We start from the raw sequence: 56619 nt of genomic DNA, 5'->3' as shown, positions 1-56619 counted from the left end.
GGGCGATCGCCAGCAGCGAGCCCGTCACGAGGCCCGGCGCCGCGGTCGGCAGGACGATCCGGAGGATGACCTTCCAGCGCGGCACGCCGAGGGCGAGGGCCGCCTCGCGCAGCTGCTGGGGCACGAGCCGCAGCACCGGCAGGGCGGAGTTGATGACGATCGGCAGCATCAGCAAGCCGAGGGCGACCGCGGCCTTCCAGCCGGCGAACGGGACGCCGCCGACCTGGCTCACGACGAGCGTGATGTAGACGAAGAGGCCGAACACCACCGACGGGACGCCGGTCATGACGTCGACGAGGTAGCGGACGAAGTTCCCGAACCGCGTGCCCTCGCCGTACTCGACGAGGTACACCGCGACCGCGATGCCCACCGGGACGACGACGGCCGCGGCGATGCCGACGACCTCGAGCGTGCCGAGGATCGCCGAGCGGATGCCGCCCAGGTCGGCCGATGCGCCGGAGCTCGACGCCGCCCCGCCGAGGAACCGCTCGGCGTTGCTCACGGCGCCCGCGGCGCCCGTCGGGTCGGTCGTGAAGAAGTCCCAGCTCAGGGCCCCGCCCCCGCGGACGACGAGGAAGCCGAGCAGCAGCGCCAGCGGCAGGAGCGCGATCGCCGTGAGGACGCCGATCGTGCCGCGGGCCGCCTTGTCGACGCGCTGGCGCGCCTCGAGCGACGTCGCCAGCTCGATCCGCGGGAGGAGCTGCCGGCGACGGCGGACCTTCGGCAGCTCGCCGGCCGCGATCGCCTCCGTCGCGCGCTTCGCGTCGCGCTCGGCCCGCTGCAGGCGGGTCTCCGAGCGCGTGATGTACGCGCGGGCGATCGCGTTGATGACGAGCGTCACGGCGAAGAGCAGCAGGCCGGCGCCGATGAGCGCGGCGCGGTGCTCCGGATCGGCCGTGGCCTCCTGGAACTCGAGGGCGATGACCGACGCGAGCGTCGAGCCCTGCGAGAAGATCGACTCGCCGACGCCGGAGGTCGCGCCCCCGATGAGGATCGCGACGGCGATCGTCTCGCCCAGCGCGCGGCCGAGGCCGAGCATCGAGCCGCCGACGATGCCCGCCCGCGAGTACGGCAGGACGGCGGTGCGGATCATCTCCCAGCGCGTGGCGCCGAGGGCGAGGGCCGCCTCCTTGTGGTCCTGCGGCACCGTCGCCATGACCTCGCGCGAGATCGCGGAGACGATCGGGATGATCATGATCGCCAGGATCAGGCCGGTGACGAAGTAGTTCGCCGCCGAGACCTCGCCGCCGACGAACGGCAGGAACGAGAAGGTGTCCGAGAACCACTGCTCGGCCGGCTCGATCTTCGGCGCGAGGAAGAGGAAGCCCCAGAGGCCGTAGACCACCGAGGGGACGGCGGCGAGGAGCTCGAGCAGCCCCGAGATCCAGCTGCGCCACCGGGCCGGTGCGAGCTCGGTCACGAAGAGCGCCGTGGCGACCGCGACCGGGACGCCGATGACGAGCGCCACGGCCGAGGTGATGAGCGTGCCGGCGACCAGGGCGCCGGCGCCGAAGGTCTCCTGCGAGGGGAGCCAGTCGACCTTGAAGATGAAGTCGGTGAAGCCGTACGCCGAGAAGACCGGCTCGGACTCCGAGGCGAGCTTGATGAGGAAGTACGCGAGCAGGACGAAGATCAGTCCCGCGAGGCCCGTCAGGGCGCGCTTGACCCACGGGTCCAGCCAGGAGCCCGTCTTCTGGCGTGCGAGCGTGGCGCGCAGGCGGCTGGAGGCGTCGGAGGTGGGAACGGTGGCGGATTCCATCGGCAGCGTGGGTCGGGGTGCGGCGGGCCGGGAGCGACGCCTCGACCCCCGCGCGCCGGGGCGCGCGGGGGTCGGCGAACGTCACGTCGGGGCGATCAGCCCGCGATCGGTGCTCCGTTGCACTCGAGGGAGTCGACGGCGGCCTTCGCCTTGGCGAGGACGCCGGCGGGCAGCGGCGCGTAGGCGAGCTGCTTGGCCTCCTCCTGGCCGTCCGTCAGGCCGTACGTGAGGAAGTTCTTCACGTCCTTGGCCACGGCCTCGGTCTTGCCCGCCTTGCAGAGGTCCTTCGGGACGATCACGAACGTCGCCGACGCGTCGGGGTACGTCTGGTCGCCCGGGGCGTTGCCGATCGCGAAGCGCAGGTCCGCCGGGACCTCGACGCCGTCGCCCGCGGCCGAGACCGACTCGAGCGTCGGCTCGATGTAGTTGCCGGCCGAGTTCTTCAGGCTCGCGTAGTTGAAGTTGTTCTGCAGCGCGTAGGCCTGCTCGACGTAGCCGATGCCGCCCTCGGTCTGCTTGACCGCGGCCGCGACGCCGTCGTTGCCCTTCGCGCCGGTGCCCGTCGGCCACTTGACCGACTTGTCGACGCCCGGGCCGTCCTCCCACTCCTTGGAGTAGGCGCCGAGGTAGGACAGGAACGCCTTCGTGGTGCCCGACTCGTCGGACCGGTGCACGACCTTGATCGGCTCGTCCGGCAGCGTCACGCCGTCGTTCTGGCCGGCGATCGCCGGGTCGTTCCAGCGCTTGACCTTGCCGAGGTAGATGTCGGCGAGGGTCTCGCCGTCGAGCTTCAGGCCCGTCTCGATGCCCTTGACGTTGTAGGCGGCCACGACGGCGCCGAAGAACGTCGGGACGTGGACGACCTCGCCGGCCTTGCCCTTCTCGGCCGCGGCGAGCTCCTCGTCGTCCATGGCGGAGTCGGAGCCGCCGAAGTCGAGGGTGCCGTCGGTGACGCCCGCGATGCCGGCGCCGGAGCCCGTGCCGGCGTAGTTGAACGTCAGGCCGCTGCCCTTGAGCTTCGCGCCCCAGGTGTCGTAGACGGGCTTGGCGAACGTCGAGCCACCGGCGTTGACCGCACCGGAGAAGCTCAGGTCGGCGGACGCCGTGGTGGACGCGCCGTTCGAGCCGGTCGAGGCCGAGTCGTTGGAATCGTCGTCGGAGCCGCAGGCGGCGACTCCCAGGGCGAGGACGGCAGAGGCGCCGATCGCGGTGAACGTACGAATGCGCACGCGGTCTCCTTGGTGTTCTCGTTCGAGGGTTCGTGAACGGCGGCCAGCGTGTCAGTGCCTGGCCACCATCCTGTTACTCGGGTGTGGACTCGGTGTGAAAGCGCTGTGAACGGCGCCCGGAATCGCCCGTGGAGCGGGGCCTGGGAGCCCATCGGTCGACGCGCCGCTCAGACGGCCGGCTCGGGCGCGAAGCGGTACCCGAAGCCGACGTGGGTGTGGATGAACGTCCAGCCCGGCGAGGCGGCCTCGAGCTTCTGCCGCAGCTTGTGGACGTAGACGTCGATCGAGCGGTCGCCGCGTCGCAGCGACCCGCCCCAGACGGTGGAGAAGAGCTCCTCGCGGGCGATCACGTGGCCCGCGCGCCGCGCCAGCGCGGTGAGGAGCGAGAACTCGCGGACGGACAGCGCCACCGCGCGGTCGCCCACCATCGCCATGCCCTCCCGGGGACGGATCTCGACGTGCGCCACGCGGAGCGGCAGGCCGTCGGACGCCTCGGGCAGGTCGGTCGCACGAGTGGCCGTCGTCATCGGTCACGAGTGTCCGGGGGCCCGCGCCGGGTCGGGTTACCGGTCGGTGAACCACCTGTGAACCGGACGTGAAACCGGTCGGGCGTCGCTGGGCGGACCGCGCCGCGCGGGGTAGCGTCGAGCGCAGCGATGGTCCAGTTCCTGCGCGCGAGCACCGGCGACGGTGCCCTGTTCGACCTCCTCGAGGAGTACGGCCGCGCGATCCAGCGCGCCACCCTGCTCCTGCGGGACCTCGTCCGGGACTACCCGGAGGGCGCCGGGGCGCGGACGCAGGCGATGGTCGACTGCGAGCGCGAGGGCGACCGGATCGCCCACGACCTCATCCACCGGCTGAGCGAGCGACGCCACGCCGGCGCGGCGGACCGCCCGTTCGAGATCGACGACGGGTTCCGGCTGGCCACGGCCCTCGACGACGTCATCGACGACGCCGAGGCGGTCGCGGACATGCTCGCGGTGTACCGGGTCGAGGCGACGACCGAGCAGGCCCAGCAGCTCGCCGAGCTGCTCGTCGGCTGCGGCGAGCAGCTGGCGCTCGCGCTCGCCGCGCTGCGCCGCGACGGCGACCTCGCGCCGTACCTCGTCGAGATCCATCGGCTCGAGAACGACGGCGATCGGATCAGCCGCGACGCGATCGGCTCGCTCTTCGAGCTCGGTCTCGATCCGCTGTTCGTCATCCGCTGGAAGGACCTCTACGGCGCGCTCGAGGACACCATCGACGCGTGCGAGACCGTCGCGCACCACCTCGAGGGCATCGCCCTCAAGCGCCGCTGAGGGGCCCGAGGACCGGCGCCGCGCCGCCGACCGGTGCGGGCCAGCGGCCCGCGACGCCGTCGGCGAGATCGCAGGCGAGCGCCGACCAGCCGAAGCCGCGTGCCGCGTACCCGCGGCCGTCGCGCGGGTCGTAGTACTCCCGCAGCCCCTCGCGCGCGACGGCGGTCACGAGCGACGCGGCGATCTCGCCGGCCTCGCGCTCGTAGCCCAGGGCGGCGACCGTCGGCAGCAGGAGCCACGAGACGTTGACCCACGACGGGCCGCGCCAGGTGCGCCAGCGGTCGAAGGCCGGGCGGAAGGACGGCTCGGCCTGGGAGACGGACGGGACGCCCACGGCGGCGCGGAAGCGCCGGCGGTCCAGGAGCTGCTCCTCGACGATCCGGCGGCGGATCGGCTCGGGCACCCCCGGCAGGACGAGCGGCGCGAGGCCCGACCACGTCGCGACCCGCACCGGGCGACGGCCGGGGCCGGCGAGGTCGCGGAAGAGCCCCGCCGACTCGTCCCAGCAGCGCTCGACGAGGGCCCGCTCGCTGCGCGCCGCCAGCGTCGCCCACGTCCGGTCGCCGCTGAGCCGCGCCATCGCGTGCAGCGACAGCGCGTAGGCGGTCGTCGTCCACACGTCGGCGACGTGGTGCGGACGCCGGTCGGCGAGGCGGTGCGCGTCGTAGCCGGCGCGGCGCACGCGCTCGACGAGGCGGAAGTACCCCGGTCCGTCGTGGGCGAGGCCGCGGAACGGCCCGTCGTACTGCGGGCTGTCGTCGAGCCCGGACTCGTCGGGCAGGAGGATCGTGAGCAGGCCGTCGCCCGCGAGATCGCGGTGGCGGCCGAGCCAGTCGAGATGCGCCGCCAGCGGCTCGAGCGCCTCGGCGGCGAACGTCGCGTCGTCGGTCGCCGTCGCCACGCGCTCCCAGGCCATCGGCAGCAGCGGCGGCCCGATCGACGCCGTGGCCAGGCCGCCCCACCGCTCCCGCGTGGCGTAGAACGGCGCGCGCCGCCACCCCGCCGGGCGGTCCCAGAACGTCGTGTGCGGCAGGAACCCCGAGAACCCGGTGCCGCGGCGGGTCCCGGCGGGCACCGCCGGCGAGATCCGCGGGTCGCCGCTGCGCAGCACGGTGCGCAGCTCCTCGCGGGCCCGGTCGCCGTCGAAGCGCGACCACGCGATCGCGGTGAAGCAGCTGTCCCAGTGCCACTGGTGGCGGTAGCGGGGCGTCGCGGGGCAGGTGTAGCCGTACGGCACGCCCTCGCGCACGCCGCTGCGCCAGTTCGCCGCGAGCGTCTCGCGGGCGAGCCGGTCGACGGTCCGCGACGCGTCCGTCATGCCCCGACGAGCTCGCTGCCGGTGACCGCCGGCCGGCCCGCGTGGCGCCGCAGCAGGGACTCCGCCGCGGCGACGCGCCGCGGGTGGTCGAGGTCCCCGGGATGCAGCTCGATCCGCAGCAGCGCCGCCCGTCCGGCGAGGACCCGGCGACGCAGCGGACCCGCGGCCCGCGCGACCGGGTCCGCACCGGCGAGGTCCAGCGCCGGCGCGTGCAGCGGCGCGCCGGCCGGGGCGTGGATCGCCGCCGACGTCGCCCACCACCCGTAGCGCTCGCGCAGCGCGGCGTGCAGCGGCGCCGTGTACGCGAAGCCCTGCGGCACGAACCCCGCGGGCGCCAGGCCGGCCGCCCGCAGGATCCGGCGCCCCGCGTCGAGCGCCCGAGCGGTCTCCTCGGCGTCGAGCCGGGCGAACTCGCCGGGTCCCGCGTGCCCGACGCGGGGCACGCCCCGCCAGCGGCCCTCGCCGGACGGCCGGCCGCGCCCCGGGCAGAACCCCTGCTGGACGATCTCGTCGCCGTCCGCGAGCCGATCGGCGAGCCAGTCGCGCAGCGACGGGCTGCGGCGGTCGAACGGATGCAGGTCCGGTGCCGGCACGACGAGCAGCGCGACCCGCCGCACGCCGTGATCGGCGAGCCACTCGCGCAGCAGCGCGCAGCGCTCCCAGGTGGCGGGCTCGATCTCGTGGATCGAGACGGCCAGCCGCTGCGGCTCCCGGTGCCGGCCGGCGGCCGATCCGGACCCGCGCGGTCCGGCGTCCGCGGTCGGCCACGCGCCACGAAGCGCGCGCCCGCCGGCTGCGCCCGTGCCGTCGAGGCCGACCAGCCGGCTCACGCCGCGACGCTCCGCTCCGCGCGCTCCAGCAGGGCGACGAGGTCGACGAGCTCCTCGTGGAAGAGGGTCGTCCAGCCGTGGCGCCACGCGATCCGCCGACCGAGCGCCGGATCGCCACCGGCGGCGCCGCGCGCCCGCGCCGCGTCGACCGCCGCGCGCAGCGCGCCCACGTCCCCGGCGGGGAACCGGTGGGCCAGCGGTCCGATCCGCGCCGCCGACGGCGCGCCCGCGCAGCAGACCACGGGCGCCCCGGTCGCGGCGGCCTCGAGCCCGACGAGCCCGAACGTCTCGTTCGGACCCGGCATGACGACGCACGCCGCCCGCGCGTAGCGCGCCGCGACGGCCGCGCGATCCTCGACGTAGGGCTCGAGCGTCACGCGCTCGGAGAGGCCCCGCGTCGCGATCTCCGCGGGCAGCCCGGTCCGCCACGGCCCGTCGCCGACGAGCCGCAGGCGCCAGTCCGCGCCGACGGCCGCGTCGAGCAGGTCGCCGACGCCCTTGGAGCGCGAGAGCCGACCGAGGTACAGGACCTCGTCGCCGCGGACGACCTCCGGGCGGGGCCGGAACGCGGGGTCCAGCCCGAGCCGCAGGGGCAGATCGGCCCCCCGCCCGCTGTCCGGTGTCGGGTCGACGACCGACATCACGGCGTCGACGGCCCGGTAGGCGTGCCGGATCCAGGCGCGGAACACGGGGGTCCAGAGCAGGTCGGGACCCGGCATCCCGGCGGCGTCGAGCGCCGCGGAGCCGTGGTGCACCGCCACGACGAGCGATCCGGAGGCGTGCGCCGCGGCGACCGCCTGCCGTGGCGTCCAGAACGGGTCGTGCAGCAGCACGACGTCCGGGCGCAGCTCGGCGATCGTGCGGCACAGCCCCCGGCCGCCCGGCGGCAGGCGGTAGTCGTTGCGGGTCACGCGCACGCCGCGGATCCGGTGCATGCCGTCGTGGTGGCCGTCGCGCTCGCCGGGCACGATCACGTGGTGCTCGAACGCGCCGGTCGTGGCGGCGTGACGCCGCTTCGCGTCGAGGTAGCTCTTGATCCCGCCGGAGCGCTCGCCGTACCAGAGCGTGACGTCGACGATCCGCAGCCGCCGTCCGTGACGCCGCGTCGGGCCCGGCCGCTCGCCGTCGAGCGGCCGGGCGATCGGCACCGGCGCAGCGCCGTCCGCGACGGCCGGATCGGTGCCGGTGGACCGCCGCCGCGCGCGCCGGTCCGCCAGCGAGACCGCGTCAGGCAACCCGGCGCTCCCCGGCGGGCCGCACGAGCTCGCGGGCGGCGGCCGCCTCGGCGTCGCGGCGGGCGGCGCGCAGGGTGCCGGCGGCCAGCGCGCGGCGGTAGCCGGCGGCGAGCCGCCCGAGGGCCGCGTCCCAGGTGCGATCGGCGACCGCGGCGAGCCCGCCCGCCGCGAGCCGCTCGCGCAGGCGGCGGTCGGCGGAGAGGGCCAGCAGCGCCTCCGCCAGCGCGTCGGCCGCGGCGGGTCGCAGGAACCCGCTGACGCCGTCGGCGACGAGCGACCGGGGCCCGCCCTCGTCGACCGCGACGATCGGCAGGCCGGACGCCTGGGCCTCGAGCAGGACCTGCCCGAACGTGTCCGTGCGGCTCGCGAAGAGGAAGAGGTCGGCGCTCGCGTAGGCGTCGGCGAGGTCGTCGCCCGAGAGCCAGCCGAGGAACGTCGCGTGTCCGCCGAGCCGGGCGCGGAGCTGCTCCTCCTCGGGGCCGCCGCCGGCGAGCACGAGGTGCAGGCGCGGATCCCGGCGGCGCGCGGCGAGGAACGCCTCCGCCAGCAGGTCGACGCCCTTCTCCTTCGTCAGGCGCCCGGCGTAGAGCACGTAGACGTGGTCGTCGCCGGCGTCGGCGACCTCGTGGCCGGCGGCGATCGCCAGCCGGCGGCGGTCGCGACGGGCCGGGCTGAAGCGCTCGACGTCGACGCCGCGGTCCCAGCGGCCGATCCGGTCCTCGGCGATGCCCAGGGCGCGGACGGCCTCGTCGCTCTGCGGGCTCGGCGTCACGACGACGTCGGCCTGGCCGTAGAAGGCCCCGAGCGCGAGCGTCGCCCACTGCTCGAGGTGCCGGTCGGCCGAGCGCAGGCCGGTGTAGGTCGCCAGCTCCGTGTGGTAGCTGCCCAGCAGCGGCAGCTCGAGGAGCTTCGCCAGGCCGAGGCCGACGACGCCCGCCGGCCCGGGAGAGCAGAGGTGGACGACGTCGTAGCGGCCCTCGGAGAGCTCCTCGACGAGCGCCGGGACGCTCGGGACGCCGAGCCGCAGGCCCTCGTAGAAGGGGATGTCGACCTCCGCGACGGCCGGGAGCCGCCGGTCGACGTTGTGGTCGGTGCCGATGACCTCGACGTCGAAGCCGGGGACGCCGCGCTCGCGGATCGTGTTCAGCGTGTGGGTCACGCCGTGCATCCCCCCGATGCCGTCGGCGATCAGCGCCACGCGCGGGCGCTCGCCGTCCATCCGCGGCTTGAGCTTGCGCCGCTCCCGGCCGAGGAAGGCCGTCGAGGGGGCGTACGGGATCACCGGCACCAGCGCGTCGAGGAGCTCGCCGCCGAGCTCGGGCAGCCGCTCCCCGGCGGCCGCGACCGCCTCCTCGCTGCCGTCGAGCGACGTGACCGCGTCGAGCACGCCCTCGACCGCGGTCACGAGCTTGCGCTCGTGCGCGCGGGTCGCGCGGCGCTGGAGGTCGGCGTGGTCGAAGCCCTCCTCCTGGAACATCGCCAGGAGCTCGTCGGCGCCGAGGTGCTGGAGCCCGACCCCGTCGAGCCAGGCCCGGAGCATCGAGCGCGCGTCCTCGGGGCCGATGTCGCGCTGCTGCTCCTGCTCGCCGCGACGGACGTCGCCCTCGCTCATGACGCGGCTGACGATCTTCAGCATCGCCTCGGGCCGCGGACGGGCGACCGGCTCGCCGCCCTCCCCCAGGCCCAGCGCGCGGATCGCGATCCCCATGGCCGCGTGCGACCACTTCGCCGCGCCCCCCTGGATCCCGCGGGCGACGCAGCGGCCGGCGCGGATGTGCGCGAGGTACTCGGCCGGACCGTAGGCCAGCGGCGTCTCGGTGTACGTCCGGCCGATGTCGACGCCGGCGTGGTCGTCGGTGCCGCCGATCCCGATCCCGCCGTGCGTGTCGATGTACGTCGCGGCCGGGGCGTTCAGCTCGCGGGCCCGGGAGCCGTTGCGGACCTCCCAGATCGGGAAGAGCTCGGCGAGCAGCCGGCGGTGACGGGCGGTCAGCGGCGCCTCGACGTAGTAGAAGGGATGGGCGAGCGCCGTGGTGATCTCGCGACCGTGGAGGTATTCGGCGCAGCGCACGACGTCGTGGTTGTGCGCCTGGAGCCAGTCGTGGTCGTCCTGGGTGATGCCGAGGCAGAGGACGTGCACGGCGCAGGGCTCCCCCTTGAACCAGGCGGTCAGCTCCTCGCCGACGATGACGTCGGGCCGGTCGGCGATCTGCAGGGCGCCCGCGATCGTGTCGTGGTCGGTGACGGCCACGAAGTCCATCCCGCGCCGCTTGGCGACCTCGTAGGCCTCCTCCGGCGGCGTGGCGCACTCCGGCATGCCGACGGAGCGCTGCACGCCGAGCTTCGAGTAGGCCGACGCCGTGGTGTGGACGTGGAGGTCGGCCCGGGACAGCGCCGGGGGGATCCGGGACGCGTCGGAGGCCGAGGCCTCGAGCGCGCTCAGCCCGTGGTCGTCGCTCGGTCCTGGCTGGGGGGCGTTGCCGTGCGGGGTGCTCATGCCCCGCAAGGGTCCGCCTCGTGGACGGCGTCCTCGTGACGGCCTCGTGACCGACTCGTGACGATGGCGTGAAGGCCGGAAGGGGATCCGGAGCCCGCCGCAACCCCGCCGCAACCCCGGCCCTTGCAGGAGGTTTCCACGAGCGTGCGACGTTCACCGAGCGTTCACCGCGAGCGCGGGCGCGACGCCGAGCATGGGGCCTCGTGGCCGCCGTCCCGACCTCCTCCCCGGTCGTGCTGGAGCTCGCGCGCGGACGGGTCCGCGTGCGGATCACGGCGGACCCGCTGCGCGTCGTGGTCGAGCGCGACGGTCGTCCCGGCGCGCCGCTGTCGATCACGCCCTGGGCGCGCGACGGGACGGTGCACGACCGCTTCGTCCGCGTGACGGAGGGCGTCGTGGCGCACGAGCGGCTCGAGCCGGAGGACGAGCTCGTCGGCCTCGGCGCCCTCCCCCGGGCGGCGGGCGCCGCGGGCGGCACGCTCGCGCTGCGGGCGGCGAGCGGGCGTCGCGGCACCCTGCGCGTCGGGCTCCCGGCCGACGACGTCGTCGTCGTCGAGCTGACCGTCGACGGACGGGACCCGGAGGACCCCAACGGCACGACGACGCCCGAGGACCCGCCGCTGCGGATCGGCGCGCGCTGGGCGACGGCGAGCGGCACGCGCCTGGCCGGGCTCGGGGCCCGCCATCACCCGTCCGTCGACCACGCGGGTCGTCGGATCCAGCTCGGCGCCGACCGGCGCTACCTCGGGCCGGGCTGCTCGCCGGCGATGGCGGCGGCCGGCGGCGTCCCCCAGGGGGACTACGCCCCCGTCCCGTTCCTCCAGTCCTCCGACGGCTGGGCCGCGTGGCTGGACACCGCCGGCAACGGCACGCGCTTCGACCTCGACGCCGGAGCCGCCTCGGCGAGCGTGCGCAGCGCCAGCGGTCCGCTCCGACTCGTGCTGCACGTCCACCCCGGTCCGGTCCAGCGACTGCTCGCCTTCCAGCGTGCCACCGGCCGGCCCGCGCTGCTGCCCGACTGGGGCTATGGCTTCTGGAAGTCGCGCGACGTCCACGAGCACCAGGACCAGGTCGAGGAGGACGTGCGCGGCTGCCGCTGGCACGACATCCCGCTGGACGCCGTGGTGCTCGACTCCCCGTGGGAGACGCAGTACAACACCTGGCGCCCGAACCCCCACCAGCTGCCGGACTTCGGTGGGATGCTCCGCCGGCTGCGCGAGGACGGCGTGCGGACGGTGGTGTGGGTCACGCCGTGGGTCAACGTCGACGCCGTCGGGGGCCAGACGCCGCCGGACCCGGCGTCGATCCGGCTGCACGCCCGATCGGCGGAGACGTACGCCGAGGGCGCGCGGACGGGGGCGTACGTCCGGCCGCCCGCGACCGAGGCCGCCGACCACCTGGCCGCCGTCCGCGACGCGCTCGCCGGCGAGGAGGACGCGCTGGAGGACCTGCCGGTCGCCGGGGCGCCGTACCTCGCCCAGTGGTGGATGGGCCGCGGCTCGCCGATCGACTTCACCGGGCCCGGCGAGGCGTGGTGGCGGACGCAGGCCGAGACGACGCTCGCGCTCGGCGTGCAGGGCATCAAGGCCGACGACGGCGAGGGCTACTACCTCCCGGAGACGGTCCGCTTCGCCGACGGCACGACCGGCGCCACCCGCGCCTGGCGGTGGGGCGACGACTACCGCCGCTCCATGCGCCGCGCGCTCGAGCGCGTCCACCCCGGGCAGGGCGTGCTCTTCGGCCGCTCCGGCTGGACCGGCCAGCAGGCGACGGGGATGCTCTGGGCCGGCGACCAGGCGTCGGACTTCTGGTCGCTGCGGGTCCTGCTGGCGGCGACGATCTCGGCCGCGCACTCCGGGATCTCGAACTGGTCGCACGACGTCGGCGGCTACCTCGGGGACGCCGGCGTGGCCCGCTGCAGCCCCGAGCTGCTCGTCCGCTGGGCGCAGCTGGGCTGCTTCACCCCGCTGATGCAGGCCCACGCGCGGCTGGAGCAGGAGCCGTGGACCTACGACCATCGGACGCTCGACCTCTTCCGCGGGGCGGCCCTGCTGCACGAGATGCTCGTGCCCTACGTGCTCGCCGCGGCGCGGAGCGCGTCGCGCAGCGGCGTGCCGATCGTGCGGCCGCTGGCGTGGCTGGACCCGGGGGACGACCGGCTCTGGGGCGTGCCCGACGCGTTCGGCTACGGGCCGTCGCTGCTCGTCGCGCCGATCGTCGACGAGGGCAGCGACGGCCGGACGGTGCCGCTGCCGGAGGGCCGCTGGGTCGAGACCTGGAGCGGGCGCGAGGTCGTCGCGCGCCGCGGCGACCCCCCGGTGCCGGTCGCGGCGCCGCTCGAGCGCACGCCGGTCTGGGTCCGGTCGGGCGCGATCGTCGTGAGCCACCCGCTCGAGCACGTCGCGCGCGGCCTCGGGGACGTGCCGGCCGCCGAGCGCCCGTACGTCGCGACGCTCTGGGGCCGTCCCGATCGCGGCCGCGCGGTCGCACTGCTGCCCGACGGCGCGGCGGTCCGCTGGCGCGACGGCCGGTGGGAGCCGCCCGACGGCCGTGACGTCACGACCGCGGAGCGGTGAGCGCCGCTCCACCGGAACAGGGACCTGGGATCCGCGGGTCGCGGTGGAGCGGCCGGCCGGCTCAGCGCCGCAGGGTCACCGCGATGGTGCGCGTCGTCCGCTGTGCGCCGTGGTCGACGCGAACCGCCATCCGCAGCCGGGTCGCCCGCCCCCGGAGGCTGCGGCGCGCCGCGGTCGGCAGCTGGACGCGCACGGCCTTGCGCGTGCCCGCGGCGACCGTCCCCGCGCCCCGCACCGCCGCCCGGTGCCGCTTGCCGGCGATCCGGACCGCCACCCGGGACGGGAGGCGCAGGCGGCAGGCCGTGGTCCCCTCCGGGCAGCGCACCGTCGCCAGGGTCGCTCCGCCGCGGGCGTCGAGGCGCAACCGCGACGCGCGACGCGCGACGGTCGGCCGGCGCGGGCCGCTGGGCCCGGGCACCAGCCGCTCGACCACCTGCGTCACCTGCAGGACGGGCGCCGGATCGGGCGCGGGCGGCCGGGGCTGCGGCTCGGGCTGCGGCTGCGGCGTCGTCGGCTCGCCGCTGACCGCGAGCGACAGCGGGTCGAACGCCTCCCCCTCCGCGTAGCTGCCGAAGATCGCCGCGCCGTCGGCGGTCAGCGTCGTCGGAGCGTTCGTCCAGGTGAGCGCGCCGTCGCGGACGACCGGTCCGGTCCCGGCGACGCGGACCCGCACGATCTCGACGTCGCGATGCGCCGTCGGGGTCGGCGATTCCATCGTCGCGCCGACGGCGTCGCCGCGCAGCGCCACGACGTCGCCCTGCCCCTCGATCCGGAGGTTCGAGAACGTCGTGTCCAGCTGCGGGACGTCGCTGCCGGGCACGTGGTGCGCGTGACCCCAGAACCGGACGGTGCCGGCGAGCCGCACCAGCAGCCGGCCGCCGGCCGGGTCGTAGCTGCCGCCGGTGACCGCGAAGCGGAAGCTCTCCGATCCGGCGTTGTCGGTGCAGAGCGGGCCGCTGGCGAGCGTGCCGGGGTTGCGGGCGATCCCGCCGTCCACGACGACCCCGCCACGAGCGACCTGCCCCACGACGTAGCAGCGCCAGCGGGCCGCGAAGCCCCAGTCGACGTGGCCGCCGCGGATCGTCGTCGGCGAGGTCGGCGGTCCGCTGACCCCGAGCCGCACCGCGCGGCTGAACGTCGTCCCGACGGCGTTGACGAGCTTCGCGCGGAAGAGGCTTCCGTGCTGCTCGGCGGTCGCCGACGGGACCGTCAGCACGCCGCGCGCGATCCGGACGTCTCCGTCCTCGGGATCGATCGTCTGCCAGAAGCCGCCGACCCGGCGCTGCCAGGTGACCTCCGGGTCCGGGTTGCCGATCGGCATGACCTGGAACCGCGCGTCGGCGCCCTCGACGACGTCGGCGTCGTCCGGCTGGACCGAGATCCCGGGCAGGGTCTGCACGTCGACGCGAACGCGGGCGCTGGCGACCGCCCCGGCCTGGTTGGACGCGACCGCCCGGTACTGCCGGCCGCCGTCCTCGGCGCCGACCCGGACGGTGAGCGTCGGCGTCGCGGCGCCCTGCACGTGCTCGCCGTCGACGAGGTCCTCCCAGCCGGCGACGCCCGGCGTACGGGCCTGCCAGCGGAGCGTCGGCGCCGGGACGCCGGCCGCGGTCGCGGTGAACGTCGCGGTCCCGCGGGCGCCGTCCTGCCGGATCTGCGTGACCTGCTCCTGCGGCTGCGTGCCGAACTGCGGGGTCGTCCCCTCGTGGTGCAGCCGCAGCAGCGCGTCGTCCTCGATCGACGTGACCTGGAGGTCACCCTCCGGATCGAGGCCGAGGACCGAGTGGTTCCAGTACCCCAGCCCGTCCGGCAGGCTCGGGACCGCGAAGTCGTGCTGGAAGACGCCGGCGCGGACCCGTGCGATCCGCTGCAGTCCGCCGGTCGCGGACACGAACGTGTCGGTGGCCGGGTCGACCGCGTTCCAGTCGCCGCGGCGGTTGAGGTCGCCGCGCGGCAGCGCCACCCGCTGCGGCTGGCCGATCGTGCCCCACGGCCCCTTGCCGACCGGGTACCACAGGAGGTCCGACCCGGCGAGCGCGTAGATGCCGTTGTCGGTGCGCCAGAGCTGCGAGACGCCGGGGGTCTCCGCATCGTCGGCGAGCATCGGCGACGCCGTCGCGCCGTCGTCCTCGAGCACGACGCGCAGCGTCGGCCGGTCGCCCGACCAGACCGCAGCGGCCAGATGGACCGGCCCGCCCTGCTGCCCGCTGGGGATCGGCGTCAGGCTCGCCACGCGCTGGGGCAGCGGCCGGCCGTTCTCGCCGCGGATCGGACCGATCTCGCGGACGCCCCATGCGCCGCCGGCGGCCTTCGCCTCCCACAGCGTCTGGACCTGGCTCGTGCGGAGCTGCCGGACGTAGAGGTAGCGGTCGTTGGCGGCGTCCCAGACCCCGGCGCCCTTGAACGACGGGTCGGTGTGGGCGTCCGGGCCGCGCTCGGACCCGGGGATGGCGCCGCCGGTGAGCGCCGAGCCGTCCCAGGCGAAGCGGACGACCGCGCCGTCGCCCTCGGCTCGCACGCCGAAGATCGCCTTGGCCTTGGGGTCGACGGCGAGCGTGTCGAGCGCGAGGTAGTTCCCGGGCCCGCTGACGAACGCGTCGGCGCTCGGCGCCTTCAGCGTGCGCGCGTCGACGACCCCGACGCCGTACGTGTCGGAGCGGACCGCGAGCATCCCGCCGCCGACGCTGCCGATCCGCGTGGTCGCCACGAACCGCCCGGTGCCGCCGATCGGCAGCTTCGTCTCGGTGTAGCGCCCCTCGGACGGCGTCGCCCACTCCTCGAGCGCCGGCGTGCCGCCATCCCCGTCGTAGCCGAGGCTCACCGCGTCCAGCAGGGTGCCGATCGCGTACGTGAAAACCTTGGAGCCCTCGGCGGCCATCCGCGCCTCGAGTCCGTCCCAGGTGACCTTCCCGGACTGGACCACCGGCGTGGCGTCCTCGAGGTCGAGCGCGGCGATCTGCACGTCCGGCAGGTCCTCGAGCTCGCCGCCGTCGATCGGCCGGCTGACCATCTTGCCGTAGAGGAACCCACCGTCGCCGGTCAGCTCGATCCGCGGCGCGGAGAGCGTCGTGTCCAGGGCGCACGGACGCACGTGCGTCCCGCCCTCGCCCTCGCAGTGCCCGAGGAACTGGACCGTGCCGCCGAACTGGACGGTCGTCTCGCGGGTCTCGGGGTCGTAGCTGCCGCCCGTCACGGGGAAGTGAAAGCGGCCGGACGCCGCGTCGTACGTCGCACCGTCGGAGAGCGTCGTCCCGGCGGTCCCGATGTACGTGCGCCAAGAGGCCTTCAGCCCCCAGTCGAGGCCCGCCCCGGCCGTGATCGGCGTCGGCGCGGCCGCGGCGGTGCCGGCCGTGCCGAGGAGGAGCACGAGGAGGAGCGAGACGCACGCGGCGATCCGCGGCGCTCCGGTCGATGCCGATGACCGGGCGGAAGGGGGGACGTGGTCGATCACGAGGGGGCTCTCCTGGTGCGCTGGCGTGAACCGGGCCGCGCACGGCGCCGCCCGGACGTTCCGGCCCGTCGGGGCGTGCGCCATCGACGCACCAGCGGACGCTGTACGCGATGTCGTGCCGAGACGAGGTCGCGAACCACTCGCGGACACCGAGGGAGGGGATCACCCCCACCACCGGGCCGAAGCAGTTCTTAGGCCGACCTTACAAGCTTCCCCGCCGGCCCGTCCCGTCGGTGATCGGGCACGCCACCGACGCGCAGCGCCGACGCGGCTCAGCCCTCGGCGACGGCGAGCAGCCGCCGCGCCTTGAGCTCCGTCTCGCGCCACTCCCCCTCGGGATCGCTGTCCCACGTGACGCCGCCGCCGGTGCCGAGTCGCAGCGTCCCGGCGCTGCGCCAGAAGGTGCGGATGCCGACCGCGAGCTCGGCGTGGTCGTCGTCGGCGTCGATCCAGCCGATCGCCCCGCAGTAGGGGCCGCGCGGCACCGGCTCGAGCCGCCGGATGACGTCGAGGGCCGCGAGCTTCGGGGCGCCGACGACGGAGCCGGGCGGGAACGTCGCCGCGAGGATCTCGCCCCAGCCGACGTCGTCCGCCAGCGTGCCCTCGACGGTCGAGACGAGGTGCACGAGCCCGGGGTGGTGCTCCGGCGCGCAGAGCGCCGTGGCGCGGACGCTCCCCGGCACGCAGACCCGTCCCAGGTCGTTGCGCATGAGGTCGACGATCATGACGTTCTCCGCGCGGTCCTTGTCCAGGAACGCGTCGGCCGTCGCCGCGGTGCCCTTGATCGGCCGCGTCACGAGGTGCTCGCGGTCGCGGCGCAGGAAGAGCTCGGGCGAGGCCGAGGCGACGTCGAGGTCGTGCTCGGGCAGGTAGACGTGGCTCGCGTACGGCGCCGGGTGCGCGGCCGCGAGGGCGGCGTGCAGGCCGTGGAGCGTCGTCCCGTCGTCCAGCGGCGTCTCGAGCACCCGGCAGAGGTTCACCTGGTAGACGTCGCCCGCAGCGATCCTCGCCCGGATCTCGTCGACGCCCTCGGCGTGGGCGAGCGGCCCGAGCGAGCTGTCCCAGCGGCTGGCGGGCACCCCGGACCAGCGGCCCCCGACCGCGTCGGCCGTCGCGTCGGCGCGCCGCCACGTGCGGAAGCGCGCCGCGGTGATCGTGCCCTCGAAGTCGACGACGACCGCCCAGCGACCACCGCGGTCGACGACCGCCGGGTCGTCGGTGACGGCGACGAGGTCCTCGGCGAGGAGGTCGCCGAAGCGGGCGCGCGGGAGCTGTGGTCGGGCGGGCACGCCCCGGCACGCTAGCCGGGACCGCGGCTCGGGTCGATCCCAGCGGACGGGCGACCGCTCCGGAAGGTCTCGCCCGCAGACCCGCCGGCGACCGCGCGCCGCTGGCGGTCCGCCGCTCAGGAACCTCCCAGCCGTTCCGGACGGGCCTCTCGGCCCGTGCTCACGTCCGCCTCATCCCGGCGGCGGACCATCGGCCCATGCACCGCGTGACCCCCGACCCGCCGGCCCCGGAGCGCGACGCGGCGCCCCCGGGCGACGCCGGCGAGCGCGCTCGCCTGGCGCGTGCCCTGCAGCGTCGCCGCTTCCGCCGGCGCGCGGCGATCGCCACCGCCGGCTCGACTGCCGCCACGTTCCTCGTGGTCCTCGTGCTGCTCGGCGCACGCGTGGCGTCGGGCGACGACCCGCGACTCGGCACGGTCGCCTCCGGCGCCGCGACGAGCACGACGACGAGCGACGGGAGCGACGCGACGTCGGGTGCCACGACGGGGTCCGAGGACGACGGCGACGCGTCGAGCGCCACGGCGGACGGCGACGGCTCGTGGGACGACGGCACGAGCTCCGGCGACGCCGGTTCCGCCGCGGCGAGCGCCGGGGACGCCGCCTCCTCGAGCCCCGACCTGACCACCCGCAGCTCGTGACCGCCGTGCCGAGCCTCCGCTTCCCCGCCGGCACCCGCGACGCCCCGGCGCCGCCGCTCCGCGCCGCATCGACGTTCCGGGCCCTCGGCACGGCCTGCCGGGTCGTGGTCGAGAGCCCGTCGTCCGGCCCGGATCCGGGCGCGGCCGTCGCTGCCGTGCGCGACCTCGTCGCCGAGGCCCAGCGCCGCCTGACGCGCTTCGCTCCCGACAGCGACCTCATGCTGCTGAACCGCGCGCGCGAGGAGACCGTCGTCGTGCACCCTCTCGTCCTCGACGCGTTGGGCGCCGCACAGGCCGCCACCGCGCGGACGGAAGGTCTGCTCGACCCGACCGTCCTGCCCGCCCTCGTCGCGGAGGGGTACGCCGAGAGCCGCCGCGACGCCCGCCCCGCCGGGCTGCTCGCCGCGCTGCGGGACGCGCCGACGCGCCGACCGGCGGCACCGGCGCACGACGGCCGTTGGCGGTCCGTGCGCCTCGGACGCCGGGAGCGCACCGTCACCCGGCCCGTCGGCGTGCAGCTCGACGTCGGCGCGACCGCGAAGGGCTGGCTCGCGGACCGCGCCGCGGCGCTCCTGCACCCGTTCGCCCGCTGGGCCGTCGACCTCGGCGGCGACCTGCGCGTCGGCGGGCCCGGCGCGCGGACGCGGCCGTTCGCCGTCGACGTCGCCGGACCGCTCGGCGGCCCGGTCGGTCGGGTCCTCCTCTCGGGCGGGGCGATCGCGACGTCCGGGATCGACCGCCGGATCTGGCGCCGACCCGACGGCCGACCGGCCCACCACCTCATCGACCCGTCGTCCGGGCGCTCGGCCTGGACCGGCCTGCTGACGGTGACGGCGCTCGCGCCGACGGCGGAGGAGGCCGAGATCCTCGCCGGCGCCACCCTGCTGCGCGGCCCCGCAGCGGTCGATGCCCTGGCGCCGCGCGGCGGTCTCGCCGTCGACGAGCACGGGGTGGTCCTGCGCCACGCCACCGACCGCGCCGGCGCGTGGCGGTGGTCCGCGTGAGCCCCGTGGTGGCCGCCGTCGCCCAGCGCGACCCGACCGCGTACGCCGCCTGGCTCACGGCGCGAGCCGCGGGCGTCGCCGCGCTCGTCGCGCTGACCCTCACCGTCTGGCTCGGCCTTGCCTCGGCCGGGGGGCTGCTGCGACGCCGTCCGCACCTGCGCCAGCAGGTCGGGGTCGTGCACGAGATGCTCGCCGTCGCGGCGATCGGCGCGCTCGCCGTCCACGTCCTCGCGCTGCTGTTCGACGGCTGGCTGCGGCCGAGCGTCGTCGAGGTGCTCGTGCCCTTCGCCGTCGACCACGCGCCCGTCTGGACCGGGTTCGGCCAGATCGCGGGGTACGGCGTGCTGCTGCTCGGGCCGAGCTTCTACCTGCGCAAGCGGATCGGAGCGACGCGGTGGCGCAGCATCCACCGGTGCACGACGGTGGCGTTCCTGCTCGCGGTCGGCCACGCGATCGGGTCGGGCACCGACGGACGCAGCGCCTGGCTCCTGCTGCCGGTGCTGGGCGGCACCGCGGTCGCGGTGGTCCTCGCCGCGGTCCGCGCCCGCCGGGCGACGCAGCCGCCGTCCGCGCGCCCGGCGCCCCGCCGGCCGGGACCGACGCGACGCGACGCGTCCGTAGGCGAGCGGGCCGTCGCCGCGCGCCCCCGCCGCGACCCGCTCTGGCTCGAGGGCCGCCCGCCGGCCCGCGGTTCGCGTCAGGCGGAGAGCTGCTCGAGCCGGTCGTAGAGCTCGGCGACCTTCGCCTGCGCGTCGCCGAGCCGCCGCTCGTTCTTCGCCGAGGCCTCGGGGGTCGCCCAGGCGTCGGGGGCGGCGAGCTCCTCCTCGAGCGCCGAGAGCGCCTGCTCGGCCCGCTCGATCCGCTCCTCGGCCTTCTCGATCTCGCGCCGGCGGTTCTTCGACAGCGGCTTGGCCGGTGCGGTCGTCGGGGCGGAGGCCTTCCCACCGCCGGCCGCCGGGCGCTCCTCGCGCGTGCTGCCGCCCGATGCCGTCCCCCGGGACGGCGCCGCCGTGCCCGCGGCCTTCGCGGCCTCCTTCGCGGCGCGCTCGAGCGCCTGGCGCTCCTCGCGGACCTCGACGTACTCCTGCCAGCCGCCGAGGTAGTTGTGCAGCTCGCCGTCCTCGACCGCCACGGTCCGCGTCCCGATCGCCTCGAGCAGGGCGCGGTCGTGGCTGATCATGATCATCGAGCCCTCGTAGGACTCCAGGGCCGCCTCGAGCGCCTCGCGCGACTCGATGTCGAGGTGGTTCGTCGGCTCGTCGAGGATCAGGACGTTCGCCCCCGAGGCGACGAGGACCGCCAGCCCGAGGCGCTTGTGCTCGCCGCCGGAGAGCCCGTCGAGCTCCTTCTCGGCGTCCTCGCCCGAGAAGAGGAACTTGCCCAGCAGCGAGCGCGCCTCGTTCGGCTTCAGCCCCGTCGCCTTTATGCACGCCTCGATCACCGTGCGTGCCCCGGGGAAGTGCAGCTCCTCGCCGTGCTGGGAGAGGTAGCCGATCTGGACGTTGTGCCCCGTCCGGATCGTGCCGTCGGCGAGCGGCCGGCGGCCCGCGAGGGTCTCGATGAGCGTCGTCTTGCCGACGCCGTTGGGACCGACGAGGTTCACGTGCTCGCCGCGCTCGAGCCAGAGCTCGGCGGCCTCCAGCAGGACGCGCGCGTCGGGGGCGGAGACCATCGTCCGAGCACCGGTGTTCGGGTCGGCGACCTCGCGCGGCGGCGGCACCTCGATCCGGCCCTGCTCGAGCTCGAAGATGATCTTCCCGGCGCGCTCGGGCTTCTTGAACTGGAAGCCCATCGTGCGGTCGTCGGTCGGATCGCGGCTGATCCGCTCGATCTTGCTGAGCTGCTTGACCCGCGACTGCGCCTGGCGGGCCTTCGTCGCCTTCGCGGAGAAGCGGCGGACGAAGTCCTCCATCCGCGCGATCTGGGCCTCCTGCTTGGCGATCGCCTTGCCGAGCGCGATCTCGCGGGCCGCCTGCTCCTTGCGCCACTGGTGCCAGGTGCCCTTGAAGAACCGGCCGCGTCCGGCCTCGATCTCGAGCACCGACGTGCCGACGGCCTCGAGGAACCAGCGGTCGTGGGCGACGAGGACGATCGCCGAGTCGTACGTGACGAGCGTCTTCTCGAGCCACTCGAGCGACTCGAGGTCGAGGTGGTTCGTCGGCTCGTCGAGCAGCAGCAGGTCGGGCTTCGCCGCCAGCGCGCGGGCCAGCGAGGCACGCGTGAGCTGCCCGCCGGAGAACGTCTCGAGGTTGCGGTCGAGGTCCGCGTCGGTGAAGCCGAGGCCGCGGACGATGTCCAGCGCCTCGTCGCGCCAGCGGTAGCCGCCGAGCGCCTCGAGCTCCGTCTGGGCCTTCGAGTAGGCGTCGAAGACGTCCATGTCCCCGTCGGCCATCCGCTGCTCGAGCTCCCGCAGGGTCAGCTCGAGCTCGACGAGGTCCTGGCGGCCGGAGGTGACGTACTCCTGGAGCGTGATCCCCTGCTCCCGCGGCGGGCGCTGGTCGTGGAGGATCACCCGCGCGTTCTTCTCGAACGAGAGCCCGCCGCCGTCGGGGTTCGTCTGCCCCGCGAGGATCCGCAGCAGCGTCGTCTTGCCCGCGCCGTTGCGGCCGGAGAGCGTCATCCGGTCGCGGCGCTCGAGCTTGAACGACAGCCCCTGCCACAGCGGGTTGCCGTTGATGTCCTTCTGCAGGTCGGAGGCGATGAGGACGGCCATGGGTCGACGTCCGATGGTACGGGCCGCTTGCTCGCTCCGGCGCCTCCCACGACACTGGTGGCGTGAACCGCGACTGGCACGCCGCCCACCCGATGCCGCCCCGCGCGACCTGGGAGCAGCGCGTCGCGTGGCACCGCGAGCACGCCGCCGCATGCGGTTGCCGCCGGCCGCCGCCGGACGTCGTCGCCGAGCTCGACCGGGAGGCGGCGTCCGTCGCCGACCCCCCGGCGCCTGCGGGCCAGCACGGATGAGCCCTGGGACGCGCCCGGTCAGGATCCTCCGATGGCCCGCACGTACCGCCTCTCCCCCGCCCGTCGGGCGCTCAACGCGCTGGTCCGCACGGGGCTGCGGGTCGGCGTCGGCCCGCCCCGCACCTGGCTGCTGACCGTCGTCGGGCGGCGCACCGGCAAGCGGTACACGACCCCGGTGACGCTCGTGGAGCGCGACGGGCAGCAGTACCTCGTGGCGCCCTACGGCGAGGTCGCGTGGGTCCGCAACGCCCGCGCCGCCGGCGAGGTCGAGCTCGCCCGGGGCCGGCGACGGGAGACGCTCGGGCTCGAACCGCTGCCCGCCGGCGAGTCCGGCGCGATCCTGCGCGCCTACGCGCAGGAGGTCGCCGTCACGCGCCCGTTCTTCGATGCGCGGCCAACCGATCCGCCCGAGGCGTTCGCCGCCGAGGCGGACCGGCACCCGGCCTTCCGCCTGCGGTCGCTGGCGATGTGAGGGGCACGGCGGATCCCGCGCGAGAGCACGTCGCGAGCGGTCAGGTGGTGCACCAACATCCGGGGACGCTCGCGCCAGCGTTCTCCCTGCTCCCCGCCTGGTTCTCCCGTTCGAAGCGCGGTTCAAGCCGGCTCAATCGCGTCGACGATCGGGACCTCTCGCCACGGCGTGCGAAACTCCTGCAAATCACAGGCGCGATTCGCGAGCCGTGCCTCTGGTCGCAAAGCGGCCTCTTCGTAGAAGCCGGACCGTTCGCCCTCCGCGAGGGCTCCGTAACGAGCCGCCGTATGGAACCGTACCCCCAGGCGCTGTCGCGGATCGACGCCGATGCGGCCGACCTCCGCTCGACGATCGCCGATGGCCTGGTCGTCCCGGCGCGAGCCCGAGCGCTCTACGCCGAGGCGCTCGAGCGACTCTTCCGGTATCCCGCGACCGACCCGGACGGGCTGCGCCACCGGATCGACGAGGTGCTGGAGCCGAACCGGCGGGCACGACGTGTCACCAGGCGTCGAGGAGGTCCTCGGCGGTGAACCGTTCGTCGATGCCCAACTGCTCGCCGAATCCCGAAGCGGAGACGGCCACCAGCGACGCACGCGTAGCCCCAGGGACGAGCTGGCGCGCCGCGACGAGCGCCCGAGCGTCCTCGCGGTCGAACGGCCTGGCAGTGCGCCACTTCACCGACCCGACGAACGTGATCGCCGACGGTCGGTCGCCGGCGTCTGCACCCACGAGGTCGACCTCGTCCCGGTGGTCGCGGCGCCACCAACCCCCGACCGCGGCGGTCCCCTCCAGGATCGACCGGCTGCCTGCTGTCGCGAGCCGCTCGACCGCCTCGCGGACGAGCGGCTCGATCGCCCGACCAGCGTAGGACGACCAGTCGCCCTCGATCCGGTCGACCACCGTCCGGCCCAGTCCACGCGTGATCTCCGCGAGGTGCGGCCGTACGAATCGCAGCCAGAAGCGCAGGTACGGGTCGGCCACGACGTACTTCGCGCTCTTCCCCGGGGGCGGAACCGCCAGCGGCGATCGTCGCTCGACGAGACCCTTGCGGTCGACGAGCAGCTCGAGCGCCTTCATGACGCCGCTCTGCGAGACGCCGCTGCGTTGCACGATCCGGGTGAATGCCGTCTCGCCCGCGCCGATCGTCTCGATCACGCGCCGGGCCGCCGGGGACGACGCGAGCTCGCCGTCCAGCAACCACACCGCTTGGACGACGAACGGCGTCTGGTCGTCTTGCAGCGCGTCGCGGAGGAAGTCTCGACGTGTCCGGGCACCGCGCCAGGCAGCGGCGAGCGCCGGAAGACCGCCGACGACGAGGTAGCGCTCCAAGGCGTCGCGGGCGTCACCGGCACCGACGAGCGCGGCGACCGTTCGCGGGTCGAGCGGCGCGACCCGGAGCAGGCGCGTCGGACGCCCGTGCAGCGGCGCGTGGGCTCGCACGAGCTCCTCCATCATCCGGACGTCCGAGCCGATGGCGACGAGGAGCACCGGGAGGCTCTCGAGCGCCCGGTCCCAGGCCCGCTGCAGATCGGCCGCGAACCCGTCGTCGGCCGCCGCGAGATACGGCAACTCGTCGAGCACGACCACGACCGGTGCCTCGGCCGTGGCGCCCCGCGTCGCGGCGATCAGCGCCGCATCCCAGCGAGCGAAGCTCGTGCCCTCTACCAGCGCGGCGTCGGGCAAGGTCGAGGCGGAGACGGCGTCGACGAAGTCAGCCAGCGCCGCCTCGCGGCCACGCTCGGGCGCTTGGAAGAAGCAGTACGGGACGCCCGCGCGACTGCACAGCTCCTGCACGAGCCGCGACTTGCCGACCCGCCGTCGACCGTGAACCCAGATGAACCGTCCCAGGCCGTCCTCGCGGATCGCGTCGAGCTCGGCGGTCAGGGTCGCAAGCTCTTCGGTGCGCCCAAGAAACGTCGACATAGGTCAACTATGCCCGAAAAATCATTTCTTCCAAAATGTTTTGTCTAAAGGGGAGGTCGGATCAGATCTCGCGCGATGAAGACCACGAAACCAGGGTCTTCACCGAACGAGTTGGCAGGTCGACGCTGATCCGCGATCGTCGCGTCGGAACGAACGCGGCCTCCGTAGAAGCAGTGACCTCGACGCCGACGAGCGAGCACGCCCTCGTCTGGCGGACCGCACTCCCGCAAGGAGCTCGCCGCGGGGGCTCCCTTCAGGGAAGGGGCCCCCGCGGCGCCGGTTCCTCAGAGCCGCTCGCGCCAGCCGACCGCCGCCTCGGCGACCTGGCGCAGGGCCCCCCGCAGCTGGTGCGGGTTGGCCGAGCGCCGGGCCGACGTGAGCGCCGCGAGCGCCTCCGCCAGGACGACCGGGCCTGCGGGGCTCTCCGCCCGCAACTGGTCCAGCTCGTCCCGGGTCAGGCGGCGGGGCTCGCCCCGGACGGCGGCGACCGTCTCGCGCAGCTCGCGTTCCGCGGCGGCGGCCCGCTCCTCGGCGGCGGCCGCATCCCGACGCGCCTGCGCGGCCTCGGCCAGCGCGTCGCGCACCGCGATCGCGGCCGCGGCGGAGGCCTGGGCCTCCCCCGCGCTCGCCGGCGACCGGGCGACGGCCGCCGACCGCGAGACCCGCTCGGCGTCGGCGCGCGCAGCGCGCAGCAGCTCGTCGAGCGCGCCGGCCTCGGCCGTCGCCTCGTCGAGCTGCGCCCGCAGCTCGCGCCGCTCGCGACGCAGGTCGCCGACGGAGGACTCCGCCCGTGCCAGCCGCGTGCGCAGGGCCTCGCTCGCCGTCCGGGACTCGGCCGCCTCGGCCCGCGCGGCCTCCATCCGGGCCTCGGCCCGGCGGAGGTCCCGCGCGGCCCGCTCCAGCGCGCCGTCCTGGGCGACCCGCTCGCGTGCCTCGCGCGCCCCGGCCCGCCGGCGTGCGTCGTCGCGCTCCTCGGCCAGCCGCACCGCGCGGTCGTGCGCGCGGTCCAGCCGGTCCTGGAGCGTCGAGGACTGCCGCTCGGCGTCCCGGGCCGCGGCGAGCGCGGCGTCGAGCAGCACGCGGACCTCCGGCGGCATCTGCAACCGGTCGACCTGCGCGGGCTCGACGTCGCTGCGACGCCGCGGCCCCGGCTTGGCGGGCTCGAACCCCGCGGCCCGGATCGCCTCGGCCAGCGAGCCGCCGAACGGCCGCTTCGCGGCGTTCAGCGACGGCCACGGCGTGCCGTCGGCCCGGCCGTCGCGGTAGCGCTCCACGCGCCACGTCTGGCCGGACCACTTGGCCGAGGACGGGTTCCAGTCGGCCGCACGGGGCGGCTCGTCGTATGTGGCGACCCACTCCTGGATCGCGTTGATGATCGAGTCGCGGTTCCACGCAACCCGGGTGCGCCCCGTCGTCTGAGACGGAACCGTCCGGACCGTGACCCCCGCGACCGTCGCGGGAGCCATTCGATGGTCCTTCCGCTTAGACGGTGTGCGTGAACGTGATGGGGTGCCGGTGCTCGGGTCGCGGTCGCGCGTCGAGCTGCATGCCCCCGGCCAGGGCGAACGCGATGGCGGCGGCGCCCGTCGGGGCGTCGCTGCAGCGCGTGTGGCTCTGCCAGGTCGAGAACATGACCCGAAGGACCCTAGTGATCGCGCGCCGGCTCCGCAAACCCCGTGGGGGTTCCCGCCCGAAGGGTTCGAACCCTCCGCGGGTCGGGCGGGCTCGAACCGACCTGGCGCGAATCGAACCCTCGGCCGGCGCGCTCCCGGCGTTCCGCGAGGGCCGGCCACCGGCGATGCTCGGGGCATGAACGAGATCCCGATCACCGTCCGCGGGGACGTCGACGACCGGGCCGTCGCGCAGCTGGAGCGCTGCGCTCGGGCCGGTGACGCGGTCGCCGGCGTGCTGTGCGCCGACGGCCACGTCGGCTACTCGCAGCCGATCGGCGGCGCGATCGCCTACCCCGACCACGTGTCGCCGTCCGGCGTCGGCTACGACATCGGCTGCGGCAACAAGGCCGTGCGGACCGACGTCCGGACGGACGACCTGCTGCCGCTCCTGCCGAAGGTCATGGACGAGGTCTTCGCCCGGATCTCGTTCGGTGTCGGCCGCAAGAACGACGAGCCGGTCGACCACCCGGTGCTCGACGCGATCGCCGACGCCGCGTTCCGGCCCCAGCGGGCGCTCCTGCCGTCCGCGCGCAAGCAGCTCGGCACGGTCGGCGCGGGCAACCACTACGTCGACCTCTTCGCGGGCGACGACGGGTTCGCCTGGGTCGGCGTCCACTTCGGCTCGCGGGGGTTCGGTCACCGCACGGCGTCGGGGTTCCTCTCGATGGCGGCGGGCGGGTCCTTCACGGACCGTGCGCCGGACGGCGAGATGGACGCGCCGCCGACGCTCCTGCCCGACGACTCCGAGATCGGTCAGGCGTACGTCGCGGCGATGGAGCTCGCAGGCGCCTACGCGTACGCGGGGCGCGACGTCATCGTCGACAAGGTCCTCGAGATCCTCGGGGCGCGGGCGACGCACGAGGTCCACAACCATCACAACTACGCGTGGCGCGAGCGCCACCACGGCGTCGACGCCTGGGTCGTCCGCAAGGGCTGCACCCCGGCGTTCCCGGGCCAGGAGGGGTTCGTCGGCGCGACGATGGGCGAGCCGTCGGTGATCCTCCGCGGCCGGGAGGGCGTCGGGACCGACGCGCTGCTGGCGTCGACGGTCCACGGGGCGGGCCGAGTGATGTCCCGCACGCAGGCGGCGGGCCGGCTCGCCAACCGGATGGAGTGCTCGGCGCGGGACTGCCCGTTCTGGGTCTCCATGGGCGCGTTCCGCGACGCGCGCGAGCGCGCGGGCCTGACGCAGAACGACCGCTTCACCTGCTGCCCGGACCACCCCGACGGGCGGATGGTGAAGCGCCGGGGCCGCGTCCGGACGGGGGCGATCGACTTCGCCGCCGTCCAGGCCGAGCTCGCGGGCGGCGGGATCGAGCTGCGGGGCGGCGCCGCCGACGAGGCCCCGGCGGCGTACAAGCGGCTGGACCACGTCCTGGCGGCGCACGCCGACACGATCGAGGTCCTGCACCGGCTGACGCCGATCGGCGTGGCGATGGCCCCCGCCGACACCGTCGATCCGTTCAAGGACTGATCGGGCGGACGGGCGAGGAGCGGCCCGTCCGCACGGCCGCCGGGACGGCTGCGGCAACCGCCGTGTCCGCCCCCGACCCGGCGGGGACGTGCGCCATCACCCTGGAGGCGACGGCCCGGTGTGGCAGCCTTCCGCCGCATGGAGCACGCCTTCCGCGCGGCCGAGGGACGCACGCCCTTCTCGATCGGCATCGAGGAGGAGCTCATGATCGTCGACCCCGACGGCTACGGGCTGGTCAACGCCATCGAGCGCCTCCTCGGCGAGGCGCCCGTCGGCGAGGTCAAGCCCGAGCTCATGGAGTCGGTGCTGGAGATCGCCACCGAGCCCTGCGCGACCACGACGGACGCGGCCGCCCAGCTGCGGACCCTGCGCAGCCACGTCGCGAGCGTCGCGGGCGAGCACGGCCTGACGATCGGCTCGGCGGGGACCCACCCGTTCGCGCTCTGGGAGGACCAGCGGATCGCCGCCCGCGACCGCTACCGCGACCTCGTCCGCGAGCTGCGCTTCGTCGCCCGCCAGGAGCTCCTGTTCGGCCTCCACGTGCACGTCGGCATCGACGACCCGGACGTCGCGATCCACGTCGTCGACGGGATGCGGGTCCACCTGCCGATCCTCCTGGCGCTCAGCGCGAACTCGCCGTTCTGGCGGGGTGACCGCACCGGCCTCATGTCGAGCCGGACCCCGGTCTTCCGGGCGTTCCCGCGGATCGGCGTGCCCCAGGCCTACGGCAGCTGGGACCGGTACGAGCAGGACGTCGAGTTCCTCATGCGGTCCGGCGTGATGAGCGACCCGACCTACGTCTGGCACGACGTCCGGCCGCAGCCGAAGCTCGGCACGGTCGAGGTCCGCGTCTGCGACGGGCAGACGCGCGTCGAGCACACCGTGGCGCTCGCGGCGCTGATCCAGGCGATGGTCCACGAGCTGGCGGCGCACTACGAGGCGGATGCGCAGCTCGGCGACTACCCGTGGCAGATCCTCGACGAGAACAAGTACCTCGCGGCGATCCACGGCATGGAGGGCGAGCTCGTCGACCTGCCCTCGTCCGATCGCGTGGCGACGAAGGAGCTCGCCCAGCGGCTGCTGGACCGGCTGCGCGAGCACGCCCAGGAGCTCGGCTCCGAGGACGCCCTGGAGGGCATCTCGGACATCCTGGCCCGCGGCACCGGCGCCGACCGCCAGATCCTCGTGCACGACACGAACCACGACCTGCGCGAGGTCATGCAGGAGATCGTCGCCACGACCGTCGGCCGCTGAGCGGGGCCCGCCTCGGCGTCCGCGCGACGGTTCCCGGTGGCGCCCCGCCGCTCGATGCGCGACGATCGGCGGCGATGAGCACGACCGGCGGCCCCCAGCAGGCGCCCTCCAAGCGCGACGATCGCCAGACCGGCCTCCTGATCGTCGGCGCGATGTCCGCGTTGATGTGGCTCGTCGAGATCATCGACCAGGCCACGGGCGACGACCTCGACCGGTTCGGGATCCGGCCGCGCGCCGTCGACGGACTGGACGGGATCCTCTTCAGCCCGTTCCTGCACGGCAGCTTCGGGCACCTCATCGGCAACACGTTCCCGTTCCTCATCATGGGCGGCGTGATCGCGCTGTCCGGCGCGGCCCGGGTCGTGCTCGTGACGGTGATCGTCGGCCTCGTGGCCGGCGTCGGCACGTGGCTCACCGCCCCGGACAACTCGATCACCGTCGGCGCCAGCGGGATCGTGCTGGGGTACGCGACCTACCTGCTCGCGCGCGGCATCTTCAGCCGGCGCCTGCTGCAGATCGTGGTCGGCGTCGTCGTCGGCGTCGTCTGGGGCGGATCCCTGCTGCTGAGCCTCGTGCCCCGCGACGGCGTCTCGTGGCAGGCGCACCTCTTCGGGGCGATCGGCGGCGTCCTCGCCGCCTACCTGCTCGACACGCGGCCGTCCCGGACGGGCGCGACGAGCGCGCGCTGAGCGCGGGTCCGTCGATCCCGGGGTCGGCGATCCCGGATCCCTCGACGGACTCCCGAGGCGTCCCCGCGGACGCCGGTCAGGCGCGCGGGGCGTGGTGCACGGCCTCGAGGCTCGTGCCGTCCGGATCGCGCACGAAAGCCCCGTAGTACCCGGGGTGGTAGACGGGTCGCAGGCCGGGCGCCCCGTCGTCCGTCGCGCCGGCGGCGGTCGTCGCCGCGTGGAAGCGGTCCACCGTCGCCCGATCCGCCGCGGTCAGCGCGAAGTGCAGGCCGCGCGTCGGCGTGCCGCGGACGGCGTGGACCGATCCGCTGCCCGGGCCGCGCCACAGCCGCAGCCGGCCGGGCCGGTCGTCCAGCGCGGCGCCGACCGCCGCCGCGGCGGCCGCCCAGGGCACGCGCGTCCTCGCGAGGTCGGCCACCCGGACCCAGACGTGATCGACGACGCCGGCCCGCGGCGGGCGGACCGCCTCGTGGTGGACCGCCTCGAGGCTGTTGCCGTCGGCGTCGCGCAGGAACGCGCCGTAGTAGCCGGGGACGTAGTCGCGCTCCCCCGGGGGGCCGTCGTCCTGCAGCCCCGCCGCGCGACCCGCCTCCCACGCCGCGTCGACCGCCTCCCGCGAGGCGGCACCGAGGCCGACGTGCGCCCCGGTCGTGGCCGGGTGCGCGTCGTCGACCGGCGAGAGCGTCAGCTCCTCGATCCAGCGGAACGCGTCGTCGCCGGTGAACGGGGCGTGCCCCAGCGCGACCGCCACCGCCTCGTAGCCCGCCAGCGCGGCGTCGAGCTCGCTGACGCGCAGGCCGACGTGATCGATGGTGGCGCGCCCGGGCTCAGCCATCGTCGCGGGGGTCGGCGGTGATCGCCGCCTCGAGCGCGTCGGCGATCGGCCGATCGCCCGCGGTGAGGGTGAAGATCCGGCCGTCGGTGCGGTGGTCGTGGAGGATCGCGGCGGTCACCGCCGCGACGTCGTCGCGCGGGACCTCGCCTCGCGGCAGGTGCCGCGCCAGGGCGACGCGGCCGGTCCCGGGCTCGTCGGTCAGCCCGCCGGGGCGCACGATCGTCCAGCGCCGATCGCTCTCCATCAGACCGCGGTCGGCGTCGGCCTTGGCCCGCAGGTAGACGCTGAAGACGTCGTCGCCCTCGGGCGGCTCCTCCGTCCCCATCGCGCTGATCATCACGTACTCGGGCACCCGCGCCGCGATCGCGGCCTCGAGCAGCAGCAGCGCCCCGTCGCGATCCATCGTCGCCTTGCGCTCCACGCCGCTGCCCGGCCCGGCCCCGGCGGCGAACACGACCGCGTCGGCGCCCTCGATCGTCAGCGCGACCTCCTCGACCGTCGAGCGCTCGAGGTCGCAGACCGCCGGCTGGCCGCCGTCGGCGCGCACGTCGGCGGCGTGCGCCGGGTTGCGGATGAGGCCGCGGACGACGTCGCCGCGCTCGGCGAGCAGGCGGACGAGGCGACGCGCGATCTGGCCGTGGGCTCCGGCGACGGCGATGTCCATGCCGAGACGCTACCGCCCCGCGTCCGCCGTCCCGCGTCGCCCGCAGGCGGAGCGCGGGTACCGTGGCGGTCGTGCGACCCGTCGGCGAGCGCAGCGACGAGCGGTGGCGGCAGCTGCTCGTGGGCCATGCGGCCGCCGCCGTGCGCAAGCGCGCCCCCGCCGTCGAGCGGACGCCGTGGGGCTGGATGCTCCATGCGCCCGCGCTGTCGCGGGTCTGGGCCCTGAACCGCGCCCAGATCGTCCCGGGCGCCGGCGGGATGGCACCGGACGCCGTCGTCGCCGACGTGCTGGAGCACCACCGCCGCCGCGGTCTGTCGCACGTCGCCGTCGACGTGCGCGCCGACGGCGACGTGCCCGCCCTCGCGCCCGCCCTCGCGCGCGCCGGTCTCGTGGTGGCCGCGCTCGAGGTCCTCGTGGCCGATCCGGCGACGCTCGCCGACGAGGCCGCCGCGCCTCCGGGCGTCGCGGTCGCCGTCGAGGACCCCGAGGCGGCCCGCGGGCTCCGGCACGCCGGCAGCGCCGACCTGCCCGAGCCGGAGCGGACGGAGGTCGCTGCGCAGTGGTCGCCGGGAGGCGACCCGCAGACCCTGCACCTCCTCGCTCGCGACGGCGCGGGCACGCCGGTCGGGGCCGCGGTCCTGCACCTCGCGCGCCTGCACGTCGAGCTCGACGACGTCCTGACCCATCCCGACCACCGCCGCGCCGGGGTCGGCACCGCGATCGTCGGCGCGGCGGCCGCGATCGCCCGTGATCGCGGCGTCGGCGCCGTCGGGCTCCTCAGCGACCCCGGCTCGCCGGCCGCGCGCTGGTACCGCCGGCTCGGCTTCGTGCCCGTCGGACCCGCCGTCAGCGCGGTGCGCGCCGGGGACTGACCCGGTCCGGGCCGCGACCGCGCCTGACGCGCTCCGGAGCGCGTCAGGCGCGGTCGCGCCCCTGCGGCAGGCCCGACCCGTGGCGCTGCCAGTCCAGGAGGATCGCGTTCTCGCGCGCGGTGCGGCCGACGAGGTCCTCGCCGTCGCGGAACATCGCCTTCAGCCGTCGCAGGCCCTCGGGCGGACGGCGGGCGATCTCGCTCGCCAGCTCGACCGCGGCCCGCTCGGCCTCGGCCGCGGGGACGACGCGCTCGGCGAGGCCGATCCGCGCGGCCTCCTCGGCGCCGACGACGCGCCCGGTGTAGACGAGCTCCTTCGCGCGGGCGAGCCCGACGAGCGGGACGAGCCGCGCCGGCCCGACGGGCACGCCGAGCTTCGCGCCCGCCCACGCGAGCTTCAGGTTGTCCCCGGCGACCCGCAGGTCGCAGGCGGCGGCGAGCTCCGCGCCCGCACCGACGACGTTGCCGACGCAGACGGCGATCGTCGGGACGGGGACGTCGGTGAGCGCGGCGTAGAGCCCGGCGAACCGCTCCATCCGCGCGATGCCCCCGACCCGATCCAGCCGCTCGCCCACGTCGGCGCCGGCGCAGAGCGCGACGGGGTCGGTCGTGGACACGACGAGGGCCCGCAGGTCGCGATCGGCGACGAGCTCGCCGAAGGCGACCAGCAGCGCGTCGAGCGTCGCGGTGTCGAGGGCGTTGCGCACCTGCGGGCGATCGAGCCGCAGGAGCTCGATCCCGTCGTCGGTGCGGGTGCGGAGGAGACCGTTCATCGCCCGGCGGGTTCTATACGATGCCGCCCATGCGCCTGCGCCGACTGACGCTGCTCGTCAGCACCCTCGTCGCCACCCTGACCGTGTCCGTCGGCACCGCGATGGCCGGCATCGACAGCGGCCAGGGCACGATCGGCGAGAACAACGACCTCCAGGTGACCCTCTTCGGGTTCGCCGTCATCGTCGGCATTCCGGCCTTCGCCCTCGTCATGAGCCTCCTGCAGTGGCGGCTCGACAAGCGCAAGTACGCGAAGCTCGCGGCGAAGAAGGCGCGGCAGTCCACGCGCGACGAGCGCCTCGGCTGGTAGCACCCCCTGCCGGTCGCGCCCCGGCGACCACGACGTCCCGACGAGCCGCCCCGCGCGGCTCGTTCGCGTTCCCGGGGGAGGTCGTCCCGGCCCCGTCGTGACGCCCCCGTCACGTCGGCGCGCAGCGGTCGAGATCCGGCCTCCCGCCAGGTAGCCTCGACCCCTCGCGGGCGACGGTCACGAGACGAGGAGCGAGCGCATGGCCTACCTGGTCACCGGGGCGACGGGGTTCATCGGGCGGCATCTCGTCGCCGTCCTGCTGGAGCGGCGCGAGGGCGACGTGCACGTCGTCGTCCGCGACGCGTCGCTGCCGAAGCTCCAGCGGCTCGTCGCCGGCTGGCCGGCCGACGCCGCCGAGCGCGTGCGGCCGGTGGTGGGCGACCTCGAGTCGCCGTCGATGGGCGTCGACGCCGCCTGGCTCGAGGAGCACCGCGGGCGGATCGACCACGTCTTCCACCTCGCGGCGATCTACGACATGACCGCCGACGACGAGCGCAACGAGGCGCTCAACGTCGCCGGCACCCGCCACGCCGTCGAGCTCGCCAACGTGCTGGAGGCCGGCTGCTTCCACCACGTCTCGTCGGTCGCGGTGGCCGGCGACCACGGCGGCGTCTTCCGCGAGGACATGTTCGACGAGGGCCAGTCGCTGCCCTCGCCGTACCACCGCACGAAGTTCGAGGCTGAGCGGATCGCCCGCGGCGAGACGCTCGTCCCGTGGCGGATCTACCGGCCGTCGATCGTCGTCGGGCACTCCGAGACCGGCGAGATGGACAAGGTCGACGGGCCCTACTACGTCTTCGGGCTGCTCAAGCGGCTGCGCAAGCTGCCGGGCGCGCTGCCGCTGATGGCGCCCGACCTCGGCGCCACGAACCTCGTGCCCGTCGACTACGTCGCGGCCGCGATGGACCACATCGCCCACGCGGAGGGCCTCGACCAGCAGGCCTTCCACCTCTGCGCGCCGCGGCCCCAGCCGGTCGTCGACGCGATCAACGCGTTCGCGCGGGCGGCCCGCGCGCCGCGGCTCGTGCTGCGTCCCCCGGTCGTGCGCAAGGTCGACCTCCACGAGGGCCTCGTCGGGCGGCTCGTGCGCAGCGAGGTCCTCGGCCCGCTGCGACGCGCGGCGATCGCCCCGACCGGGATCCCGGACGAGGTCCTCCCCCACCTCTCCTTCCCCGCGGTCTACGACGCCCGGCGCGCGGAACAGGCCCTCGCCGGGAGCGGCATCGTCGTGCCGCGGCTGCGGGAGTACGCGGCGACGCTCTGGGACTTCTGGGAGCGCTACCTCGACCCGGACCTCCACGAGGACCGCGCGCTGCGCGACGCCGTCCACGGACGGACGGTCCTCATCACCGGCGCGTCGTCGGGGATCGGCGAGGCGACGGCGCTGAAGATCGCCCTCGCGGGCGGCACGCCGCTGCTCGTCGCGCGAACCGCGTCGAAGCTCGAGGCGCTCAAGCGGCAGATCGAGCTGCACGGCGGCACCGCCTACGTCTATCCCTGCGACCTGAACGACCTCGACGCGATCGACGAGCTGTGCCGCCAGGTCACGCGCGAGCACCGGATCGACGTCGTCGTGAACAACGCCGGGCGGTCGATCCGCCGGTCGCTGAAGCTCAGCCTCAACCGCTTCCACGACTTCGAGCGGACGATGCAGCTGAACTACTTCGGCGCGATCCGCCTCGTCATGGGCCTCATGCCGCACATGGTCGAGCACGGCGGCGGGCACGTCGTGAACATCAGCTCGATCGGCGCGCAGACGTGGCCCCCGCGCTTCAGCGCCTACGTCGCGTCGAAGGCGGCGCTCGACGCGTGGACGCGCGTCGTGGCGGCGGAGCTCGTCGGGGCGCGCGTGTCCTTCACGACGATCCACATGCCGCTCGTGCGCACGCCGATGATCGCGCCGACGAAGCTCTACGAGCGCGTGCCGACGATCACGCCGGTGGAGGCGGCCGACCTCGTCGGCCGCGCGATCATCGGGCACCCGAAGCGGGTCGACACGCTGCTGGGGACCGCGGGCGAGGTGCTCTACGCGGTCGCGCCGAAGATCAGCGACCGGATCCTGAACACGGGCTTCCGGATCTTCCCCGACTCGGCGGCGGCGCGCGGGGCGGAGAACCCCGACGAGCGGGCGGGCGTCGAGATGCGGCTGCTCGCCGCGCTCACGCGCGGGATGCACTGGTAGGGACGGAGAGCCCCTCCAGCAGCAGGCCGACCGCCTGCTCCAGCAGCTCGTCGCTGTCGCTCTGCTGCATGTGGTCGGCGCTGTCCCGGACGAGCGGGGCGTCGAGGAGGTCCTCGTCGTCGGCGCGACGGACCTCCTCCAGCGACGCCACCGCGTCGTCCCAGTCCGTGCGGGCCGCCATCGCGCCGCGCAGGAGCCAGATGATCGACGCGACGACCGTGCTGCGCTCGCGACGGGAGACCTCGGCGACGACCAGCGGCTCGGTCAGCGCCTCGAGCCAGCGCACGACGCCCGGCCGCGACAGCGTGCGCCCGCGGAGCCGGTCGGGCAGGCCCTCGAACTCGGCGAGCACCGCCGCCGTGCGCGTGACGACCGCCGTCAGCCGCGCGTCCCAGGCCTCGGGCAGGTCGTCCAGCGGGACGGTCCCGAGGACCGCGTCGACGACCTCGTCGTCGAGCCCGTCCTTGCCGGGGACATGGCGGTAGGCCGCCATCGTCGAGACCCCGAGCTCGTTGGCGAGACGCCGCATCGACAGGCCGTCGAAGCCGTCTCTGCGAGCGACCGCGACGGCCGCGTCGACGACCCGTTCACGACTCAGCCGCTCCCCGGAGCGGAGGCGATCAGCGTCGGCGCGGGGCGTCTCGTTGCTCACCCGTTCCACGCTACCTCACCGGGGTGATGCTCCGATCAGCAAACGGCGATCCGGTCGACGAACGGTCGACGTCCGCGGTTGAGCGGCCGTCCACCGGACCGATCTCACTCTTCGAGATCGGCTTCGCGCGCGCGGCGCGCGTGGAGCTCCATGAGCTCGCGCTGCAGCCCGCGCGGATGCTCCGGGTCGGCGGGCCGCACCCGCTCCCACCCGCCGTCGGAGCGCAGCTCCCACGAGCCGACCTCGTCGCAGAAGGCGCGGTCGAGGGCGTCGATGAGCTGCGCCTTGGCCGCCTCGTCGTGCACCGGGACGACGAGCTCGACCCGGTTGTCGAGGTTGCGCTCCATGATGTCGGCGGAGCCCATGTAGACGACGGACTCCTCGTCGCGCTCGAACGCGTAGATCCGCGAGTGCTCGAGGAAGCGGCCGAGGACCGACCGCACCCGGATGGTCTCCGACAGCCCGGGGATGCCCGCACGCAGGCAGCAGATGCCGCGGACGTTGATCTCGATCGGGACGCCGGCCTGCGAGGCGCGGTAGAGCGCCTGGATCGAGACGCGATCGACGATCGAGTTCATCTTCAGGCGGATCCGCGTCCGGCGACCCGCCCGGTGCGCGGCGACGGTGCGCTCGATCTCCTCGACGAGGCCGTCGCGCAGCCCGTTCGGCGCGACGAGGGCCCGGTCGAACCGGCCCGGCTTCGCGAAGCCCGTCAGCTGGTTGAACATCTCGGCGACGTCGCGCCCGATCGCCGGATCGGTCGTGAAGAGCCCGAAGTCCGTGTAGAGCCGCGCCGTCTTGGCGTGGTAGTTGCCCGTGCCGACGTGCACGTAGTGCCGCACCCGCTCGCCCTCGCGGCGGACGACGAGGATGCACTTCGCGTGCGTCTTCAGCGCCGGATGGCCGTACACGACGTGGACGCCGGTGTCCTCGAGCAGCTGCGCCCACCGGATGTTCGCCTGCTCGTCGAAGCGCGCCTTGAGCTCCACGAGCGCGACGGTCTGCTTGCCCTGCTCCGACGCGCGCACGAGCGACGGCAGCAGCGTGCTGTCCGCGCTCGTCCGGTACACGGTCATCTTGATCGCGAGCACGTCGCGGTCGGCGACCGCCTGCTCGACGAACCGCTCGACCGAGGTCTCGAAGCTGTCGTACGGATGGTGGACGAGGACGTCGCCGCGGCGCATCGCCCCGAAGACGTCGGCCTGCTCGTCGTCGCCCTCGCGCAGCCGCGGCGGGGTGACGGGACGCCACGGGTCGTCGAGCAGGTCGTTGTGCCCGGGCACCTTCACGAGCTGCCACAGGGCGGTGAGGTCCAGGAGCCCGTCGATGTCGTAGACCATCCGCTCCTCGACGCCGAGCTGCTCGACGATCTCGGTGCGCAGGGCCTCGCTCATGTCGGCGTCGATCTCGACCCGGACGATCTCGCCGAAGCGCCGGTTGCGCAGCTGCGCCTCGAGGGCCCGCTTGACGTCGTCGGCCTCATCGGAGATCTCGAAGTCCGCGTCGCGGGTGACGCGGAACATGCCGCGGTCGAGGATCTCCATGCCGGGGAACAGGCGGTCGAGGTGGGCCTCGACGATCGCCTCCAGCGGCACGAAGACCTGCTCGTCGTCGGTCGGGACGCGCTCGAGCCGGTCGACGACCTCGGTCGGGAGCTTCACGCGCGCGAACACCGTCTGCCGGGTGTCCGGGTCGCGCACGAGCACGCCGAGGTTCAGCGAGAGGTTCGAGATGTACGGGAACGGGCGACCGAGCCCGACCGCCAGCGGCGTGAGCACCGGGTAGATCCGGTGCTGGAAGCGGTCGGCGAGCTCGGCGCGCTGGGCGTCGGAGAGCTCCTCGTAGCGCGCGATCCGCACGCCCTCCTCGGCGAGCAGCGGCAGCAGGTCGTCGCGGACGATCCGCGAGTGCGCGCCGGTCAGGGGCTCCAGCTGTGCGCGCAGCAGGTCGAGGACCTCGTCCGCCGTGCGCCCGTCCGGTCCGCGTCGACGGACCTCGTTCCAGACCTTCGCGTGCAGCCCGGCCACGCGGATCATGAAGAACTCGTCGAGGTTCGACGCGAAGATGGCGGCGAACTTCACGCGCTCCAGCAACGGCTGGCGCTCGTCCCCGGCGAGCTCGAGGACCCGCTCGTCGAAGTCGACCCACGAGAGCTCGCGGTTGACGAAGAACGCCGGATCGCCCGGGTCCGGCGTCGGGACGTCGGCGACCGTGGCGCCGGGCACCGCGGCGCTCGCCGGCATGGTCGAGGAGGTCGCGTCGTCGTGCATCGGGGATCGCACCCTATGGTCGCGTGGCGCGCCCCCGGTTGTCATCCGGTGAAAGCCGTGTGATCGTCGCGGGCGGGCCGCTCGGCCAGCGCGAACTCCAGTCGCGCGCCGAATCCCTCGCGCTGGAGCTCCTGCCAGAGCAGGAGGAACCGGTCGTAGAGCAGGTCCCGGCGCGCCTCGAGGTACGTCGCGAGCGTCACGAGCCCGCGGTGCTCGGCGGCGTGGGGCAGCCCGACCGCCAGGCGCGGGTCGAGGTCGCTCGCCTCGGCCGCCCGCTCGCGCAGCGCCGCGACGTCGGCCGCCCGGCGCTCCGCGATCGCCTCGCGCAGGCGCGGCAGCGCGACGTCGCAGTCGTGGATCTCGCCGATGAGGTCCTGCAGGTGCTTCGCGCGCTTCGCCGCGGTCCGCGCGTAGGGCCCGAAGCACGACTCGGCGGTGACCTCCAGGACGTAGCGCAGGCGCTTGGCCGCGATCCGCATGTCGTGCAGCGCCTCGACCTCGTCCGGGTCGAGCGCCGCGGGGACGAACGACTGCAGCTCGGCGAGCCGGACCCGCACGATCCGCTCGGCGTTGTCGGCGAGCGTCCCCTCGGGCTCGATGCCCTCGACGCGCTGGGCCTTCACGCCGCCTGCTCCTCGTCCGCGGACGCCGCCGGCTCCTCGTCCGCGGCGGAGGGAGCGAGCGCCTCGGCCGCGTCGGCGAGGGCCGCCAGCCGCGTCTCGAGGTCGCGCTGCTCGAGCCGCCGCAGGCCGGCCGCGAGCCGCTCGTTGCCCGCGACCTGCTCCGCGCGGATCCCGTCGAGGTAGGCCTCGAGCCCCGCCCGATCCTCGTCGGCCATGAGCGAGGCGAACCGCTCGAGTCCCTCGATCTGGACGTCGGGATCGCGCCGGGCGCCGAGGGCGTCGGCGATCCGCTTCACCTCGCGCAGGACGGCGCGGTGCTCCTTGGCCGGGAAGCACGGGGCGTAGATCTCCAGGACGGCGCGCAGGCGCCGGCTCGCGACGCGCATCGCGTGGACCCGCTCGATGTCCTCGACGTCGAGGACCCCGTCGGCGTGGGCGAAGAGCTCCGCGGCGCGCACGCGCACCGTCGCGGCGGCCGCCTGCGCGTACGGCAGGTCGGCGGTGAGCCCCGGGATCGGCTTGGCCTTGGCCATCGCCCCCACCCTAGTCCCGTGCCGACGGCGGATGCGACCGTCCGGTGAAGCCGCGCCGGCGCTACTCCCAGCGGAAGGTCAGCGCGGCGCCGGTGAGGGTCACCACCGCCCAGGCGCCGAGGACGAGGACGTCGGTCACCGGCGCCACCTCGCCCGTCTCGAGCACCATCCGCAGCCCGTTGGACAGCGCCCCCGTGGGCAGGAGCTCCATGAGGTCGGCCGCGCCGCCCAGCTCGTGCAGCGGGAACGCGATCCCGCCGAACACGAGCAGCAGGAACCAGACGATGTTCGCGAGCGCGAGCGTCGTCATCGCCCGCAGCAGGCCGGCCATGAGGAAGGCCATGCCGCAGAAGGCCGCGGTGCCGACGCCGATGAGCACGGCCACCGAGAGGGGGTTGCCGTGCGGCTCCCAGCCCAGCGCGATGCCGGCGAGGCAGAGGACGGCGACCTGCAGCAGCTCGATGACCAGCACGGCGCAGGTCTTCGCGCCGAGGAGGATCGTCCGCGGCAGCGCCGTCGCGCCGAGCCGCTTGAGGACCCCGTACTGGCGGTCGAAGCCGGTCGCGATCGCCTGGCCCGTGAACGCCGCCGACATCACCGCGAGCGCGAGCACGCCGGGGACGAAGAAGTCCGCCCGCTCCCCGCTCACCTCGATGAACGGGATCTTCGTGCAGACGACGAGCAGCCCGAGCGGGACGATGAGGTTCAGCAGGACCTGCTCGCCGTTGCGCAGGATGAGCGTGAGCTCCATCCGCGTCTGGGCGAGGAGCATCGCGAGCGTGCCGGCGCGCCCGGGTCGCGGCGCGAACGCCCCCGGCACGTGCCCGGCGGGCTCGACGGGCGCCGATCCGGTCGGCGCGGTGACGCTCATGCGCGCAGCTCCCGTCCCGTGAGCTCGAGGAAGACGTCCTCGAGCGTGCGCTGCTTCACCTGCAGGCCCTCGACGAGGACGTCGCGCGCGGCGCACCAGCTCGTGATCGCGGCGACGAGCCCGGGATCGACGTCCCCCGCCACGACGTAGACGCCCGGCGCGGGCTCCACGACGTGGACGCCCGGCGGCAGCGCCGCCTCGAGGTCGGCCGTCGGCAGTCCCGGGGGCGCGGTGAAGCGGACCTCGCGCTCGGCCCCGCCGCGGATGAGCTCGTGCGGGGTCCCGGCGGCGATGACGCGACCGTGGTCGATGATCACGATCTCGTCGGCGAGCCGCTCAGCCTCGTCCATGAAGTGCGTGGTGAGCACGACGCTCACGCCGTCCTCGCGCAGCGCGCGGACGATCCGCCAGGTCTCGTGCCGCGCCTGCGGGTCCAGCCCCGCGGTCGGCTCGTCGAGGAAGACGAGCTCCGGCCGCCCGACGAGCGCCATCGCGAGCGACAGGCGCTGCTGCTGGCCGCCGGAGAGCCGGCGGAACGGGACGTTCGCGACGTCCGTCAGGCCGAGGCGCTCGAGCAGCGCGTCGGGGTCCAGCGGGTCCGCCGCGTAGGCGGCGACGAGCCGGAGCATCTCGCGGCACCGCGCCGCTTGGTAGACGCCACCGGACTGGAGCATCACGCCGATCCGCGGACGCAGCCGCTCGCTCTCGGCGATCGGATCCAGCCCGAGGACGCGGATCCGCCCGCCGTCGGGTCGCCGGAAGCCGACGCAGGACTCGACGGTCGTCGTCTTGCCCGCCCCGTTCGGCCCGAGGAGCGCGAGCACGCGAGCGCGGTCCAGCCGCAGCGACACGCCGTCGACGGCCGTGCGGTCGCCGTAGCGCTTCGCCAGCCCCTCGACCTCCAGCGCCGGCGTCGCGGGCGGGGTGACGCCCCGCGCAGGGGCCGTCACGTCGTCGCGGACGGCGGGGACGATCGAGGCCGGGGCCGCCGCGGACGGTGCGGCGACGGCGTGGGCGGCGCGAGGGCGGTGAGGGCGCGGGCGCAACCCGACCATGATGGCGGATCGTCCCGCTCGCGCGACGCCCCCTCCCCCGACGGGGCCGGCCGTCAGTCCACGGCCACGAACGGCGCGGGAGGCTCGCCGACGACGGTGATCGCGCCGGCGAACTCCGCGCGCAGCGCCGAGCGCTCCCACTCCTCGCGCAGCAGCCCGAAGACGTTGACGTCGAGGAACGCCTCGCCGTGGCGGTGGTACCCGCGCAGCACGCCCTCGAGCCGCAGCCCGACGCCCTGCAGCGCCCGGGTCGAGCGCTCGTTGACCGGGTTGGAGTAGCTGCCGAAGCGCTGCATGCCGAGCGTCTCGAACGCGAGGTGCTGGAGCAGCGCCTTGCTCTCGCGGTTGGCCCCCGTCCCCCAGAAGTCGCGTCCGAACCACGTGCCGCAGACGCAGCGCCGGTCGCGCGGGTGGAACTCGTACAGGCCGGTGATCCCGGCGGGGCCGTGCCGGCGGTGGACGGCGAGCAGGTCGAGCTTCACCCCGTCGCGGCGCTCCTGCTCGAGCCCCGCGATGAAGCGTCGCGGCTGCTCGACGTCCGTGTAGGGCCCCCAGGAGAACCAGCGCGTGACCTCGGGGTCCGACGCGAGCCCCAGCAGCGCCTCGGCGTCCTCCGCGGTCGGGTAGCGCAGCGTGAGCGTCGGACCGCGGACCTCGAGCGACATGCGCCGCGCAGCCTACCCCCGCGTGGGTGCCGGTCAGCCCGCGGTGGGCGGCTCGGCCGCGGCGCCGCAGCGACCGGTGAGCTCGGCGAAGCTCGGCGCCGGCGGCTCCAGCTGCGTGGCGCCCTCGGGCCGCAAGCCGTCGAGCACGACGCCGAGGTACCGCCGCCAGAGGTCGTCGGAGAGCGCCGGCTTGCCGGCGCACTTCTCGCCGGTGGCGCCGACCGCCGTGAGGAGGAACGGCAGGTCCTCGGCCCGGACGTCGGCGCGCAGCACGCCGGCCTCCTGCGCCCGCGCGACCAGCGCCTCGGTCCGCGCGTGACGGCGGGCGTGGATCTCCTGCAGCCGCGGCTCCCGGAAGAGCTCGGGGCCCAGGGCGTCGTAGAAGGCCTTGTTGCGCGCCTGGATCTCGGCGGAGCCGCTGAACATGACGACGAACGCCTCCCACGGGTCCGCGAGCTCCTCGGCGTCGTCGAACGCCCCGACGATCTCCTCGAGGCTGTCCTCGAGCGCCGCGAGCAGGAGGTCCCGCTTCGTCGGGAAGTTCCGGAAGATCGTGCCCGCGCCGACCCCGGCCCGGCGCGCGATCTCCGCGACGCTGCCGTCCGTCCCCTGCTCGGCGAAGACCTCGCGCGCGGCGACGAGCACGCGCTCGCGGTTGCGGCGCGCGTCGGCCCGCAGAGGCTTCAGCGCCTCGGCGGTCACCGCGACGGTCGGCGTCGAGGTGCTCATGGATCGATGCTAGACGAGCCGGCCCGCCGGCGGTGCACCCGTCCGCCCCGCGCCCCTCGGACTCCGAGGGGCACGGATCGGCGGACGGGCGGACCGCTCGGTCAGGCGGCCTCCGCGGAGGGCGCGCCCGCGCGGGGGCGGTCGCCTGCCGGCGCGTGGTCGAGCGCCGGGGCGTCCTCCTCGCGCAGGACGGTGATGGCGGCGACGATCGCGGCGACGACCACGGCCGCGGCGATGATGTACGCCACGTGGAAGCCCGCGTTCAGCGCCTCGAGCGGGGCGGCGCCGTCGGCGACGCGCGCCGCGGTCCGGTCGGCCGCGAACGTCGCCAGGACCGACAGCGCGATCGCGCCGCCGACCTGCATCGACGTGTTCACGACGCCCGACGCGATGCCCGAGTCCTGCGGCTCCACGCCCGACATCGCCAGGCCCATGATCTGCGGGAAGCTCACGCCGGCGCCGAGGCCGAGCAGGACCATCGACGGCAGGACGTGCGCCACGTAGGTGCCGTCGACCGGGCTGCGCAGGAAGAGCAGCACGCCGGCGGCGATCGTCGCCAGGCCGCCGATGAGCACCTTGCGCGGGCTGAGGCGCTCGGCCAGCGGCTGGGCGAGCTTCGTCGACGCGAAGCCGATCAGCGCGGTGAGCGGCAGGAACGCCAGGCCGATCTCGATCGGGCTGTAGCCGAGCACCTCGCCCGCGTAGCGCGCCCCGAAGAAGAACACGCTGAACATGCCCGACAGGACGCCGAGGAGGACGATGTTCGCCCCGGTCACGTTGCGCGAGCGGAAGAGCCGCAGCGGCATGAGCGGGTGCGGGATCCGCGCCTGGCGCACGACGAAGGACGACAGCGACGCGATGGCGACCGCGATCAGCGCCAGGGTCTGCGTCGCGCCCCAGCCGTGCTCCTCGGCCCCGATGATCCCGTAGGCGAGGACCATCAGGCCGCCGGTCAGCAGCACGGCGCCGGGCACGTCGACCCGGTGCTCGCGCAGGCCGAGGCCGTCGGGGTTCGGGACCAGGCGCAGGGCCAGGACGACCGTCGCGATGCCGATCGGCAGGTTGACGAAGAAGATCCAGTGCCAGCTGAGGATGTCGGTCAGCACGCCGCCGAGCAGCAGGCCGATCGAGCCGCCGGCCGACGCGACGAACGAGTACACGCCGATCGCGCGGCCCTGGACCCGGGGCTCGCGGAACATCGTGATGATCATGCCGAGGATCACCGACGAGCCCAGCGCGCCGCCGACGCCCTGCAGGAAGCGGGCGCCGATGAGCATCTCCTGGCTCTCGGCGAGGCCGCACAGGAGCGAGGCGACGGTGAACAGCGCCATGCCGCCGACGAACATCCGCCGCTGGCCGAGCAGGTCGCCGAGCCGGCCCGACAGCATGAGCAGGCCGCCGAACGGGATCAGGTAGGCGTTGAGGACCCAGGTCAGGTTGCCGTCGGAGAAGTCGAGGCTCTCCTTCAGCACGGGGAGGGCGGTGTTCACGATCGTCCCGTCGAGGACGATCATGAGCATGCCGAGGCACAGGACGTACAGCGCGATCCAATCGCGCCGGGGTGGCGAGACGTCGGGACTCATCTGGTGGGACTCCGGGACGGGAACGGGACGGAGCGGCGGTGCCGAAGAGGTGGGACGGCGGCGACCGGCGCAACCGGAGCAGGTGCTCCGGTTGACACCGTAGCACGATCCGGAGCGGTCGATCCGCTTCGTTCACGAATCCGTCACCTCCGGCCCGGTTCGAGCCCCCGCGAGGCGACCCCGTGGAGGTCCCGGAGCAGCCCGGCGCGGGGCCCGGACCGCCGAGCGATAGCGTGCGGCGGGTGCTCGCGCTCCTCTACGACGTGCACGGCAACCTCGCCGCGCTCGACGCGGTGCTGGCCGACGCGCGCGAGCAGGGCGCCGACGCGTTCCTCGTCGGCGGCGACATGACCGCCTTCGGCGGCTGGCCGGAGGAGACGCTCGCCCGCTTGCGCGGGCTCGAGCACGCGCGGTTCCTGCGCGGCAACCACGAGCGCTGGGCCGTCGAGGGCGACGCCGTGCCGGACGCCCCGCTGGCGCGAGCGGGCGAGGCCGCGACCCACGAGGCCCTCGACGCGGCGACGATCGCCGAGCTCTACGCCCTGCCCCTCTGGCAGCCGGTGCCCGGCGGCGAGGCGTGGCACGGGTCGCCCCACTCCGACGTCGACGGGTTCCTGCCCGAGCCCGCGGAGCGCGACGCCGACCTGCTGCTGGACCGCACGCCCGAGCTCCTCGTCGTCGGGCACACGCACCTGCCCCTCGACCGCGAGATCGTGCGTCGCGACGGCGGACGCACCCGCGTGGTGAACCCCGGCAGCGTTGGCCTGCCGTTCGACGGCGACCCCCGCGCGGCGTACGCGCTGCTGCACGACGACGGCGCGATCGAGCACCGCCGCGTCGCCTACGACGCCGCGGCGGCGGCCGCGCGCCAGGCCGAGCGGTGGGGCGACGCGAAGTGGTCGTCGGTCGTCGCGGACACCATCCGGACCGGCCAGCCCGCGCCGTGGCCCGACACCGAGCCGATCCCGATCGTCCGACCCGACCAGGAGGAGCGCGCGTGAGCGACGAGCCCATCGACCTCGTCACGACCGTCGGCACGCTCGACGAGACCGTCGTCCTGCTGCGCGAGCTGCTGCACCGCGCCCGCGCGACGCAGGCGATCGCCGTCGTGGCCGGCGGCATCGGCCGGCACGACCTGACGGAGCCGGCGATCGTCGACGTCGAGCGGCTCGCGCCGATCGAGGTCACGATCGGCGAGCGCGTCGTGCACCTCCCCCACGTCGTCGAGCTCGACGTGGCACCGCCGCTCGCGATCCCCGAGTTCAAGCAGCTGCCGCCGTTCGACGCGGACCCCGAGACCGGGGACGTCGCCGCGCCGCTCGGCGGGGTCGAGCACTACGCGATGGCCACGCGCGACACCGCCGCGCTGCTGCCCGAGGGCGACGTCCTGCAGCTCCGCTGGGACACGGCGCGCCCCGACGTGCGCTTCTCGATCACCGCCCGCTCCGGGGGCGGCGAGCCGCTCGTGCTCGGCGTCGGCGACCAGGCGTTCCCGATGCCGCCGCAGTGGCCCGACGTGCCGACGACCACCACCGGCGCGGCCGCGGACCCCGACGAGGGCTGACGCCGGCGGGGCGGGGCGGCTCCCGTCCGCGGAGGAGCCGACGCCGGGGGGGCCGGTTCTGGCATCATGCCCTGCCCTATGGCCCGACCCTCTCGATCCCCGCGCGGCCGCCGGTCGCCGAAGGGCGGCACCCGGCGTGCCCCCAAGCTCACCAAGGAGCAGATCGCGCAGATCGACCATCTGCACGTCGACGCGCTCCGCGCCCTGGTGACCGAGAAGGGCAAGATCCGCTCCCGTCGCGCGACCGGCCTGAACCGGCGCGACCAGAACCGCGCCGCCCGCGCGGTGAAGCAGGCGCGCGAGCTCGCGCTGCTCCCCTACCCGCACCCGCGCATGATCGCCATGCCGGGCCGCGAGGACCGGGGCGACGATCGTCCCCGCGGCGGTGGCCGCGGGCGCGACCGCGACGAGTAGGACCTTGCCGCGACGGCGCCCCGGCGCCGCGCACCGATCCGAGCCCGGTCCCGACCGGGCTCGTCGCCGTTCCGGGACCGCGCGGCGCGCCCTACGGCGCGAGCGGCGCCGGCGGGATGCGGGGCTCGCCCCGGACCTCCGGGATCCGCATCGCCGTCTCGTCGGCGTAGCACCACGACCACTCCTCGCCCGGCTCGATCGAGCGGATCAGGGGGTGCCCGGTGGCCTGCGCGTGGGCCGTGGCGTGGCGCGCCGGCGAGTCGTCGCAGCAGCCCACGTGCCCGCACGCGAGGCAGAGGCGCAGGTGCACCCACGCGCCGCCGATCGCCAGGCAGTCCTCGCAGCCGTCGACCTCCTCCGGCAGCTGGGTGATCGCGACCTGGTCGGCGTGGGCGCAGCGCGGCATCGGGTCCTCCTGGAGGGGTCGGGGCTCAGGCGATCGGCTCCGGGGCCGCGGGACCGCGGGCGCCCGGCTCGAACGGGATCCAGACGTGGAAGGTCGTGCGGCCCGGCTCCGAGTCGACGGTCAGCGATCCGTCGTGCCGGTCCACGACGATGCTCCGGGCGGTCGAGAGGCCCAGGCCCGTGCCCTGGCCGACGTCCTTCGTCGTGAAGAACGACTCGAAGACGCGCTCCCGGACCTCGGGCGGCATGCCGGGACCGTCGTCGCTGACGTCGACGAGCACGCAGGGCCCGTCGCGCCGGGTGGAGATCGTGATCGTGCCGGACTCCCCGAGCGCCTGGATCGCGTTGTCGATGAGGTTCGTCCAGACCTGGTTGAGCTCCGGTCCGCGGGCCATGAGCTTCGGGAGCGTGCGGTCGTAGTCGCGCACGACCTCGATCCGCGTCCGCTTGAGCTTGTGGCCCATGACGACGAGCGTCGTCTCCAGGCCCTCGTGGACGTCGACCTCTACGATCTCGCCGCGGTCGACGTAGGCGTAGGACTTGATCGCCCCGACGAGGCTCGAGATCCGCGCGGTCGACTCCTGCAGCTCGCTCGCCAGGCCCTGGGCGGCGAGCGTCGCGGCGATCCAGTGGAACGCCGGACCGGCCGCCGGTCCCGCGAGCGCCACGACCTCGTCGACCCAGGCGTCGTCGGCGCCCCCGCGCGCGAGCGGCTCGACGATCTTCCAGGCCCGCTCGACGCCCAGGTCCTCCAGCCGGTCCTGCAGGTCGTCCTCGGCGTCGGCGGCGTCGAGCGCGTCGAGCGCCGTGCAGGCTGCCGCGTGGGCGATGGCCCGCTGCTGGAGCGCCACGAGGCCCTGGGCGCTCTCGAGCGAGATCCCGGCGGCCACGAACTCGCCCATCGCGCCGGACACCGACTCGATCGCGTGCGCGAGGTGCGCCGCGGCGCGCTGCGCGGCCGCGGCCGGGTTGTTCAGCTCGTGCGCGAGACCCGCGGCCATCCGGCCGAGCCCGGCGAGCCGCTCGCGGTTCTGGCCGACCGCGGCCATCCGCTGGGCGACCGGCGAGACCTTCGAGAGCACCCGCTCCCGCACGACGGGCTGCTCGTACACGATCCGCCGGAAGTCCTCGGCGGGGATCACCGCGATGCGCCCGTCCTCGACGAGCTGCATCTGGACCGCGTGCACGCCGTCGAGGACGACCGCCACCGCGCCCATCCACGTCGGGGCGACCTGCAGGCCCGTCGGCTCGCGTCGGCCGGCGTCGAACATGACGTTCTGGACCGTGCCGCGCAGGAGGAGGTGGACCCCGACGGGCGGGCGTCCCTGCGCCGCGACGATGGTCCCGGCGGGCAGGTCGACGGGGATCGCCACGGCGGCCCAGCGCGCGAGCTGCTCGTCGTCGAGGCCGTCGAAGAGGTCCACGGCGCGGAGCTCCGCCGGGTCGATCCCGGGCGGCGCGTCGGGCAGCCCGATGTCGGCGGGCGGCTCGTCGGGCTCCTCGACGGTCGTCACGGCTCAGGCCTCCGCCAGGTACTGGTGCACGAGCGAGACGGCCATCGAGCCCTCGCCGACCGCGCTCGCGACGCGCTTGATCGACCGCGAGCGCACGTCGCCGGCGACGAACACCCCCGGGACGCTCGTCTCCAGCAGATAGGGGTCGCGGGACAGGCCCCACCCGCCGCCGGCCGCGACGTCCGGGCCGGCGAGGATGAACCCGCGGTCGTCGCGCGCGACCACGCCGTCGAGCCAGTCCGTGCGCGGCTGCGCGCCGATGAAGACGAAGCACGCGTCGGCGCGCAGGTCGCCCTCCCCCTCCGGGCCGCGGATCCGCAGCGACGCGAGGTGCCCGTCGCGGCCGGTCGCGGCGACCGCCTGCGTGTCGGTCCGCACCTCGACGTTCGGCAGCGCCCCGAGCTGCTCGATGAGGTAGTGCGACATCGACGCCTCGAGCGACGCGCCGCGCACGAGCATCGTCACCCGCCGCGCGAACCCGGCGAAGTGGACCGCGGCCTGACCGGCGGAGTTCGCGCCGCCGATGACGACCACCTCCTGATCGGCGCAGGCGCGGGCCTCGGTGATCGCCGCGCCGTAGTAGACGCCGGCGCCGGTGAGCTCGTCGAAGCCGGGCACCTGCAGCTGGCGGTACGAGACCCCGGAGGCGACGAGCACGCAGTTCGCGCTGAGGGTGGCGCCGCCGCTGAGCTCGACGATCCGACCGGACCCCTCGGCGCGCAGCGCGACGGCGTCCTGGATCGTCAGGAGCTCGGCGCCGAGCCGGCGCGCCTGGTCGGTGCCGCGGCGCGCGAGGTCCGATCCCGAGAGCCCCGCCGGGAAGCCGAGGTAGTTCTCGATCCGGCTCGACTGCCCCGCCTGGCCGCCCGGGGCCTCGCGCTCGACCATCACGGTCCGCAGGCCCTCCGAGGCGCCGTAGACGGCCGCCGCCAGGCCCGCGGGCCCGCCGCCGACGATGACGAGGTCGTAGTGCTCCTGCGCCGCCTGCCCGCTGACGCCGAGGCGCTCGGCGAGCTCGAGGACCGACGGGCGCTCGAGGATCGATCCGTCCTCCAGCAGGACGGTCGGCAGCCGGTCGTCGGCGACGCCCGCCACCGCGAGCAGCTCGCGCGCCTCGGCGTCGCGCTCGACGTCGAGCCAGCGCGCCGGGACCCGGTTGCGGGCGAGGAAGTCGCGCAGCTCGTGCGAGTCGCGCGAGAAGCGATGCCCGACGACCCGCACGCCGCCGGCCTCGAGCGCCGCCCCGGCCTCCCAGGTCGTCAGCAGGTCCTCGACCACCGGGAAGAGCTGCTCCTCCGGCGGGTCCCACGGCTTGAGCAGGTAGTAGTCCAGCGCGACCTCGTTGATCGCCTGGATCGCCGCCTCGGTGTCCGCGTAGGCGGTCAGCAGGACCCGCTTGGCGTCCGGGACGAGCTTGCGCGCCTCGACGAGGTACTCCGTGCCCGACATGCCGGGCATTCGCTGGTCGGCCACGAGCAGCGCGACGGCGTCGCCGCGGGCGCGCGTCTGGCGCAGGAGCTCGAGCGCCTCGGGACCGGATGACGCGCGGAGGATCCGGTAGCGGTCCCCGAACCGGCGGCGCAGGTCGCGCGCGACCGCGGCGAGCACCGCGGGCTCGTCGTCGACGGCGACGATCGCCGGGCGCGACGCGCGGCGTGATGGGGCTCCCTCGTCCGGCACGCCCGGCACCTTCGCACACCTGTCAAGGCGCCCCGCCGTCGCGGGGGGACGGCGCTCAGTGCGTCTTGACGAGCTCGCGGTCCGGGTCGATGCCCCAGCGCCGCGCGGCCTCGAGCTGGGGCGTGCCGATGCCCCACCCGTCGGGCTGCTCGTCGCCCTCGAAGACCGGGGAGGCGCCCTTGAGCGCCATGCAGCCGCTGTTGTCGCCGAGCTGGGTGATGCGGTCGAGCTCGGCGGTCGTCAGGCGCTGCTCGCGGGGCAGCGCGGCGAGCTCGGCCCGCTTCTCGAGGATCGGACGCGGCGCCGGGGCCTCGACGCCCTCGGGCGCCGGCAGCTCCTCGATGAGCGTCGGCACGACGCACGCCACGGCCGGCTGGGCGAGCGTCCACTGCGCGGCGACCTGCATCGGCGTGAGCCCCCGGGCCGCGCCGATCGTCGCCACCTCGCGCAGGAGCCGTCCGGCGCGCTCGATCCAGCCGTCCGGGCGGAAGCGGCGATGGTCCCACTCCCCCATCGGGGTCTGCGGCGTCAGGTCGCCCCAGAACGCCCCGCCGTAGTCCGTCACGCGCGTGAGCACCCGCACGTCGTGCTGGACGCAGGCCTCGAGCGCCAGGCGCCCGGGCCACGGCTCGGCCGGCCCGAGGATGAGCATCGCCCAGTCGATCTCGTCGCCGAACCGGTCCAGGCAGGTGAGAACGTCGAGCGTGAAGCCGTTGGCCGGGCCCGGCGCGATCCCCAGGCCCCCGGTCAGGCCCTCGTCGCGCAGCGCCACGAGGCCCTCCCAGACCGCCTCGGACGTGTAGCCGATCCGGTCGGGGTTGTGGAGCAGCAGCAGGTCGAAGCGGTCGGTCCCGCAGCGCTCGAGGCTCGCCTCGCACGCGCGGCGCAGGTAGTCCGCGTAGCCCTCGGGACCGCGCAGCGCCGGGGAGGTGAAGCGCGGGAAGCCCTTCGCGCCCTGCCGCTCGCCGTCGTAGAAGTCGTGGCCGATCGCGCCGACGAGGCGGACCTCGTCGCGCGGGCGACCGGCGATCGCCCGGCCCACGACGCGGTCCGCGTCGCCGGCGCCGTAGACGTCGGCGGTGATGACGGTCCGCAGGCGATCGTCGGGGCGCAGGAGCTCGACGACCTCCTCCTCGTCCAGCGGCCGGCCGAAGTGCATGAAGCGCCCGCCGCCCCAGGCTCCGAGCGCGGCGTGTCCCAGATCGACCATGACCCGGAGCGTACGCCCCCGGCTCGCGGACCCGACGTCCGGGCCGACGCGCCCCGCGCCGCTCCCCCCGTCCGGCGGGCGCGTGCGGCGCACGGCCGCACGGACGGCGCGCGACGGCGCTCCGGCGCGCGAACGCGCAGTAACCTCGCCCGCCGTGAGCGACGCAGCGCAGCCGGCGACCGAGGTCCCGGCCTGGAAGCGGCCATGGCTCGGCGGCGACGGCGCCCGCGGCCTCGGCGCGCTCATGGTCTTCATGGCGCACATCGCGTTCGCCGAGGGGACGTACGCCGGCCTCGGCTGGACCGACCTGCCGGGGCGCGACGCGAACGCGATCTTCGGCGGCCCGGTCGGGCTGCACGCGGTCTTCTCGCCCGCGCGGCTCGTGAACCTCTTCTTCGCGTTCTCGGCCTACCTGCTGGCCCGGCCGTTCATCGCCGCCGCGCTCGGACGGGGCCATCGCCCGGGGACCCGCAACTTCTTCATCCGCCGCGCCCTGCGGCTCATGCCGGGCTACTGGGTGCTCTGCGGGCTCGTCGTCCTGTGGCTCGTGGTGCTCAAGGGCGGGTCGTTCGACGTCACGCAGTCGATCAAGACGTTCCTCGTCCTCGACGGCGGGCTGACGCACGCCTCGTCGGGGACGTTCAGCTGGATGGCGCCCCTGGCCGTCACCTGGACCGTCCGCGTCGAGGCGCTCGGGTACCTGCTGCTGCCGCTGCTCGGGTGGATCTGGCTGCAGTGCGGTCGTCGCTGGGGGATGCGCGGGCTCGTGTGGAGCCTCGTCGTCATCACCGTCCTGACGATCTTCCTGCGGTTCCACAACCTCGCGGCGTTCCCGTACCCGCTGCTCGACGGCCCCGCCGTCATGCAGTGGCTCTTCGTCCCGGGCCTCGCGGTCGCGCTCATCGAGGCGCACGACCCGTGGCAGCGCTGGTGGGCGCGCCGGCGGCGGCTGCCGACGCTCTGGCTGGCGATCGTCGGCTTCCTCCTGCTCATCGGCTCGGAGCCCGCCTCCCAGGCGATCATCCAGGAGGTCGCCACGCAGGACGGGCCGCTGCCCGCCGACCCGCAGGCGGCCTTCGCGGTGATCGTCGACGCCACGCGCGCGGGCACGTGGCTCGCGGTCCCGATGCAGGTCCTCGGTGCCGGCCTGCTGCTGCTCTGCCTGCTCGCGGTCGAGTGGCAGGGCGGCCGGCCGCCGTGGCGCCTCGACGGGCCGGTGATGCGCTGGGTCGGCTTGCGCTCCTACAGCTTCTACCTCGTCCACTTCCCGGTCCTCGGCCTGCTCCTGCCGCACGTCGCCGCCGGCGAGAAGGGCCTGCTCGGGTACGCCGCCCTCGGCGCCGCGTCGCTCGTCGTCTCGCTGACCGCGGCCGCGGTCCTCTACCGCTTCGTCGAGCAGCCCGGCATCGCGCTCGCGCAGCGGCTCACCGGCCGCAAGCCCGGGCCGCTCGGGGGCGCGCCGTCGCCCGGCGCGCCCGCGTCGGGGTCCCCCGACGCCGCCGGCGGGCCCGCGAGCGTCACCGCGGCCAGCGCGCCGGAGGAGGCACCGGTCGACGAGGCGCGCGAGCTGCGTCGCCGGATGCGGGTCTTCGAGGCCGGCGACGCCGTCCGCGGCTGGGGCCTGCTGCTCGTCATCACCTGGCACCTGGCCGGGTTCGCGGTCGCGCTGCGCTTCGGCACGCCGGTGCCGGACTTCGCCCACTACGGCCGCAGCGTCGGGGCCGGGATCGAGGCCTTCCAGGCGAGCGTCTGGCTCTTCTTCGGGCTCTCGGCCTACCTCCTGGCCCGCCCGTTCGCGGCCGCGGCCTTCGGCCTCGGGCGGCGGCCGCCGATGAAGCGCTACGTCGCCCACCGCGTCGGGCGCGTGGGACCGGCGCTCTGGGCGGTCATCACCATCTGCCTGCTGCTCTACGGGACCGCCGGGGCGAGCTTCGGCGAGGTGACGGCGATGTACGGCTTCGCCCAGGTCTGGGCGCCCGCCGCGGTCAACGCGCCCGTCGGCCACGCCTGGTCGATCGACGTCGAGGTCGCCTACTACCTCGTGCTGCCGATCGCCGGGCTCGGGTGCGCCTGGCTCATGCGGCGCTGGCCCGGACGGGTCGGCGGGGGCCTCGCGATCGCGGTGATCGTGGCGATCGGCGCGCTCGGCCTGACGTTCGCCGCGACCTGGCTGCCGAGCGAGACGCCCCCGATGCACTCGCCGATCGGCGCGATCGTGGCGTTCATCCCCGGTGTCGCCGTCGCGATCGCCGAGGTCCGCTGGGGGATCCTCCTGTCGCGCTGGCCCGCCGCCCGGGGCGTCGGCGCGGTGCTCGCGATCGCCGGCGTGGTCGTCTTCTACAAGATGAGCTCGTGGACGACGATCGGCTCGACGGAGGCGATCGCCTACAACGCGGTCGCGGCCGGCCTGATCGTCGCCGGCCTCGTCCTCTGGCAGCTCACCGGCAGCGCCACCTGGGCGCCGCTGCGCTGGAGCGTGCCGCGGTGGCTCGGCGAGCGGTCCTACTCGATCTTCATGGGCCACGGGATCATCGCCTACGAGCTGCGCGACGTCGGCACGGACGCCGGCTCGCTCTGGGGGCACTTCCTGCTCTACGAGGCGATCGCGCTGCCGCTGTCGATCGCGTTCGGGGCGATCCTCTTCCAGCTCTTCGAGCTGCCGGCGATGCGCTGGTCGCGCGGGGAGCGGCCCCTCTGGGGCGGCGGGCACGAGGTGACCGGCTTCGAGGCCGACGCGCGCCCGCGGACGGCGACGGCCCCCGCACCCGGGGACTGACGGGGCCACCGGCCCGCGGTCCGTGCGCCGGAGTCGGCGTGCCGGCCGCGGTCGGCGGGTCAGGGCACCCAGACCGCGAAGCCGTCGACGCTCCGCGGCCGGCCCGGGAACGTGCAGCGCTCGTCCGCCGGCACGCCCGGGCCGACGGCGACGACCCGGCCGGCGGCCAGCGCGGCGGCGAGGCGGCCGCAGTCGTCCTCGACGATCGCCCCCGGCTCGCCGTGGGCGCCCAGCGACCAGGCCGGGGTGGAGCCCTGCGCGAGGATCGGCTGCGCGCTCGACGGCGGCTCGGCGTCGCCGCGCACCGCGTAGGCGTGGCGGTGCCAGAAGCCGGGCGCCGCGAGGACGAGTCCCACGACGAGCGCCGTCGCGACCGCGACCGCGCCGCCGAGGACGATGCCCCGGCGCACGAGCAGCGCCCGCAGGCGCGTCCCGACGGCGACCTCCAGCGCGACCGCCCCACCGAAGAGGATGGCGATCAGCGTCTGCTCGACCGGGACGCGATGGAGCGGGTCGTCGATGCGATGCATCGTGTCGTAGAGCAGCGCGAGCTGGGCGATCGCCGCCGCGGCGGCGGCGCCGACCACGCACGGCCGCAGGCGCTCGCCGGGCCACGCCCAGACCGCGACGGCCAGCAGGGTCCAGCACGGCAGCGCGTACCGCAGGGCGCCGACGACGACCGACGCGTCGCCGAGGATCGCCGTCGCCGGGGCGAACGTCCAGGCGACGGCGCCGAGCAGGCCGCACGCCGCGAGCAGCCGGCGCCAGGACCGCTCGCGCCCGGCCGCGGCCACGAGCACGGCCGCGACCGGCACGAGCAGCACGATCGGCCAGCCGATCCGCAGGTACTCCCAGCCGCCGGCCTCGATCGCCGCGCGAGGCTGCTCGATGAAGCGGCCGGTCGCCGACTCCAGCAGCGGGGGCAGCGGATCCCCGAACGAGGAGGCCATGAGCGGCCACGCCGGGTGGCCGTGGAGGACGAGGTTGCGCAGGAGCCACGCCCCGCCGCAGGCCGCCGCCAGCGCCAGCGGCGCCAGCCACCACGGCCGCGCGCGCAGGTGGCGCAGGAGGTCGCCGCGGACGCTCCAGGCGAGGAGCAGCCCGACGAGGACGCCGCAGGCGGTCGGCGTCTTCACCCCGAGCGCCAGGAGCAGGCCCAGGAAGCCGACGAGCAGCCCGTCCAGCGACCCCGCGCGCCCCGCGCGATGGCCCTGCACGGCGTCGAGCGCCACCACGAGCCCGAGCGTCATGACGAGCGCGGCCAGGACGTCGTTGCCGATCTGGGCGGCGCCGGCCAGCGACGGCATGCTCAGCGCGACGACGACCGTCGCGCCCCAGGCCCCGGCCACGAGCGCCCCGAGCCGCCGGGCGAGGGTCCAGGTCGCCACCGCGAGCAGCCCGAGCGCCACCGGCGGCACGACGACGACGATCGCCGTGAGGTCCGTGAGCCGGACGAGCCAGCCGAGCGCCTGCTCCATCCCGACCGGGTACGCCTCGACCGGCAGCCCGTCGATCACCGTCGGCAGCGAGGCGAGTCCGCCGTCGCCGGCCCACGCGGCCGGCAGCGGCAGGTGGTAGAGCAGCGCGTCGAAGCCGAGCGCCGGCCGGCGCAGGGCGAGCCCGACGAGCACGAGGACCGTGACGACGACCGCCGCCAGCAGCGGCACGGCCGCCAGGTCGGTCGCCGGGCGCTCGCGCGGACGCGCCGGGACCCACCGCAGGACGGCGAGCGCCGCGACGACGAGCGGCAGGCCGACGCGCGGCAGCTCCCCCGGGAGCGGCAGGTGCGTCGCGAAGGCCGCCAGCTGGATCCCGAGCCAGCCCCAGACGACGGCGGCGAGCAGGACGACGAGCCGGTCCCCGGCCACCGTGCGCTCCGCGAGGCGCCAGGACGCCGCGGCGAGCAGGCCGAGGACCGCGAAGCCGACGAGCGCGTGCGGGACCCACATGGCGGGACCGCTCAGCGCCGCGGCCGGCGGGCCACCGCGACGAGGTCGAGGCTCGCGGGGACGTCGTCGTCCCCGAGGCGGAAGTCGTCGACGTCGATCGCCGCCGCCAGCGGGTCGGCGTTGCGGCGCGTCGCGGTGAGCGCCGTGTCGTAGGCGAGCTGCATGACGCGCCGCGGCAGCCGGTGGCGCAGGCCCAGCACGTCGAGGCCGAGCACCCGGTCCATCCGGCGCTTCTCGCCGTCCTGGAAGCGCAGGTAGCGCTCGGAGCCGTGCAGCCCGAGGATCTCGACCTCGGCGAACCAGCCCTCCACGAGCGCGCGCAGCTGCTCGCGGTCGTACTCGATCTCGTGGTACGGGTCGACGATCTCGTCCGGCCGCGCGAAGGTCAGCCGGTTCGGGGTCACGAGGACCGCGACCCCGTCGTCCTGCAGGACGCGGGCGATCTCGGCGATCGCGTCGGCGGGCCGCGTCACGTGCTCGATCGCGTGGACGGAGACGACGGCGGCGAACCGCCGGTCCCAGCCCGCGGGCAGGTCCCGCATGTCGGCGACGTGCGTCTCGCGGCCCTGGCCGGCCAGCGCCTGCGCCGAGACGTCGACGCCGACGGTCGTGCGCGGCGCGAGCTCGTGGAACGAGTGCCCCACGCCGCAGCCGAGGTCGAGGACGGGGCCGGCATCGGCCGCCGGCAGCAGCGGCGCGGCCGTCCGGTACGCGGCGACGTGGCGCTGGAAGGTCGGGTTGAACGCGCCGGCGGGCGACGTGACGCGCTCCCCGGTGACGAGAGGACCTGGCACGACGGGCGATTGTAGGGGCCGGGCCCCGACCCGAGCATCGCCGGGACGACCGCCCCAGCCACCGGCATCGCCACGGCTCGGGCCACCCGGAGAGGGCCGGGCCCCGACCCGAGCATCGCCGGGACG

General features: G+C 75.3%; 49 protein-coding genes (1 of these 49 only partly in view). 17 read left to right on the top strand and 32 right to left on the bottom strand.

Annotated elements, in window-relative coordinates:
- The 3 genes from pstC to SK069_RS17790 all read right to left on the bottom strand — a co-directional run.
- On the bottom strand, nt 1-1759 hold the 5' portion of the coding sequence (gene pstC, locus SK069_RS17800; RefSeq protein ID WP_319955606.1) for a phosphate ABC transporter permease subunit PstC. 233 nt of this gene lie to the left of the window's left edge; only the first 1759 of its 1992 coding nucleotides appear in the window; it begins with the start codon at nt 1757-1759; its stop codon lies beyond the left edge, outside the window.
- A gap of 95 nt (nt 1760-1854) precedes the next feature.
- Nucleotides 1855-2988 (bottom strand): phosphate ABC transporter substrate-binding protein PstS, encoded by a 1134-nt coding sequence (gene pstS / locus SK069_RS17795; RefSeq protein WP_319955605.1) that lies wholly within the window; start codon nt 2986-2988, stop codon nt 1855-1857.
- A 167-nt stretch (nt 2989-3155) separates the two neighbouring features.
- Nucleotides 3156-3515, bottom strand: a complete 360-nt coding sequence (locus SK069_RS17790; RefSeq protein ID WP_319955604.1) for a winged helix-turn-helix domain-containing protein — start codon at nt 3513-3515, stop codon at nt 3156-3158.
- A 129-nt stretch (nt 3516-3644) separates the two neighbouring features.
- Between SK069_RS17790 and SK069_RS17785 the strand changes: the two genes are divergently transcribed.
- Nucleotides 3645-4286 carry a DUF47 domain-containing protein gene (locus SK069_RS17785; RefSeq protein ID WP_319955603.1) on the top strand — a complete coding sequence of 214 codons (642 nt, stop codon included), beginning with the start codon at nt 3645-3647 and terminating at the stop codon, nt 4284-4286.
- On the opposite strand, the gene SK069_RS17780 is transcribed toward SK069_RS17785, so the two are convergent.
- From SK069_RS17780 to SK069_RS17765, 4 genes are all read right to left on the bottom strand, one after another.
- Entirely contained in the window at nt 4273-5604 is a 1332-nt protein-coding gene (locus tag SK069_RS17780; protein WP_319955602.1) for an MGH1-like glycoside hydrolase domain-containing protein, read from the bottom strand. The genes SK069_RS17785 and SK069_RS17780 overlap by 14 nt on opposite strands.
- Nucleotides 5601-6434 (bottom strand): DUF2334 domain-containing protein, encoded by an 834-nt coding sequence (locus SK069_RS17775; RefSeq protein WP_319955601.1) that lies wholly within the window; start codon nt 6432-6434, stop codon nt 5601-5603. Before SK069_RS17775 ends, SK069_RS17780 begins: the two co-directional genes overlap by 4 nt.
- Complete coding sequence (locus tag SK069_RS17770; RefSeq protein ID WP_319955600.1) at nt 6431-7582, bottom strand: glycosyltransferase; 1152 nt, start codon at nt 7580-7582, stop codon at nt 6431-6433. The genes SK069_RS17775 and SK069_RS17770 overlap by 4 nt, the downstream gene beginning before the upstream one ends.
- 79 nt (nt 7583-7661) lie before the next feature.
- Nucleotides 7662-10166: a glycosyltransferase gene (locus tag SK069_RS17765; protein WP_319955599.1), complete on the bottom strand. Its 2505-nt coding sequence runs from the start codon at nt 10164-10166 to the stop codon at nt 7662-7664.
- 203 nt (nt 10167-10369) lie between these two features.
- On the opposite strand from SK069_RS17765, the gene SK069_RS17760 reads away from it, so the two are divergent.
- On the top strand, nt 10370-12742 hold the full coding sequence (locus tag SK069_RS17760) for a glycoside hydrolase family 31 protein (RefSeq protein ID WP_319955598.1): 2373 nt from the start codon (nt 10370-10372) through the stop codon (nt 12740-12742).
- A gap of 61 nt (nt 12743-12803) precedes the next feature.
- Here the strand turns inward: SK069_RS17760 and SK069_RS17755 are convergent, their stop codons facing one another.
- The gene (locus SK069_RS17755; RefSeq protein ID WP_319955597.1) at nt 12804-16193 is read right to left on the bottom strand and encodes an HtaA domain-containing protein; all 3390 of its coding nucleotides are present in this window, start codon (nt 16191-16193) and stop codon (nt 12804-12806) included.
- A 272-nt stretch (nt 16194-16465) separates the two neighbouring features.
- Nucleotides 16466-17482, bottom strand: a complete 1017-nt coding sequence (locus tag SK069_RS17750) for a chorismate-binding protein (RefSeq protein ID WP_319955596.1) — start codon at nt 17480-17482, stop codon at nt 16466-16468.
- 197 nt (nt 17483-17679) lie between these two features.
- On the opposite strand from SK069_RS17750, the gene SK069_RS17745 reads away from it, so the two are divergent.
- The 3 genes from SK069_RS17745 to SK069_RS17735 are packed head-to-tail and all read left to right on the top strand — an operon-like array spanning nt 17680 to nt 19852.
- A complete protein-coding gene (locus SK069_RS17745; protein WP_319955595.1) occupies nt 17680-18120 on the top strand; it encodes a hypothetical protein in 441 nt (146 codons plus the stop codon).
- 5 nt (nt 18121-18125) lie between these two features.
- Nucleotides 18126-19124, top strand: coding sequence for an FAD:protein FMN transferase (locus SK069_RS17740; protein WP_319955594.1), 999 nt, complete (start codon nt 18126-18128; stop codon nt 19122-19124).
- Complete coding sequence (locus SK069_RS17735; protein WP_319955593.1) at nt 19121-19852, top strand: ferric reductase-like transmembrane domain-containing protein; 732 nt, start codon at nt 19121-19123, stop codon at nt 19850-19852. The genes SK069_RS17740 and SK069_RS17735 overlap by 4 nt, the downstream gene beginning before the upstream one ends.
- Here SK069_RS17735 and abc-f read toward each other — a convergent pair.
- A complete protein-coding gene (abc-f, locus tag SK069_RS17730; RefSeq protein WP_319955592.1) occupies nt 19822-21837 on the bottom strand; it encodes a ribosomal protection-like ABC-F family protein in 2016 nt (671 codons plus the stop codon). The two genes, SK069_RS17735 and abc-f, sit on opposite strands and share 31 nt — an antisense overlap.
- Nucleotides 21838-21899: 62 nt before the next feature.
- Between abc-f and SK069_RS17725 the strand changes: the two genes are divergently transcribed.
- Nucleotides 21900-22088 carry a hypothetical protein gene (locus SK069_RS17725; RefSeq protein ID WP_319955591.1) on the top strand — a complete coding sequence of 63 codons (189 nt, stop codon included), beginning with the start codon at nt 21900-21902 and terminating at the stop codon, nt 22086-22088.
- Between the two features lie 31 nt (nt 22089-22119).
- Entirely contained in the window at nt 22120-22560 is a 441-nt protein-coding gene (locus SK069_RS17720; protein WP_319955590.1) for a nitroreductase family deazaflavin-dependent oxidoreductase, read from the top strand.
- Between the two features lie 122 nt (nt 22561-22682).
- Here the strand turns inward: SK069_RS17720 and SK069_RS17715 are convergent, their stop codons facing one another.
- The 4 genes from SK069_RS17715 to SK069_RS17700 form a co-directional block, all read right to left on the bottom strand.
- Nucleotides 22683-23015 (bottom strand): hypothetical protein, encoded by a 333-nt coding sequence (locus SK069_RS17715; RefSeq protein WP_319955589.1) that lies wholly within the window; start codon nt 23013-23015, stop codon nt 22683-22685.
- Nucleotides 23016-23058: 43 nt separating this feature from the next.
- Nucleotides 23059-24483, bottom strand: coding sequence for an ATP-binding protein (locus SK069_RS17710; protein WP_319955588.1), 1425 nt, complete (start codon nt 24481-24483; stop codon nt 23059-23061).
- 284 nt (nt 24484-24767) lie between these two features.
- Entirely contained in the window at nt 24768-25949 is a 1182-nt protein-coding gene (locus tag SK069_RS17705; protein WP_319955587.1) for a hypothetical protein, read from the bottom strand.
- A gap of 16 nt (nt 25950-25965) precedes the next feature.
- Nucleotides 25966-26115: a hypothetical protein gene (locus tag SK069_RS17700; protein ID WP_319955586.1), complete on the bottom strand. Its 150-nt coding sequence runs from the start codon at nt 26113-26115 to the stop codon at nt 25966-25968.
- Between the two features lie 177 nt (nt 26116-26292).
- Here SK069_RS17700 and SK069_RS17695 point away from each other — a divergent pair, with 177 nt between their 5' ends.
- The 3 genes from SK069_RS17695 to SK069_RS17685 all read left to right on the top strand — a co-directional run bounded on the left by SK069_RS17695 (nt 26293) and on the right by SK069_RS17685 (nt 29573).
- A complete protein-coding gene (locus SK069_RS17695) occupies nt 26293-27630 on the top strand; it encodes an RtcB family protein (protein WP_319955585.1) in 1338 nt (445 codons plus the stop codon).
- A 138-nt stretch (nt 27631-27768) separates the two neighbouring features.
- The gene (locus tag SK069_RS17690) at nt 27769-28884 is read left to right on the top strand and encodes a carboxylate-amine ligase (RefSeq protein WP_319955584.1); all 1116 of its coding nucleotides are present in this window, start codon (nt 27769-27771) and stop codon (nt 28882-28884) included.
- A gap of 74 nt (nt 28885-28958) precedes the next feature.
- Nucleotides 28959-29573 carry a rhomboid family intramembrane serine protease gene (locus SK069_RS17685; protein ID WP_319955583.1) on the top strand — a complete coding sequence of 205 codons (615 nt, stop codon included), beginning with the start codon at nt 28959-28961 and terminating at the stop codon, nt 29571-29573.
- Between the two features lie 76 nt (nt 29574-29649).
- On the opposite strand, the gene SK069_RS17680 is transcribed toward SK069_RS17685, so the two are convergent.
- Nucleotides 29650-30408 (bottom strand): VOC family protein, encoded by a 759-nt coding sequence (locus SK069_RS17680; protein WP_319955582.1) that lies wholly within the window; start codon nt 30406-30408, stop codon nt 29650-29652.
- Nucleotides 30401-31072: an SDR family oxidoreductase gene (locus tag SK069_RS17675; RefSeq protein ID WP_319955581.1), complete on the bottom strand. Its 672-nt coding sequence runs from the start codon at nt 31070-31072 to the stop codon at nt 30401-30403. Before SK069_RS17675 ends, SK069_RS17680 begins: the two co-directional genes overlap by 8 nt.
- A 71-nt stretch (nt 31073-31143) precedes the next feature.
- Between SK069_RS17675 and SK069_RS17670 the strand changes: the two genes are divergently transcribed.
- Nucleotides 31144-31944, top strand: coding sequence for a GNAT family N-acetyltransferase (locus SK069_RS17670; RefSeq protein ID WP_319955580.1), 801 nt, complete (start codon nt 31144-31146; stop codon nt 31942-31944).
- Nucleotides 31945-31987: 43 nt separating this feature from the next.
- Here SK069_RS17670 and SK069_RS17665 read toward each other — a convergent pair whose 3' ends face one another.
- Nucleotides 31988-32716 (bottom strand): enoyl-CoA hydratase/isomerase family protein, encoded by a 729-nt coding sequence (locus SK069_RS17665; RefSeq protein WP_319955579.1) that lies wholly within the window; start codon nt 32714-32716, stop codon nt 31988-31990.
- A 29-nt stretch (nt 32717-32745) separates the two neighbouring features.
- Between SK069_RS17665 and SK069_RS17660 the strand changes: the two genes are divergently transcribed.
- Together SK069_RS17660 and SK069_RS17655 are read left to right on the top strand one after the other, a co-directional pair.
- Entirely contained in the window at nt 32746-33024 is a 279-nt protein-coding gene (locus SK069_RS17660) for a hypothetical protein (protein ID WP_319955578.1), read from the top strand.
- Between the two features lie 199 nt (nt 33025-33223).
- Nucleotides 33224-35206 carry an SDR family oxidoreductase gene (locus SK069_RS17655; protein WP_319955577.1) on the top strand — a complete coding sequence of 661 codons (1983 nt, stop codon included), beginning with the start codon at nt 33224-33226 and terminating at the stop codon, nt 35204-35206.
- Here the strand turns inward: SK069_RS17655 and SK069_RS17650 are convergent.
- From SK069_RS17650 to SK069_RS17610, 9 genes are all read right to left on the bottom strand, one after another.
- Nucleotides 35184-35858 carry a TetR/AcrR family transcriptional regulator gene (locus tag SK069_RS17650; protein ID WP_319955576.1) on the bottom strand — a complete coding sequence of 225 codons (675 nt, stop codon included), beginning with the start codon at nt 35856-35858 and terminating at the stop codon, nt 35184-35186. The genes SK069_RS17655 and SK069_RS17650 overlap by 23 nt on opposite strands.
- Before the next feature lie 104 nt (nt 35859-35962).
- Entirely contained in the window at nt 35963-38128 is a 2166-nt protein-coding gene (gene ppk1 / locus SK069_RS17645; RefSeq protein WP_319955575.1) for a polyphosphate kinase 1, read from the bottom strand.
- Nucleotides 38129-38169: 41 nt separating this feature from the next.
- A complete protein-coding gene (locus SK069_RS17640) occupies nt 38170-38751 on the bottom strand; it encodes a CHAD domain-containing protein (RefSeq protein ID WP_319955574.1) in 582 nt (193 codons plus the stop codon).
- Complete coding sequence (locus tag SK069_RS17635) at nt 38748-39284, bottom strand: CHAD domain-containing protein (protein WP_319955573.1); 537 nt, start codon at nt 39282-39284, stop codon at nt 38748-38750. The genes SK069_RS17640 and SK069_RS17635 overlap by 4 nt, the downstream gene beginning before the upstream one ends.
- Before the next feature lie 61 nt (nt 39285-39345).
- Nucleotides 39346-40155: an ABC transporter permease gene (locus SK069_RS17630; RefSeq protein WP_319955572.1), complete on the bottom strand. Its 810-nt coding sequence runs from the start codon at nt 40153-40155 to the stop codon at nt 39346-39348.
- Complete coding sequence (locus SK069_RS17625) at nt 40152-41210, bottom strand: ABC transporter ATP-binding protein (RefSeq protein WP_319955571.1); 1059 nt, start codon at nt 41208-41210, stop codon at nt 40152-40154. The genes SK069_RS17630 and SK069_RS17625 overlap by 4 nt, the downstream gene beginning before the upstream one ends.
- A gap of 53 nt (nt 41211-41263) precedes the next feature.
- Nucleotides 41264-41875, bottom strand: a complete 612-nt coding sequence (locus SK069_RS17620) for a GNAT family N-acetyltransferase (protein ID WP_319955570.1) — start codon at nt 41873-41875, stop codon at nt 41264-41266.
- Between the two features lie 33 nt (nt 41876-41908).
- Nucleotides 41909-42604, bottom strand: coding sequence for a TetR/AcrR family transcriptional regulator (locus SK069_RS17615; RefSeq protein WP_319955569.1), 696 nt, complete (start codon nt 42602-42604; stop codon nt 41909-41911).
- A gap of 101 nt (nt 42605-42705) precedes the next feature.
- Nucleotides 42706-44187 (bottom strand): DHA2 family efflux MFS transporter permease subunit, encoded by a 1482-nt coding sequence (locus SK069_RS17610; protein ID WP_319955568.1) that lies wholly within the window; start codon nt 44185-44187, stop codon nt 42706-42708.
- Nucleotides 44188-44429: 242 nt separating this feature from the next.
- On the opposite strand from SK069_RS17610, the gene SK069_RS17605 reads away from it, so the two are divergent.
- From SK069_RS17605 to rpsR, 3 genes are all read left to right on the top strand, one after another.
- Nucleotides 44430-45188: a metallophosphoesterase family protein gene (locus SK069_RS17605; RefSeq protein ID WP_319955567.1), complete on the top strand. Its 759-nt coding sequence runs from the start codon at nt 44430-44432 to the stop codon at nt 45186-45188.
- The gene (locus tag SK069_RS17600; RefSeq protein WP_319955566.1) at nt 45185-45751 is read left to right on the top strand and encodes a hypothetical protein; all 567 of its coding nucleotides are present in this window, start codon (nt 45185-45187) and stop codon (nt 45749-45751) included. The genes SK069_RS17605 and SK069_RS17600 overlap by 4 nt, the downstream gene beginning before the upstream one ends.
- Nucleotides 45752-45829: 78 nt before the next feature.
- Entirely contained in the window at nt 45830-46165 is a 336-nt protein-coding gene (rpsR, locus tag SK069_RS17595) for a 30S ribosomal protein S18 (RefSeq protein WP_406628311.1), read from the top strand.
- Between the two features lie 91 nt (nt 46166-46256).
- On the opposite strand, the gene SK069_RS17590 is transcribed toward rpsR, so the two are convergent.
- Genes SK069_RS17590 through SK069_RS17575 form a run of 4 tightly spaced genes read right to left on the bottom strand, consistent with a single transcriptional unit; the run spans nt 46257 to nt 50974 of the window.
- Nucleotides 46257-46571: a UBP-type zinc finger domain-containing protein gene (locus SK069_RS17590; RefSeq protein ID WP_319955565.1), complete on the bottom strand. Its 315-nt coding sequence runs from the start codon at nt 46569-46571 to the stop codon at nt 46257-46259.
- 25 nt (nt 46572-46596) lie between these two features.
- On the bottom strand, nt 46597-48084 hold the full coding sequence (locus tag SK069_RS17585) for an ATP-binding protein (RefSeq protein WP_319955564.1): 1488 nt from the start codon (nt 48082-48084) through the stop codon (nt 46597-46599).
- 3 nt (nt 48085-48087) lie between these two features.
- A complete protein-coding gene (locus SK069_RS17580; protein WP_319955563.1) occupies nt 48088-49764 on the bottom strand; it encodes an FAD-dependent oxidoreductase in 1677 nt (558 codons plus the stop codon).
- Nucleotides 49765-49819: 55 nt separating this feature from the next.
- Complete coding sequence (locus SK069_RS17575; RefSeq protein WP_319955562.1) at nt 49820-50974, bottom strand: aldo/keto reductase; 1155 nt, start codon at nt 50972-50974, stop codon at nt 49820-49822.
- Between the two features lie 154 nt (nt 50975-51128).
- On the opposite strand from SK069_RS17575, the gene SK069_RS17570 reads away from it, so the two are divergent.
- A complete protein-coding gene (locus SK069_RS17570; protein WP_319955561.1) occupies nt 51129-53750 on the top strand; it encodes an acyltransferase family protein in 2622 nt (873 codons plus the stop codon).
- A gap of 59 nt (nt 53751-53809) precedes the next feature.
- Here the strand turns inward: SK069_RS17570 and SK069_RS17565 are convergent, their stop codons facing one another.
- Both SK069_RS17565 and SK069_RS17560 read right to left on the bottom strand, forming a co-directional pair.
- The gene (locus SK069_RS17565) at nt 53810-55699 is read right to left on the bottom strand and encodes a hypothetical protein (RefSeq protein ID WP_319955560.1); all 1890 of its coding nucleotides are present in this window, start codon (nt 55697-55699) and stop codon (nt 53810-53812) included.
- 11 nt (nt 55700-55710) lie between these two features.
- Nucleotides 55711-56493 (bottom strand): class I SAM-dependent methyltransferase, encoded by a 783-nt coding sequence (locus SK069_RS17560; RefSeq protein ID WP_319955559.1) that lies wholly within the window; start codon nt 56491-56493, stop codon nt 55711-55713.
- Nucleotides 56494-56619 lie beyond the last annotated feature (126 nt).

Source organism: Patulibacter brassicae (assembly GCF_033949425.1).
Lineage (GTDB): Bacteria > Actinomycetota > Thermoleophilia > Solirubrobacterales > Solirubrobacteraceae > Patulibacter > Patulibacter brassicae.
The sequence above is the reverse complement of the archived record's forward strand: the minus strand, read 5'-3'. Positions and strand labels throughout refer to the sequence as shown.

What these genes read in the sequence shown, in the direction of transcription:
- SK069_RS17790 (WP_319955604.1), bottom strand. Translation starts at nt 3,515, where the DNA reads ATGACGACGGCCACTCGTGCGACCGACCTGCCCGAGGCGTCCGACGGC.
- SK069_RS17785 (WP_319955603.1), top strand. Translation starts at nt 3,645, where the DNA reads ATGGTCCAGTTCCTGCGCGCGAGCACCGGCGACGGTGCCCTGTTCGAC.
- SK069_RS17780 (WP_319955602.1), bottom strand. Translation starts at nt 5,604, where the DNA reads ATGACGGACGCGTCGCGGACCGTCGACCGGCTCGCCCGCGAGACGCTC.
- SK069_RS17765 (WP_319955599.1), bottom strand. Translation starts at nt 10,166, where the DNA reads ATGAGCACCCCGCACGGCAACGCCCCCCAGCCAGGACCGAGCGACGAC.
- SK069_RS17745 (WP_319955595.1), top strand. Translation starts at nt 17,680, where the DNA reads ATGCACCGCGTGACCCCCGACCCGCCGGCCCCGGAGCGCGACGCGGCG.
- abc-f (WP_319955592.1), bottom strand. Translation starts at nt 21,837, where the DNA reads ATGGCCGTCCTCATCGCCTCCGACCTGCAGAAGGACATCAACGGCAAC.
- SK069_RS17720 (WP_319955590.1), top strand. Translation starts at nt 22,120, where the DNA reads ATGGCCCGCACGTACCGCCTCTCCCCCGCCCGTCGGGCGCTCAACGCG.
- SK069_RS17710 (WP_319955588.1), bottom strand. Translation starts at nt 24,483, where the DNA reads ATGTCGACGTTTCTTGGGCGCACCGAAGAGCTTGCGACCCTGACCGCC.
- SK069_RS17705 (WP_319955587.1), bottom strand. Translation starts at nt 25,949, where the DNA reads ATGGCTCCCGCGACGGTCGCGGGGGTCACGGTCCGGACGGTTCCGTCT.
- SK069_RS17700 (WP_319955586.1), bottom strand. Translation starts at nt 26,115, where the DNA reads ATGTTCTCGACCTGGCAGAGCCACACGCGCTGCAGCGACGCCCCGACG.
- SK069_RS17695 (WP_319955585.1), top strand. Translation starts at nt 26,293, where the DNA reads ATGAACGAGATCCCGATCACCGTCCGCGGGGACGTCGACGACCGGGCC.
- SK069_RS17690 (WP_319955584.1), top strand. Translation starts at nt 27,769, where the DNA reads ATGGAGCACGCCTTCCGCGCGGCCGAGGGACGCACGCCCTTCTCGATC.
- SK069_RS17685 (WP_319955583.1), top strand. Translation starts at nt 28,959, where the DNA reads ATGAGCACGACCGGCGGCCCCCAGCAGGCGCCCTCCAAGCGCGACGAT.
- SK069_RS17680 (WP_319955582.1), bottom strand. Translation starts at nt 30,408, where the DNA reads ATGGCTGAGCCCGGGCGCGCCACCATCGATCACGTCGGCCTGCGCGTC.
- SK069_RS17675 (WP_319955581.1), bottom strand. Translation starts at nt 31,072, where the DNA reads ATGGACATCGCCGTCGCCGGAGCCCACGGCCAGATCGCGCGTCGCCTC.
- SK069_RS17665 (WP_319955579.1), bottom strand. Translation starts at nt 32,716, where the DNA reads ATGAACGGTCTCCTCCGCACCCGCACCGACGACGGGATCGAGCTCCTG.
- SK069_RS17660 (WP_319955578.1), top strand. Translation starts at nt 32,746, where the DNA reads ATGCGCCTGCGCCGACTGACGCTGCTCGTCAGCACCCTCGTCGCCACC.
- SK069_RS17655 (WP_319955577.1), top strand. Translation starts at nt 33,224, where the DNA reads ATGGCCTACCTGGTCACCGGGGCGACGGGGTTCATCGGGCGGCATCTC.
- ppk1 (WP_319955575.1), bottom strand. Translation starts at nt 38,128, where the DNA reads ATGCACGACGACGCGACCTCCTCGACCATGCCGGCGAGCGCCGCGGTG.
- SK069_RS17635 (WP_319955573.1), bottom strand. Translation starts at nt 39,284, where the DNA reads ATGGCCAAGGCCAAGCCGATCCCGGGGCTCACCGCCGACCTGCCGTAC.
- SK069_RS17630 (WP_319955572.1), bottom strand. Translation starts at nt 40,155, where the DNA reads ATGAGCGTCACCGCGCCGACCGGATCGGCGCCCGTCGAGCCCGCCGGG.
- SK069_RS17625 (WP_319955571.1), bottom strand. Translation starts at nt 41,210, where the DNA reads ATGGTCGGGTTGCGCCCGCGCCCTCACCGCCCTCGCGCCGCCCACGCC.
- SK069_RS17620 (WP_319955570.1), bottom strand. Translation starts at nt 41,875, where the DNA reads ATGTCGCTCGAGGTCCGCGGTCCGACGCTCACGCTGCGCTACCCGACC.
- SK069_RS17615 (WP_319955569.1), bottom strand. Translation starts at nt 42,604, where the DNA reads ATGAGCACCTCGACGCCGACCGTCGCGGTGACCGCCGAGGCGCTGAAG.
- SK069_RS17610 (WP_319955568.1), bottom strand. Translation starts at nt 44,187, where the DNA reads ATGAGTCCCGACGTCTCGCCACCCCGGCGCGATTGGATCGCGCTGTAC.
- rpsR (WP_406628311.1), top strand. Translation starts at nt 45,830, where the DNA reads ATGGCCCGACCCTCTCGATCCCCGCGCGGCCGCCGGTCGCCGAAGGGC.
- SK069_RS17590 (WP_319955565.1), bottom strand. Translation starts at nt 46,571, where the DNA reads ATGCCGCGCTGCGCCCACGCCGACCAGGTCGCGATCACCCAGCTGCCG.
- SK069_RS17575 (WP_319955562.1), bottom strand. Translation starts at nt 50,974, where the DNA reads ATGGTCGATCTGGGACACGCCGCGCTCGGAGCCTGGGGCGGCGGGCGC.
- SK069_RS17565 (WP_319955560.1), bottom strand. Translation starts at nt 55,699, where the DNA reads ATGTGGGTCCCGCACGCGCTCGTCGGCTTCGCGGTCCTCGGCCTGCTC.